This is a genomic window from Pseudomonas sp. B21-015, from assembly GCF_024749285.1.
In the GTDB taxonomy this organism is placed as follows: Bacteria; Pseudomonadota; Gammaproteobacteria; order Pseudomonadales; family Pseudomonadaceae; genus Aquipseudomonas.
Window position 1 is genome coordinate 5,146,731 of the sequence record NZ_CP087196.1, and the last position, 57,274, is coordinate 5,204,004.

General features: G+C 58.9%; 50 protein-coding genes, 2 tRNA genes and 4 pseudogenes. 37 read left to right on the forward strand and 19 right to left on the reverse strand.

All coding sequences use genetic code 11. The features are described 5' to 3' along the window. Positions 1 to 77: 77 nt before the first annotated feature. The 3 genes from LOY38_RS23515 to dinG form a co-directional block, all read right to left on the reverse strand. Positions 78 to 1,223, reverse strand: a complete 1,146-nt coding sequence (locus tag LOY38_RS23515) for a serine hydrolase domain-containing protein (protein ID WP_258697264.1) — start codon at positions 1,221 to 1,223, stop codon at positions 78 to 80. A gap of 248 nt (positions 1,224 to 1,471) precedes the next feature. Next, a complete protein-coding gene (locus LOY38_RS23520; RefSeq protein ID WP_258697265.1) occupies positions 1,472 to 3,892 on the reverse strand; it encodes a beta-galactosidase in 2,421 nt (806 codons plus the stop codon). A 96-nt stretch (positions 3,893 to 3,988) separates the two neighbouring features. Further along, complete coding sequence (gene dinG / locus LOY38_RS23525; protein WP_258697266.1) at positions 3,989 to 6,133, reverse strand: ATP-dependent DNA helicase DinG; 2,145 nt, start codon at positions 6,131 to 6,133, stop codon at positions 3,989 to 3,991. Between the two features lie 99 nt (positions 6,134 to 6,232). On the opposite strand from dinG, the gene LOY38_RS23530 reads away from it, so the two are divergent. Then, entirely contained in the window at positions 6,233 to 6,697 is a 465-nt protein-coding gene (locus LOY38_RS23530; protein WP_258697267.1) for a CopD family protein, read from the forward strand. 164 nt (positions 6,698 to 6,861) lie between these two features. Here LOY38_RS23530 and LOY38_RS23535 read toward each other — a convergent pair whose 3' ends face one another. The 4 genes from LOY38_RS23535 to LOY38_RS23550 all read right to left on the reverse strand — a co-directional run bounded on the left by LOY38_RS23535 (position 6,862) and on the right by LOY38_RS23550 (position 9,559). Then, positions 6,862 to 7,620 carry a collagen-like protein gene (locus LOY38_RS23535; protein ID WP_258697268.1) on the reverse strand — a complete coding sequence of 253 codons (759 nt, stop codon included), beginning with the start codon at positions 7,618 to 7,620 and terminating at the stop codon, positions 6,862 to 6,864. Next, positions 7,613 to 7,891, reverse strand: coding sequence for a DUF1145 domain-containing protein (locus LOY38_RS23540; RefSeq protein ID WP_258697269.1), 279 nt, complete (start codon positions 7,889 to 7,891; stop codon positions 7,613 to 7,615). The genes LOY38_RS23535 and LOY38_RS23540 overlap by 8 nt, the downstream gene beginning before the upstream one ends. A gap of 162 nt (positions 7,892 to 8,053) precedes the next feature. Further along, positions 8,054 to 8,773, reverse strand: coding sequence for an OmpA family protein (locus LOY38_RS23545; RefSeq protein ID WP_258697270.1), 720 nt, complete (start codon positions 8,771 to 8,773; stop codon positions 8,054 to 8,056). A gap of 90 nt (positions 8,774 to 8,863) precedes the next feature. Then, positions 8,864 to 9,559 (reverse strand): OmpA family protein, encoded by a 696-nt coding sequence (locus tag LOY38_RS23550; RefSeq protein WP_258697271.1) that lies wholly within the window; start codon positions 9,557 to 9,559, stop codon positions 8,864 to 8,866. A 178-nt stretch (positions 9,560 to 9,737) separates the two neighbouring features. On the opposite strand from LOY38_RS23550, the gene LOY38_RS23555 reads away from it, so the two are divergent. The 4 genes from LOY38_RS23555 (at position 9,738) to LOY38_RS23570 (ending at position 11,583) form a co-directional block, all read left to right on the forward strand. Next, the gene (locus LOY38_RS23555) at positions 9,738 to 10,235 is read left to right on the forward strand and encodes a DUF6231 family protein (protein WP_258697272.1); all 498 of its coding nucleotides are present in this window, start codon (positions 9,738 to 9,740) and stop codon (positions 10,233 to 10,235) included. A 4-nt stretch (positions 10,236 to 10,239) separates the two neighbouring features. Further along, positions 10,240 to 10,716, forward strand: coding sequence for a YchJ family protein (locus tag LOY38_RS23560; RefSeq protein WP_258697273.1), 477 nt, complete (start codon positions 10,240 to 10,242; stop codon positions 10,714 to 10,716). A gap of 166 nt (positions 10,717 to 10,882) precedes the next feature. Beyond that, positions 10,883 to 11,368, forward strand: a complete 486-nt coding sequence (locus LOY38_RS23565; protein ID WP_258697274.1) for an LEA type 2 family protein — start codon at positions 10,883 to 10,885, stop codon at positions 11,366 to 11,368. A 5-nt stretch (positions 11,369 to 11,373) separates the two neighbouring features. After that, complete coding sequence (locus tag LOY38_RS23570) at positions 11,374 to 11,583, forward strand: SEC-C metal-binding domain-containing protein (protein ID WP_007906737.1); 210 nt, start codon at positions 11,374 to 11,376, stop codon at positions 11,581 to 11,583. A 128-nt stretch (positions 11,584 to 11,711) separates the two neighbouring features. Here LOY38_RS23570 and LOY38_RS23575 read toward each other — a convergent pair whose 3' ends face one another. Continuing rightward, on the reverse strand, positions 11,712 to 12,269 hold the full coding sequence (locus LOY38_RS23575; protein WP_258697275.1) for a cysteine hydrolase family protein: 558 nt from the start codon (positions 12,267 to 12,269) through the stop codon (positions 11,712 to 11,714). Between the two features lie 142 nt (positions 12,270 to 12,411). Here LOY38_RS23575 and LOY38_RS23580 point away from each other — a divergent pair. From LOY38_RS23580 to LOY38_RS23610, 7 genes and pseudogenes are all read left to right on the forward strand, one after another. Beyond that, positions 12,412 to 12,757, forward strand: a pseudogene (locus LOY38_RS23580) (thiol:disulfide oxidoreductase); the annotation flags it as partial. A gap of 196 nt (positions 12,758 to 12,953) precedes the next feature. Beyond that, positions 12,954 to 15,404: a penicillin acylase family protein gene (locus tag LOY38_RS23585; RefSeq protein WP_258697276.1), complete on the forward strand. Its 2,451-nt coding sequence runs from the start codon at positions 12,954 to 12,956 to the stop codon at positions 15,402 to 15,404. Positions 15,405 to 15,767: 363 nt separating this feature from the next. Then, positions 15,768 to 16,550, forward strand: a complete 783-nt coding sequence (locus LOY38_RS23590; RefSeq protein ID WP_258697277.1) for a transporter substrate-binding domain-containing protein — start codon at positions 15,768 to 15,770, stop codon at positions 16,548 to 16,550. A gap of 56 nt (positions 16,551 to 16,606) precedes the next feature. Continuing rightward, complete coding sequence (locus tag LOY38_RS23595; RefSeq protein ID WP_258697278.1) at positions 16,607 to 17,335, forward strand: ABC transporter permease; 729 nt, start codon at positions 16,607 to 16,609, stop codon at positions 17,333 to 17,335. Continuing rightward, complete coding sequence (locus LOY38_RS23600; protein ID WP_258697279.1) at positions 17,332 to 18,042, forward strand: ABC transporter permease; 711 nt, start codon at positions 17,332 to 17,334, stop codon at positions 18,040 to 18,042. Before LOY38_RS23595 ends, LOY38_RS23600 begins: the two co-directional genes overlap by 4 nt. A gap of 12 nt (positions 18,043 to 18,054) precedes the next feature. Beyond that, entirely contained in the window at positions 18,055 to 19,173 is a 1,119-nt protein-coding gene (locus LOY38_RS23605; protein WP_258697280.1) for a succinylglutamate desuccinylase/aspartoacylase family protein, read from the forward strand. Positions 19,174 to 19,186: 13 nt separating this feature from the next. Continuing rightward, positions 19,187 to 19,951 carry an ABC transporter ATP-binding protein gene (locus LOY38_RS23610; protein ID WP_258697281.1) on the forward strand — a complete coding sequence of 255 codons (765 nt, stop codon included), beginning with the start codon at positions 19,187 to 19,189 and terminating at the stop codon, positions 19,949 to 19,951. A gap of 170 nt (positions 19,952 to 20,121) precedes the next feature. On the opposite strand, the gene LOY38_RS23615 is transcribed toward LOY38_RS23610, so the two are convergent. Further along, positions 20,122 to 20,331, reverse strand: a complete 210-nt coding sequence (locus LOY38_RS23615; RefSeq protein WP_019580966.1) for a hypothetical protein — start codon at positions 20,329 to 20,331, stop codon at positions 20,122 to 20,124. 107 nt (positions 20,332 to 20,438) lie between these two features. Then, on the reverse strand, positions 20,439 to 21,005 hold the full coding sequence (gene dcd, locus LOY38_RS23620) for a dCTP deaminase (RefSeq protein ID WP_007904652.1): 567 nt from the start codon (positions 21,003 to 21,005) through the stop codon (positions 20,439 to 20,441). 354 nt (positions 21,006 to 21,359) lie between these two features. Here dcd and LOY38_RS23625 point away from each other — a divergent pair, with 354 nt between their 5' ends. Further along, positions 21,360 to 21,569 (forward strand): cold-shock protein, encoded by a 210-nt coding sequence (locus tag LOY38_RS23625; RefSeq protein WP_002554837.1) that lies wholly within the window; start codon positions 21,360 to 21,362, stop codon positions 21,567 to 21,569. Positions 21,570 to 21,617: 48 nt separating this feature from the next. Then, positions 21,618 to 23,141 carry a toxin-antitoxin system YwqK family antitoxin gene (locus tag LOY38_RS23630; RefSeq protein WP_258697282.1) on the forward strand — a complete coding sequence of 508 codons (1,524 nt, stop codon included), beginning with the start codon at positions 21,618 to 21,620 and terminating at the stop codon, positions 23,139 to 23,141. Positions 23,142 to 23,304: 163 nt separating this feature from the next. Here LOY38_RS23630 and LOY38_RS23635 read toward each other — a convergent pair whose 3' ends face one another. After that, the gene (locus LOY38_RS23635) at positions 23,305 to 24,312 is read right to left on the reverse strand and encodes a DUF481 domain-containing protein (protein ID WP_258697283.1); all 1,008 of its coding nucleotides are present in this window, start codon (positions 24,310 to 24,312) and stop codon (positions 23,305 to 23,307) included. Between the two features lie 165 nt (positions 24,313 to 24,477). Between LOY38_RS23635 and LOY38_RS23640 the strand changes: the two genes are divergently transcribed. From LOY38_RS23640 to LOY38_RS23655, 4 genes are all read left to right on the forward strand, one after another. Continuing rightward, positions 24,478 to 24,831, forward strand: a complete 354-nt coding sequence (locus tag LOY38_RS23640; RefSeq protein WP_258697284.1) for an MGMT family protein — start codon at positions 24,478 to 24,480, stop codon at positions 24,829 to 24,831. A 44-nt stretch (positions 24,832 to 24,875) separates the two neighbouring features. Further along, positions 24,876 to 26,435 (forward strand): AmpG family muropeptide MFS transporter, encoded by a 1,560-nt coding sequence (locus LOY38_RS23645; protein WP_258697285.1) that lies wholly within the window; start codon positions 24,876 to 24,878, stop codon positions 26,433 to 26,435. 140 nt (positions 26,436 to 26,575) lie between these two features. After that, a complete protein-coding gene (locus LOY38_RS23650) occupies positions 26,576 to 28,291 on the forward strand; it encodes a proline--tRNA ligase (RefSeq protein ID WP_258697286.1) in 1,716 nt (571 codons plus the stop codon). Positions 28,292 to 28,308: 17 nt separating this feature from the next. Further along, entirely contained in the window at positions 28,309 to 29,262 is a 954-nt protein-coding gene (locus tag LOY38_RS23655; protein WP_258697287.1) for a hypothetical protein, read from the forward strand. Between the two features lie 116 nt (positions 29,263 to 29,378). On the opposite strand, the gene dinB is transcribed toward LOY38_RS23655, so the two are convergent. Then, positions 29,379 to 30,440 carry a DNA polymerase IV gene (gene dinB / locus LOY38_RS23660; RefSeq protein WP_258697288.1) on the reverse strand — a complete coding sequence of 354 codons (1,062 nt, stop codon included), beginning with the start codon at positions 30,438 to 30,440 and terminating at the stop codon, positions 29,379 to 29,381. Between the two features lie 301 nt (positions 30,441 to 30,741). Here dinB and LOY38_RS23665 point away from each other — a divergent pair. From LOY38_RS23665 to LOY38_RS23715, 11 genes and pseudogenes are all read left to right on the forward strand, one after another. Then, a tRNA-Met gene (locus LOY38_RS23665) sits at positions 30,742 to 30,818 on the forward strand. 220 nt (positions 30,819 to 31,038) lie between these two features. Beyond that, positions 31,039 to 31,115, forward strand: a tRNA-Met gene (locus LOY38_RS23670). 277 nt (positions 31,116 to 31,392) lie between these two features. Then, on the forward strand, positions 31,393 to 34,035 hold the full coding sequence (mprF, locus tag LOY38_RS23675) for a bifunctional lysylphosphatidylglycerol flippase/synthetase MprF (RefSeq protein ID WP_258697289.1): 2,643 nt from the start codon (positions 31,393 to 31,395) through the stop codon (positions 34,033 to 34,035). Next, positions 34,035 to 35,330, forward strand: coding sequence for a virulence factor family protein (locus LOY38_RS23680; protein WP_258697290.1), 1,296 nt, complete (start codon positions 34,035 to 34,037; stop codon positions 35,328 to 35,330). The genes mprF and LOY38_RS23680 overlap by 1 nt, the downstream gene beginning before the upstream one ends. 670 nt (positions 35,331 to 36,000) lie before the next feature. Next, positions 36,001 to 39,477: a type I restriction-modification system endonuclease gene (hsdR, locus tag LOY38_RS23685; RefSeq protein WP_258697291.1), complete on the forward strand. Its 3,477-nt coding sequence runs from the start codon at positions 36,001 to 36,003 to the stop codon at positions 39,475 to 39,477. Positions 39,478 to 39,556: 79 nt separating this feature from the next. Next, positions 39,557 to 40,194, forward strand: a pseudogene (locus LOY38_RS23690) (hypothetical protein). A 2-nt stretch (positions 40,195 to 40,196) separates the two neighbouring features. Next, positions 40,197 to 40,901, forward strand: a complete 705-nt coding sequence (locus tag LOY38_RS23695) for a hypothetical protein (RefSeq protein WP_258697292.1) — start codon at positions 40,197 to 40,199, stop codon at positions 40,899 to 40,901. Next, the gene (locus LOY38_RS23700) at positions 40,902 to 41,585 is read left to right on the forward strand and encodes a protein phosphatase 2C domain-containing protein (RefSeq protein WP_258697293.1); all 684 of its coding nucleotides are present in this window, start codon (positions 40,902 to 40,904) and stop codon (positions 41,583 to 41,585) included. It abuts the gene before it with no gap. A 60-nt stretch (positions 41,586 to 41,645) separates the two neighbouring features. Then, positions 41,646 to 43,205 carry a type I restriction-modification system subunit M gene (locus tag LOY38_RS23705; protein ID WP_258697294.1) on the forward strand — a complete coding sequence of 520 codons (1,560 nt, stop codon included), beginning with the start codon at positions 41,646 to 41,648 and terminating at the stop codon, positions 43,203 to 43,205. Further along, positions 43,198 to 44,523, forward strand: a complete 1,326-nt coding sequence (locus tag LOY38_RS23710) for a restriction endonuclease subunit S (protein ID WP_258697295.1) — start codon at positions 43,198 to 43,200, stop codon at positions 44,521 to 44,523. The genes LOY38_RS23705 and LOY38_RS23710 overlap by 8 nt, the downstream gene beginning before the upstream one ends. Positions 44,524 to 44,877: 354 nt before the next feature. Then, positions 44,878 to 45,204 carry a DUF3077 domain-containing protein gene (locus LOY38_RS23715; RefSeq protein ID WP_258697296.1) on the forward strand — a complete coding sequence of 109 codons (327 nt, stop codon included), beginning with the start codon at positions 44,878 to 44,880 and terminating at the stop codon, positions 45,202 to 45,204. 47 nt (positions 45,205 to 45,251) lie between these two features. On the opposite strand, the pseudogene LOY38_RS23720 reads toward LOY38_RS23715, so the two are convergent. Both LOY38_RS23720 and LOY38_RS23725 read right to left on the reverse strand, forming a co-directional pair. Beyond that, positions 45,252 to 45,458 (reverse strand): annotated as a pseudogene (locus tag LOY38_RS23720) (IS110 family transposase); the annotation flags it as partial. 164 nt (positions 45,459 to 45,622) lie between these two features. Continuing rightward, positions 45,623 to 47,524: a potassium transporter Kup gene (locus tag LOY38_RS23725; RefSeq protein WP_258697297.1), complete on the reverse strand. Its 1,902-nt coding sequence runs from the start codon at positions 47,522 to 47,524 to the stop codon at positions 45,623 to 45,625. A 288-nt stretch (positions 47,525 to 47,812) separates the two neighbouring features. On the opposite strand from LOY38_RS23725, the gene rimO reads away from it, so the two are divergent. The 6 genes and pseudogenes from rimO (at position 47,813) to tsaA (ending at position 52,382) form a co-directional block, all read left to right on the forward strand. Further along, positions 47,813 to 49,150: a 30S ribosomal protein S12 methylthiotransferase RimO gene (gene rimO, locus LOY38_RS23730; RefSeq protein ID WP_258697298.1), complete on the forward strand. Its 1,338-nt coding sequence runs from the start codon at positions 47,813 to 47,815 to the stop codon at positions 49,148 to 49,150. A gap of 124 nt (positions 49,151 to 49,274) precedes the next feature. After that, positions 49,275 to 49,748 carry an acetyltransferase gene (locus LOY38_RS23735; RefSeq protein ID WP_258697299.1) on the forward strand — a complete coding sequence of 158 codons (474 nt, stop codon included), beginning with the start codon at positions 49,275 to 49,277 and terminating at the stop codon, positions 49,746 to 49,748. A gap of 191 nt (positions 49,749 to 49,939) precedes the next feature. Continuing rightward, positions 49,940 to 50,650 carry an rRNA pseudouridine synthase gene (locus tag LOY38_RS23740; RefSeq protein ID WP_258697300.1) on the forward strand — a complete coding sequence of 237 codons (711 nt, stop codon included), beginning with the start codon at positions 49,940 to 49,942 and terminating at the stop codon, positions 50,648 to 50,650. Positions 50,651 to 50,725: 75 nt separating this feature from the next. Next, on the forward strand, positions 50,726 to 51,196 hold the full coding sequence (locus LOY38_RS23745) for a DUF1456 family protein (RefSeq protein ID WP_258697301.1): 471 nt from the start codon (positions 50,726 to 50,728) through the stop codon (positions 51,194 to 51,196). Between the two features lie 36 nt (positions 51,197 to 51,232). Beyond that, a pseudogene (locus LOY38_RS23750) lies at positions 51,233 to 51,493 on the forward strand (SDR family oxidoreductase); the annotation flags it as partial. A 187-nt stretch (positions 51,494 to 51,680) separates the two neighbouring features. Further along, a complete protein-coding gene (gene tsaA, locus LOY38_RS23755) occupies positions 51,681 to 52,382 on the forward strand; it encodes a tRNA (N6-threonylcarbamoyladenosine(37)-N6)-methyltransferase TrmO (protein WP_258697302.1) in 702 nt (233 codons plus the stop codon). Between the two features lie 105 nt (positions 52,383 to 52,487). Here the strand turns inward: tsaA and fpr are convergent, their stop codons facing one another. After that, positions 52,488 to 53,267, reverse strand: a complete 780-nt coding sequence (gene fpr / locus LOY38_RS23760) for a ferredoxin-NADP reductase (RefSeq protein ID WP_003443014.1) — start codon at positions 53,265 to 53,267, stop codon at positions 52,488 to 52,490. Positions 53,268 to 53,418: 151 nt separating this feature from the next. On the opposite strand from fpr, the gene LOY38_RS23765 reads away from it, so the two are divergent. Continuing rightward, a complete protein-coding gene (locus LOY38_RS23765; RefSeq protein WP_258697303.1) occupies positions 53,419 to 54,345 on the forward strand; it encodes a LysR family transcriptional regulator in 927 nt (308 codons plus the stop codon). On the opposite strand, the gene LOY38_RS23770 is transcribed toward LOY38_RS23765, so the two are convergent. The 3 genes from LOY38_RS23770 to LOY38_RS23780 form a co-directional block, all read right to left on the reverse strand. Next, positions 54,342 to 54,704 carry a diacylglycerol kinase gene (locus tag LOY38_RS23770; protein WP_019580981.1) on the reverse strand — a complete coding sequence of 121 codons (363 nt, stop codon included), beginning with the start codon at positions 54,702 to 54,704 and terminating at the stop codon, positions 54,342 to 54,344. The genes LOY38_RS23765 and LOY38_RS23770 overlap by 4 nt on opposite strands. 75 nt (positions 54,705 to 54,779) lie before the next feature. Beyond that, entirely contained in the window at positions 54,780 to 55,430 is a 651-nt protein-coding gene (erdR, locus tag LOY38_RS23775) for a response regulator transcription factor ErdR (RefSeq protein ID WP_258697304.1), read from the reverse strand. 142 nt (positions 55,431 to 55,572) lie between these two features. Next, positions 55,573 to 56,331 (reverse strand): tRNA-uridine aminocarboxypropyltransferase, encoded by a 759-nt coding sequence (locus LOY38_RS23780; protein ID WP_258697305.1) that lies wholly within the window; start codon positions 56,329 to 56,331, stop codon positions 55,573 to 55,575. Between the two features lie 189 nt (positions 56,332 to 56,520). On the opposite strand from LOY38_RS23780, the gene LOY38_RS23785 reads away from it, so the two are divergent. After that, positions 56,521 to 56,946, forward strand: coding sequence for a quorum-sensing-regulated virulence factor family protein (locus tag LOY38_RS23785; protein ID WP_258697306.1), 426 nt, complete (start codon positions 56,521 to 56,523; stop codon positions 56,944 to 56,946). Here LOY38_RS23785 and LOY38_RS23790 read toward each other — a convergent pair whose 3' ends face one another. Continuing rightward, positions 56,947 to 57,141 (reverse strand): hypothetical protein, encoded by a 195-nt coding sequence (locus tag LOY38_RS23790; RefSeq protein ID WP_258697307.1) that lies wholly within the window; start codon positions 57,139 to 57,141, stop codon positions 56,947 to 56,949. Positions 57,142 to 57,274: the final 133 nt, after the last annotated feature.

The following is a 57,274-nucleotide window of genomic DNA, read 5'->3' on the forward strand; positions in this document are numbered from 1 at the left end:
CGGGTTGCCCCGGATAAACAGACGCTTTGAAACCACACAGGCTTTCGGGTTCCGGCCCTGGCCCCCTTGAGCGTGATTTACAGACAAGTGGCCAGTACTCGCACAAGCTTTTGAGCTCGTGGATCCATCAAAACGTACGGCCCCAGGGTATTTGTCACAAAGCCGAAGGCCACATCGTGTTCTGGGTCAGCAAAACCGATGGAGCCGCCGGCACCCGGGTGACCGAACGCCCGTGGGCCGAGGCCGTAGGTGGCGTTGGGGACGTCCGGTTGATCGAGCATGCAACCCAGGCCGAATCGGGTCCGGGTCAGTAACGTCTTGTCCTCGCCAATGCTGTGTTCGCGGGTCAACTCGTCAAGCATTTCGCTTTCCAGCAGACTGCCATCGAGCAGACCGGCGTAGAACCCGGCCAGGCTGCGGGCATTGCCGTGGCCATTGGCGGCCGGCTGCTGCATGCGCCGCCATTCCGGCTTGTTGGTGCTCGTCAGGATTGACGGCGGGTTGGTGAAGGCCCGGGTGGTCATGGCCGTCGGTTCGCGCATGGTCACTTGCAGCAAGCGCTGGGCCGCGGCATCACCGAGGTTGCCTTTGCTACGGGCGATGTGCGCCACACGATGAAACTCTTTGTCGGCAAGGCCGACGTGGAAATCCAGCCCCAAAGGCTTGGCGACCCGCGCCACGATGGATTCGCCCGGCCCACGACCGTCGGCGCGTCGCAGCAATTCACCGACCAGCCAGCCATAGGTAATCGCCGCATAACCGTGACCTTGACCCGGCGTCCACCATGGCGCTTCGGCGGCCAGGGCATCGGCCATGGTCTGCCAGTCGTAAAGTGCTTCGGCGGGCAGCAACTCGCGCAGTGCCGGCAGACCGGCCTGATGGCAGAGTAACTGGCGCAGGGTCACGGACTCTTTGCCGGCGGCGGCAAACTCGGGCCAGTAGCGGGCGATCGGGGTATCCAGTTGCAGCTTGCCTTCGGCCACCAATTGCAGCGCCGTCACGGCGGTGAAGGTTTTGGTGCAGGAAAACAGGTTGGCAATGGTGTCGCTGTGCCAGGCCTCAAGGCCGTCCTTGTCGGCGGTACCGCCCCAGAGGTCGAGAACGGTTTCACCGCCGATCCGGATGCACAACGCCGCGCCGCGTTCCTGAGGATCGTCGAACAGCGCGGCGAACGCTTCGCGCACCGCTTCGAACTTAAGCTCGTAATGACCCTGAATCTGCACCCGCAACTCTCCCGGATAAACGCTCTACAAAGTGGCCCGCATTGTTCCAGCCCTTGAGGGTTTTGGGAACAGTCGTGGGCTGGGTGGTAGGTAGCCCTGTATTCCGCTTTGAGAAGCGGCGATGCTGATGACGCCTTCGCGAACAAGCCCGCTCCCACATTTGACCGAGGTATCCAGACGGACGCGATCCAGTGTGGGAGCGGGCTTGCTCGCGAAGAACGATGACGCAGTGTGTCAGAACTCAGCAATCAATGGCCGTTGCCCGAATGCCCACCTGCATGCCCTGCCCCTTTCCCCGGGCCTTTGCCTGCCTCGCCTTTCCTGCCGCCCTCGGCGTCGTGACTGGCTTTATCCACCTCGGCCCTGGCCTTCTCGGCCTCTTTGCCAAGTTGATCGACAATCTGCACATTGCTTTTGCGCACGCTGTCGACGAACCCCTGGAACGGCAGATCAGTAATGCCCACCAGACCGAAGTGCCCGTTCTCGCCATCCAGCAGACGGCCGGTCACCGGTTGATCGAGGTACTGGAACCAGTGCACCCCGACAATTGACGGCTCGCTCATCGCCTGCTTGAGGAAGTTGGCGTAAGCCGGGCCGCGGTCTTCTTCCTTCGCCAGTTGCGTCACGCCGCTCCAGAACGGGCCGCGATCCTTTGATCCGAAGTTGAATTCGGTGATCAGCACCGGTTTGTCCAGGCTGCGCAGTCTGGCAAAGTCGTAACCGTCCTGGGGTTGCAGGGTGTACATGTTGAAGCTCAACACATCGCAGTATTGCGCGCAGGACTCAACCGCTTCCGGGGTGCTGATTGCAAAGCGGCCGCCCAGCAACAGTTGATTCGGCGCATGCCATTTGAGCGAGTCGGAAATGGTCTTGAAGTAAGTGTCGGCAAAGACCTTCTGGAAGTATTTGAAGTCGGCTTCGATTTCCGGGTATTCGGCGCTCGGTTGCGGCGGCACGAAGCCCGGGTCCTCCATCAATTCCCAGGCCGGCAGATCAATGCCCCAGGCTTTCGACAGACCCGCCTGGTTACGGTACTTGTCTCGCAGCTGTTTGAGGAAGGCGCGTTTGGCCGGCACGTCGGTGGTCATCTTCAAGGTGCCGTAGGCCAAGGCATAACGAGCCTTCGGGTCGTCACCGGGACCGGCCCAGGCCAGTTCGTTGTCGGCGAAGTAACCGATCAGCCATGGATCGTCGCGATGATCGCGGGCGGCGATGGCCACGGCGCGCTCGGTGGCCATGGCGAAACGCGGGTCGAACGGGTCGGGCATGCCGCCCCACCAATCGGTGCCAGTGCTGATGCTGGCGTAATCGCCGACAATCGACAGCGGCAAGGTGTACGGCACACGGTCGGCATTGCCCAGAACAGGCGCGCTCCAGTTGCCGAGGGTGTTGAAGCCCCAGGCTTGCAGGCGATCGAGGGTGTGACTGGCCCAGCGTTTTTCGTCGATAACCACTTTGCAGGGTTCGGCGGCGGTTGGCTCGGCCGCTTTTTCGACCGACGCTTCAACGGCGCCGGCCTTGGCGGCTTCAGCCACACCGGCCTTGGTGTCGCTGCCCGGTGCGCAAGGCTCGCCATAAAGACGCTGCAGGTTGGCGCCATAGAAATCGTACCAGCGACCGGCGTTGTAGGCTCGGCCCTGATCGGCACCGTTGCCGCCACGGTTATCGCCTTCGCCATAATGGCTGGCCAGGGGTTCGTCGGGTTTGGGCAGGGATTCGAACATCCACTCACGACCGGCGACGTAGGTCTGGTTGACGCTCGGGGTCACGGTATTAACGCCGAGGGAATAGAACGGATGACCTTCCGGAGTCACCAGGTACCAGCGGCCGTCACGCTTTTCGGTGCGAAAAAAACCGCTGGCCTTGAACACCGGGCCTTTGTTCAAGCCGCCGAACTTGTCGAGGGACGCCTTCTCGCGCTCGGCCAGCCAGGTTTTCAGTTGTTGCTGTTCTTTGGCGGCTGCGGATTTCAGTTGCTCGTCGCTGCCGATCTTCTCCGGCCATTTGGCCCGGGTCGATTGCCCATAGGCGTCCACCAGACCGCCATAAGCGGCTTTGGTCACGGCCTCGCCGTCCTGCACGCCGAAGCGCTCGAGCAAAATGCTTTGGGCGACTTTCGGCTGGTCCATCGACAAGGTCACCGACACCACCTGGCTGCGATCCAGCTCACCGGCGCTGCTGGCCAGCAACACACGTTGGCCCTCGAAGTTCATCGGCATCGGCGGGCCGGCTTTCATGCCCTGGCTCAGCGGCGAACTGGCGACCAAAGGCACCAGCAGGGTTTGTGCAGGGCCGGCCGGCAGATCGACACGGCTGACCAGGGTTTTGCCGTCATTGCTCTGGATGTTCACGTACAGGGTCACGGCCCAGCTCATCGCGCTCTGGATCCGCAGGCTCATGACGCCCGACTGCGACCAGTCCCACGCACCGGTCTGCGGCGTCAGGCGCACGGTCGGCTGGGCGACCGGGTTGAAGGTCACGCGGCGCAGCACTTCACCTTCAGCTGTTTGCTCCGCGTTGGATTGCGGCAGGCTGGCGTCCTGGGTCGCCACCTGAACCACGTCGGCGGGGCGCACAAAATTGAACAGCGTCTGCTGGTCGGCAGGGGCCGCCAGCAAAGGGGTTGCGAACATCAAGGCAAAAACAGTGGGCAACGAACGGCGAATCATAGGAACGTGGTTCTCCCTAACGACCATCAATGGGCCAGTGGAAAAGCAGTGGCAGTGAGGTAGACAACGCGGCGGGCCTATTTGCCCACCGGCGCATCAGGAAATTTCACGACGAAATGGCGGCAACGCATTGAGAATAGCTTTGCCGTAGCGCTGCGTGACCAAACGACGGTCGAGCAAGGTGATGGTGCCGCGATCTTCTTCGGTCCGCAGCAGGCGACCGCAGGCTTGGACCAGTTTCAGCGACGCGTCCGGCACCGAGATTTCCATGAACGGATTGCCGCCACGGGCTTCGATCCACTCAGCCAGCGCGGCTTCGACCGGATCGTCGGGCACCGAGAACGGAATCTTGGCGATCACCACGTGCTCGCAGTAGGCACCGGGCAAATCCACGCCTTCGGCAAAACTCGCCAGGCCGAACAGCACGCTGGAGTCCCCGCCATCGACCCGCGCCTTGTGCTTGTTCAGGGTTTCCTGTTTCGACAGGTTGCCTTGAATGAACACTTGCTTGCGCCAGTCGCGGTCCAGCCCGTCGAATACGTCTTGCATCTGTTTGCGTGAGGAGAACAGCACCAGGGTGCCACGGGAACCCTCGACCAGTTCCGGCAAGTCACGAATGATCGCTGCGGTGTGAGCCGGCGCATCACGCGGGTCGGCTTTGAGGTCCGGCACCCGCAGCACGCCGGCGTCGGCATGATGGAACGGGCTCGGGACCACTGCGGTCACGGCGGTTTTAGGCAGGCCGGCGCGCATGCGGAAACGGTCGAAGGTGCCGAGGGCGGTCAGGGTCGCCGAGGTCACCAGCGCCCCGTAAGCCACGTTCCACAGGTTGCGCCGGAGCATTTCCGCCGCGAGGATCGGGCTGGCGTTGACCTCGATGTCGAACAACGAACCGCTTTCGGCCAGGGTCAGCCAACGGGCCATGGGCGGGTTGTCTTCCGGGTCTTCGACGGTGAAGGCGGTCCACAACTCCCAGTTGCCCGAAGAACGGGACAGCAGGCTGCCGAACAACGGATACCACTCTTCGGCCTGGTTGCTGGCGATACCGATGTTGACCTCGCCGTCCATGCCTTCCTTGAGCAGTTCGGTGAGCCGGGTGAACAGGTCGGTCAGCCGGGCAAAGCCCTTCTTCAGCTCGATGCCCATTTCGCGCATGTGCTCGGGAATCACCCCGCCGACGAAACGGTGACGCGGCCGCTCACGGCCTTCGACATCTTCGCCGGGTTTGAAGTCAGCGACCTGCTCACAGGCGCTGAACATGAACTGCTGCTGGGTCTTGATCTCCCGCGCCAGCTCCGGCACCTGCTCGATCAACTTGCCCAGATCTCCCGGCAATGGATGCTGGGCGAGCAATTTGGTGAGGTTCTTGGCGGTGGTTTCCAGCCAGTCGGCGGTGGAGCGCAGGCGTGTGTAATGGGCGAAGTGGCCGATGGCCTTGTCCGGCAGGTGATGGCCTTCGTCGAACACGTAGATCGTGTCGCGCGGGTCCGGCAGTACCGCGCCGCCGCCCAGGGCCAGGTCGGCCAGCACCATGTCGTGGTTGGTGACGATCACGTCGACCTTGCCCATGCCTTCGCGCGCCTTGTAAAAGGCGCACTGGCCGAAATTCGGGCAATGACGGTTGGTGCACTGGCTATGATCGGTGGTCAGGCGCGCCCAGTCGGCGTCTTCCAGCGCAGTCGACCAACTGTCACGGTCGCCGTCCCACTTATTGCCGGCGAGCTTTTCGATCATGCTGGTGAACAGCTTCTGACTGGCCTCATCGACCTCGATCTTGAAGCCTTCTTCTTCGAACAGCTGCGCGGTGGCGGTTTGCGCGTGACCTTCCTGGAGCAACATGTCGAGCTTGGACAGGCACAGGTAGCGCCCCCGGCCCTTGGCCAGCGCGAAGCTGAAATTCAGCCCGCTGTTACGCATCAGGTCGGGCAAGTCCTTGTAGACGATCTGCTCTTGCAGGGCCACGGTGGCCGTGGCAATCACCAGACGCTTGCCGGCGGCCTTGGCGGCGGGGATGGCCGCCAGGCTGTAAGCCACGGTTTTGCCGGTACCGGTGCCGGCTTCCACCGCGACAATCGCGGGGTCGCCACTGCGCCGGCCTTCGTCGTCGGTGTCGATGTCACCGAGGACCTTGGCGATTTCGGCGATCATCAGGCGTTGGCCGTAGCGCGGCTTGAGGCTCTTGGCTTCGAGAAAACGCGAGTAGGCGCCCTGGATCGTGGTTTTGAGTTCGGTGCTGATCATGGATTGTCGGGCGCAAAAAACGCTGGATAAATTTTCAGTGGTTCGGATCGGCCGCTATCATACCCCGCTAATTAATCCCGCGCAGAACGGAGTACCCCAATGACACCTTTTGGCATCGTTTATATCCTGCATGTCCTGGCCGCCCTGGTGTGGGTCGGCGGCATGTTTTTCGCCTGGATGGTCCTGCGTCCCGCGGCGATGAAGGCGCTGGAAGGCCCTGCCCGGTTGAAGCTGTGGGTGGAAGTGTTTCAAGGTTTTTTCCGCTGGGTCTGGGTCGCGGTGGTGCTTTTGCCGATCAGCGGTGTGGGCATGATTCATTTGCAGTTCACCGGGTTTGAAGCGGCACCGCGTTATGTGCAGGTGATGATGGGCTTGTACGTGGTGATGGTGGCGCTGTTTATCCGGATTCAGGCGTTGCTGCTGCCGGAACTGCGCACGGCGGTGGAGGCTCAGGATTGGCCGACGGGTGCGGCGACGCTGGGCAGGATTCGCCGGTTGGTGGGGATTAACCTGATGGTCGGGTTGGTGCTGGTGGCGATTGCTGCGGCTCGGCCGATGCTCTGAGCAATGCATAGCCTCTGTGGCGAGGGAGCTTGCTCCCGCTCGGCTGCGCAGCAGTCGTAATCGATCACTGCGCACGTTCTGAAAGAACAGAGTCGCCGGTTTTGGGGGCCGCTTCGCGACCCAGCGGGAGCAAGCTCCCTCGCCACAGAGGGGCTCAGTCGTTCTTACAACCGCTGAATGCTCACCGAACCCGCCGCCCCGGCAGGCCCTGGCTGACCATCAGCGCCAGGACGACCGCTCTTGCCGCCATCGGCTGTGTACACGATGCAGCCCTCGGCCTTGCCGCCCGCTCCCGGTTTGCCACCAGTCCCTGCCACGCCACCGGCACCGCCCGCCACTTCGACCTTGATTTGCTCTGCCGGGAATTCACGCGGCACTTCTAACCGAACCAGCGCACCCGGTGCCCCTGGCTGGCCGTCGCTGCCATCACCGCCGTCGCCGCCATCGCCACCTTGCCCCCCGGTGCAACCCGATGCCGCGCCGTTGCCGCCATCGAGACCGACAAAACCCGGTGCACCCGCGCCACCGCGTGCGTCTACCGACAGTTGCGGTGCTTTCAAGGCCTTGATCTGCAAGTTCAGATTACGCCCGGAGCGCGCGGCCTTCTGATAAGTCCCCGCCGCGCCCCGCGCAGTGATCTGGCTGCCTTCGGACAACTCGGCACGGCTGACCTTCAATACCAAAGCCTGTTCGCTCGGCACAATGGCGATCCGCGCGTCGCGCCCCAGGTGCAACTCACCGACGGTCACTTCAGTCACGTTCGAGGGAATCAGCAAGGTACCGTGATCGGCGACTTCCAGCCGTTCCAGTTGCAAGGCGCTGGCGGTGTTGGGCAAGCGCATCAGCGAGTTGGTTTCGACGCTCACCACCTGGGCGCAGGCCAATGGGCTGATGAGTGCGGCGAGCAGACAGAGTTTACGCATGGGAAGCCTTCGCAGTGGCCGGGGCCGGAATGGTTTGCAGGTGAAAAACGCCGAAAAAGACAATCTTCAGGCGATCACGCCAGGGGTGGGCTCGACCTTTGAGGCTGCGGTTGCAGAACACTAGCTCCAGAAGATGAGTCAGCGCCAACAGGCTGCCGGCCAGATTGATCAACAGGTGCAGCGGATGAACAAACGGTATGAGCAGATTGACCAGCACCACCAACCAGAACAGCAGGGTCAACAACTTCCCCAGCCCCCAAAACACCTTCATACGCTCCTCCGTTGAGAATTATTCTTTGCACGCACAGTAACGGCTTACAGGCGGGATAAGCCAGAGGGCAACAGAAAATTCTTCCGGTAGGCGCCGAATGGCCGCCGGGCCCACCTTGATGGTCCTCCGACGGCTCTATCACAGGCCTCTTGATCACAAAGCTCAGCGATTGATGTGCAACTCCACGCGACGGTTTTGCGCTCGCCCTTCTTCCGTGTCGTTATCGGCCACCGGCTGGCTTTCGCCCCTGCCTTCACTGGTGAGTTTGTTCGGCGCCAGCCCCTGACTCAACAGGTAGGCTGCGACGCTGCTGGCACGACGTTCCGACAGTTTCTGGTTATAGGCGTCCGAACCCTGGCTGTCGGTATGACCGACGACTTTGATGCTCACCACATCGGCGCTCTGCAATTTGGCCATCAACGAATCCAGCTGACTGTGCGCTTCGGGCGTCAGGTTGGATTTGTTGTAAGCGAACAACACGTTACTGCTCAGGGTGATGACTTCGGATTTCGCGGCTTCAGGTTCAGCAGGTTTCACGCTGGCCGGGTACTGCGGCAACGGACAACCGTGATGTTCGACAGGCGTACTGGCGGGCGTATCGGGGCAGCGATCGCGTCGATCGAAGACACCATCATCGTCTTCATCGCCATCCTGGGCATAACAGATCAAACCACCGGTCAAGATCCCGAGCGCCGCTCCACCTGCCGCCCAACCGCCACTTTCGATCGCGCCCAAACCGCCGCCGACCAGTCCGCCAATGACACTGCAGATTGGCCAGGTTCGTTGATTCAAGGGGGCGGTGCCATCGCTGTGAGTCGCGCAACCGGAAAGAAGACTGCCAAGTAACATAACCGGCAAGACGGTCCTTGTGAGAACGCTCATTGTGAATGCTCCTGTGTCACCGGCCCATACCGGTCACACAGGAGTAAAGACCCGCATCCGCGACTGCACAAGCCGCGGAGTACAAGGGACTCAGCGGTTGATTTTGATTTCTGTGCGGCGGTTCTGCGCACGGCCGTCAGCGGTTTTGTTATCGGCCACCGGCTGGCTTTCACCGGCACCGGTCACAGACACGAAGCTGCTGCGTGGCACGCCTTGGGAAATCAGGTATTCCACCACCGAATGGGCGCGCCTGTCCGACAGTTTCTGGTTGTACTTATCGCTGCCGACGCTGTCGGTATGACCGGTGACGGTCAGTCGGGAACCGGAGGATTCCTGTTTCAGGCGCGTGGCAACGGTGTTGAGTACCTCTTTATCGGAAGGGGTGAGCTTGGCCGAATCGAACTGGAAGTGAACATCACGGATAACGATGACTTCTTCCTTGACCACCGCATTCTCTTCGACCACCGGCACAGGCGCCGGTGGAGGGCAGCCGTCGGCATCGACCCGCACGCCTTTAGGTGTGTGCGGGCACTTGTCGCGGCTGTCCGGCACGCCATCGCCGTCCTCGTCGCCATCGCCGTGCACCCAGCACCAGGCCGCTGTCGTGCCGCCGACCAGCAGCGCGCCATAGCCCGCCCATGCCGCGCTCTCTGTCGCGCCGAGCCCTGCACCGACGACACCACCGACCGCCGCACAGGTCGGCCAGTCAGTTTTCTGCAAACCTGCGCAACCAGTCAACACACTGGTTAGCAGAACCAAGGGTAATGCTGTCCGAATTATGCTCATCTAGTTCTTCTCCTGAGGGATCGGCTTAAAGCCGATTCAGGAAGTAAAGACCCGAGCTTTAATCTCCGCCAGCAATAGGCCATTGCTGTTTTGCCCTATGTTCACGGAAGATCGCCGCTTTTTGCTTAAACCGCCCGACAAGACAAGCTAGTCTTGGCGTTCTGATTGAGGATCTTCGATGATTGCAGGTATTTCTTCGCGCACGCCCCAACAGGCGTTGGCCGCATTGCTTGATCGTTACGCCCCGGCGCGTCTGCTGCTGATGGGCGCCAGCGAATTCCCCGCGCTCGCGGCGTTCCAGCTCGCGCACCCGCAGAGCATCGTCGCCTTTGCCGCGCCCGGGCCATTGCCGGCCGAACTGGCGGCGCAACGGTATGATCTGGCGCTGGTGGTCGATTGCCTCGAACACTTGCCCAAGCGCGACGGCCTGAATCTGCTCGGCGGAATACGCAACCTCAATGCCAGCCGCATTGCAGTGCTGGCCGACTTGCCGGCCAGCGGCTGGCAGGAGACGGATTTTTTCTCCCTGGCCCTGCAAGCCAGCGAACGCTTCCAGCGCGACGATCAAGTGTTGACGTTGTTTACCTACGATCTGCTTGACTACAAACAGGTGCCCGACTGGCTCAACTCACGCTTCTGGGCCAATCCGGAAAACTTCGGGAAATATTGGTGGTAACGCAATGAGTACATCCATTTGCCCTTGCGGCAGCGGCACGCTGCTCGATGCCTGCTGCGGTCATTACCACGCCGGCCATCCGGCCCCTAGCGCCGAAGTCTTGATGCGTTCGCGCTACAGCGCCTATGTGCTGGGGCTGGTCGACTATCTGGTGGCGACCACCCTGCCCGCGCAACAGACCGGCCTGGATCGCCAGTCGATCAGCGACTGGAGCGCCCAAAGCACCTGGCTGGGCCTGGAAGTGGAGAGCGCCGAAGTCTTCGGCGGTCAGCCGGAGCACGCCTTCGTCACCTTTACCGCTCGCTGGCACGACAACAGCGGCGAACACAGCCACCGCGAACGTTCGTCATTTGTACAGAACGCCGGCCGCTGGTACTTCATCGACCCTACCGTGCCACTCAAGGCCGGGCGCAACGATGCGTGCCCTTGCGCCAGCGGGCAGAAGTTCAAGAAGTGTTGTGCGAGTTATTTCAGCGCTTGAGGTGATCCCTGTAGCAGCTGTCGAGCCTGTGAGGCTGCGTTCGGCTGCGCAGCAGTCGTGAAACCGGGCGGCGCGGTGTTTAAGATAGACCGAGGCGCCAGGGTTGGCGACTGCTTCGCAGCCGAACGCAGGCTTCGCCAGCTGCTACAAAGGGAGAAACACGACCATGACCACCCGACGACTCGCGCTCTATCTGTTCACCTTGCTGCTGTTTTCAGGACTCGGCGGCTGCGCCTCATGGTTCAGTGACGACCTGCCGGATCCGCAGGTCCATCTGGTCAAGGTCGAGGTGGTCCGGGCCAGGCTGCTGGAGCAGAAATTCCTGCTGCATTTTCGCGTCGACAATCCCAATGACCAAGATCTGACGGTGCGCGCCCTGGAATATCGCATTCACCTGGGGGACATCCTGCTGACCGAAGGCGAGCACGAACACTGGTTCACCGTAGGCCCCAAGCGCAGCGCCTATTTCAAAGTACCGATCCGCACCAACCTGTGGCCCAAAGTCCGGGACCTGGTGAAACTGCTGAAAAAACCCGATCAACCGATTCCCTATCGTCTGGAAGGCACACTTGAAACCGGTATATTCATCGCGCACTACGTGCACCTGGCGCGCAATGGCGTGATAATCGCCGCCGATTTAATTCCGGAGTGACCCCGATGACCCAGCAACCCCATGTCCATGGCCCTGACTGCAACCACGATCATGACCATCACGACCACCATGATCACGACCATGGCCATGTCCACGGCCCGAACTGCGGCCACGCCCACCAGGAGCCGGTGCGCAACGCCCTGAAGGATGTCGGCCGCAACGACCCTTGCCCCTGCGGCAACGGCAAGAAATTCAAGAAGTGCCACGGCGCTTGATGCTTCGGGCGGATAATTTTTTCGCCTGTTGAATCGCCTTCGCGAGCTTGCTCGCGAAGACGGCGGCACACTCACTATCAATTTGGCCGTTAAAACGCTATCGCGAGCAGGCTCGCTCCCACAGGTTTTCAGCCAGCCATTAATATTTCTGCTGTGCCCACGACCGTCGCATATTCGCCATGCAAATTACCCAGCGACATCGCATGTACCTCCTCGGCTGAGTGGTCGTTGCCGAAAAAATCCGCCTTGTCGAAGGTAAAGCACGCATCCTCCGCAACCCACGCTTCAAACCCCAGATTCCCGGCCGTTCGCGCCGTGGACTCCACCGAGTTGTGGGTCGCCACACCAACGATGATCAACTGATCGATCCCCGCCTCGCGCAAACGCGCCTCCAACCCCGTCGAACAAAACGCATCCGGCACTTGCTTCTGTATCAGCCACTCACCGACCGATGGCTGAAATCGCTGCTGAAACTCCACCCCCGATTGCTGCGGCCAGAACACCGAATCCGCTGAACGGGACAGGTGTTGCACATGAATCACCGGCCGCCCGGTTCGACGCCAATGCCCCAGCAATTCCAGAATGCGCTCTTCGGCCTGTGGGTTGTTTCGACGACCCAACCTGGGGTGCAGGATGCCTTTTTGTTGATCGATGATGATCAGCGCCGCGTTCGTCTTGAGCTCCATGCCGACTTTTCTCATGCAAGGTCATTGAGTTTTCCGCACTTCAGCATCACTTCCTGCTACTGGCAAGCCATCAAACGCAAACAGGACGACCTGATGCTCGCGGTCGCTGCCCGTACCTGACTATGTCTCTTGATTTGGAACCATCGTCGATCACGAGCCGGCCGATGACGGAGCTCCGTTGTCGCTGTTCGAGTCGGGGGCGATTCTTTTGTACCTGGCGGAGAAAACCGGCAAGTTCTTGCCCAAGGACCTGCGCGGGCACCAGCAGGCGCTGCAATGGCTGTTCTGGCAGATGGGCGGCCTGGGGCCGATGGCCGGGCAGAATTGCCGACATGGCGATCTACCCGTGGATCGTTTCCCACAAATGGCAGAGCCAGAACCTGGAAGACTTCCCTAACGTGCTGCGCTGGTTCAACCACATCCAGAACCGCCCGGCGACGGTGAAGGCGTATGCGCTGGTGGACAAGGTCAATCCACCTAAATCCTGAGGCAAACACAAACCCTGTGGTTAGGAGGCTGTTGTGGCGAGGGGGCTTGCCCCCTCGCCACGGGTAACGCATCGTCCAGAAGTTTGTGGTTTATCAGACATTTCCTGAAATAACCCTACACCCCGCTTGCGCGGCCTCCTCCTGCTCACTAACGTAGCGCCTTTATTGCGCCTCTACCCCCCGCAGGAGCTTTGCCATGGCCTCGCCAGCCCTTACACATTTTCTTCCCCGGTTCGGCGTTGCCGCAGCAGTGGCCGGTGTTTTGAGCCTGACCGGTTGTCAGACCTGGAACACTCAGGACACCCTCCCGCCCACCTCCGGCGTGCAACCGCTCAAGGGTCTGGCGCAGAACGTTTCGGTTCGTCGCAATGCCATGGGCATGCCGCTGATCGAGAGCAACAGCTTCCACGATGCGCTGTTCACCCTCGGCTACGTGCACGCCAGCGACCGCATCAGCCAGATGGTCACTCTGCGCCTGTTGGCCCAGGGCCGTTTGGCGGAGATGTCCGGTTCGGACCTGCTCGACGCCGACCGCTACATGCGCGCGGTCAATCTGAAGAAAAGCGCGGACGAGCTGTACAAGGCCTCTTCGCCGCGTCTCAAGCGGTTCTTCGAAGTCTATTCCCGCGGGGTCAACGCCTACCTGTTCCGCTACCGCGACAAATTGCCTGCGGACCTCGCGGCCACCGGCTACAAGCCTGAATACTGGAAACCGGAAGATTCGGCGCTGATGTTCTGCCTGCTGAACTTCAGCCAATCGGCGAACCTGCCGGAAGAGATTTCCTCATTGATGCTGGCCCAGACCGTCAGCACCGACAAACTGGCGTGGCTGACGCCGTCTGCGCCCGACGAAAAACTGCCGGTGGCTGAAGCCGAAAAACTTCAGGGCATCAAACTCAACGGGCAAATCCCGGGGCTGAGCGAAATAGGCAAAGCCACCGGCCAACTGTCGGATCTGAATCTGCTGGGCGCCACGTCTTCGAACAACTGGGCGATCGCCCCGCAACGCAGCCGCAGCGGCAAAAGCCTGCTGGCCAGCGACAGCCACGGGCCGCTGGGCGTGCCGTCGTTGCTCAGTTACGTGCAGATTCGCGCGCCGAAATACCAGGCCTCCGGCGTGACCATTGCCGGGTTACCGATGGTGCTCGGTGGTTTCAACGGCAAAGTGGCGTGGAGCATGACCACCGTCATGGGCGACAACCAGGACCTGTTCCTGGAAAAAATCAAACGCCAGGGCAACGGCCTTTCCTACGAAGTGGGCGGCAAATGGCAGCCGGCGATCGTGCGCAACGAAACTTATTTCGTCAAAGGCCAGCGGCCGATTCGCGAAGCGGTGTACGAAACCCGCCACGGGCCGCTGCTCAACAGCGCACAAGGCACCGCGCTGGCGAATGGTTACGGTCTGGCCTTGCAGATGCCGGACTTCACCGACGACAAAAGCCTGGACGCCTTTTTCGACCTGTCCCGAGCACAGAGCGCCGAGAAAGCGTCGGACGCCAGCCGTGAGATCCGTGCCATTGCCCTGAATCTGGTGTTTGCCGATGCCAGCAATATCGGCTGGCAAGTCACCGGTCGCTACCCGAACCGTCGCGAAGGCGAAGGCTTGCTGCCGTCGCCAGGCTGGGAAGGTCGCTACGACTGGGACGGTTACGCCGACCCGATGCTCCACCCGTATGACCAGGACCCGGCTCAGGGCTGGCTCGGCACCGCCAACCAGCGGGTCATTCCCCATGGTTACGGCATGCAGCTGTCCAATTCCTGGTCCGCCCCGGAGCGCGGCGAACGCATGGCCGAACTGGCGGGCGTGGGCAAACACGACACTCGCAGCCTGATCGCCATGCAATACGACCAAACCACCACCTTCGCCGCCAAACTGAAGAAAATGTTTGAAGCGCCGGGCATGGCTCAGCCACTCAAGCAGGCCATCGAAGCGTTGCCGGTTGCGGACCGCGGCAAGGCTCGCGAGACGTACACACGCTTGATGGCCTTCGACGGCAAACTGAGCCCGACCTCCGCCGACGCGGCGATTTACGAGCTGTTCCTGCAGGAAAGCACGAAACAGATTTTCCTCGACGAACTGGGCCCGGAAAGCAGCCCGGCGTGGAAAGCCTTTATCGTCAACGGCAAGTTGTCCTACGCAGCTCAGGCCGATCACCTGCTGGGCCGTGAGGACAGTCCGTTCTGGGATGACGTGCGCACTGCACAGAAAGAAGACAAACCGGCGATTCTCGCCCGTAGCCTGGCCTCGGCGATCAGCGCGGGTGACAGCCAGTTGGGCGGCGACCACAAAGCCTGGCAGTGGGGCAAACTGCACCGCTACGAGTGGAAGAACGCCAGAGGCCAGACCGTGCGCGGTCCGCTGGCGGCCGGCGGCGACCACACCACGCTCAATACTGCCGCGTTCACCTGGGGACAGGACTTCAACACCACGCTGGCGCCCGCCATGCGCTTTATCGTCGACTTCGGCCAGACAGAACCGCTGATGGGCCAGAACGGTACCGGCCAATCCGGCAACCCCGCCAGCCCGCACTATCTCGACAGCGTCGATCCATGGCTAAAGGGGCAATACATGAGCCTGCCGATGCAGCCGCAGAACTTTGACAAGGTGTATGGCAAAACGCGGTTGACGTTGACGCCCGGCAAGTAACCCCACTCCCACATTTGGCGCCTGGCACCGTCAACTGTGGGCTTGCTCGCGAAGAGGGAGTGTCAGTCGACATCAATGTTGCCTGGCACACCGCCTTCGCGAGCAAGCCCGCTCCCACAGGTTCTGCACCTTGACTGGCTGATCAGAGCTAGCCCCCTGGCCCACACAGCGCACCATCCAGACGCAAAGATCTGGCGGCGCCCGTTTTCGTGCACAAATCCCGCATTGCCACTTCTTGTACTACCTTTTAAACGCTTGTTCGGGACTCTGGTTCGGAAATTGCTACTTTTAATAGGTCTTACGCTTTTCAGTAACAGTACTTCTGCGCCACAAGCGCTCATATTGGTTCTTAGGGATTGAATAATGAAAAAAGCATTGCTGACCCTTTCTGCACTGGCGTTGTGCATGGCTGCCGGCTCCGCGCTGGCCAAGGAATACAAAGAATTGCGTTTTGGCGTTGACCCTTCCTACGCGCCGTTCGAGTCCAAAGCAGCCGATGGCAGCCTGGTAGGCTTCGACATCGACCTGGGCAATGCGATCTGCGCCGAGCTGAAGGTCAAGTGCAAGTGGGTCGAAAGCGATTTCGACGGCATGATTCCGGGCCTCAAGGCCAATAAATTCGACGGTGTGATCTCTTCGATGACCGTCACCCCCGCCCGCGAAAAAGTCATCGACTTCTCCAGCGAGCTGTTCTCCGGCCCAACCGCTTACGTGTTCAAGAAAGGTTCCGGCCTGACCGAAGACGTCGCCTCGCTGAAGGGTAAAACCGTAGGCTACGAGCAAGGCACCATCCAGGAAGCGTACGCCAAAGCCGTTCTGGACAAGGCTGGCGTGAAAACCCAGGCCTATCAGAACCAGGATCAGGTGTATTCCGACCTGACTTCCGGTCGCCTCGATGCGGCGATCCAGGACATGCTGCAGGCCGAACTGGGCTTCTTGAAGTCGCCAAAAGGCACCGATTACGAAATCAGCAAGCCGGTGGACAGCGAATTGCTGCCAGCCAAAACAGCGATCGGTATCTCTAAAGGTAACAAAGACCTCAAGGCACTTTTGGATAAAGGTATCAAAGCGTTACACGACGATGGCACCTACGCCACCATTCAGAAGAAACACTTTGGCGATCTGAATCTGTACAGCGGCAAGTAATGCCCGGCGCCCATCTCACGATGGGCGCTTTTTTTATCCGATCAGGTTGCTGATTTATGTTCGAAACCCTATTACAAAATCTGGGGCTCTCCGCCTTCAGCCTCAAGGGCTTCGGTCCTTTGTTGATGGAAGGCACCTGGATGACCATCAAATTATCGGTGTTGTCGCTCTTGGTAGCCGTCTTGCTCGGCTTGCTGGGCGCCAGTGCCAAACTGTCCAAAGTCAAACTGGTGCGCGTGCCGGCGCAGGTCTATACCACGCTGATTCGCGGCGTGCCGGATCTGGTGCTGATGCTGTTGATTTTCTACAGCCTGCAAACCTGGCTGACGTCGCTCACCGACTTCATGGAATGGGAATACATCGAGATCAACCCGTTCAGCGCCGGGGTCATTACCCTGGGCTTTATCTATGGCGCGTACTTCACCGAAACCTTTCGCGGGGCGATCCTTGCGGTGCCACGGGGTCAGGTCGAAGCCGCAACCGCTTATGGCCTCAAGCGTGGCCAGCGCTTCTGGATCGTGGTGTTCCCGCAAATGATGCGTTTTGCCCTGCCGGGTATCGGCAATAACTGGATGGTGATGCTCAAGGCCACTGCGCTGGTGTCGATCATCGGCCTCGCCGACCTGGTCAAAGCTGCTCAGGACGCCGGCAAAAGCACCTATCAACTGTTCTACTTCCTGGTGTTGGCCGCGGTGATTTACCTGCTGATCACCAGCGCCTCCAATTTCGTCCTGCGCAAACTTGAACGCCGCTACGCCGCCGGCTCCCGGGAGGCCGTACGATGATCGAACTCTTGCAGGATTACTGGAAGCCCTTCCTTTATACCGACGGTTACCACATCACCGGCCTGGCCATGACCATGTGGTTGCTCAGCGCGTCGATCTTCATCGGTTTTCTGGTGTCGATCCCGCTGTCCATCGCCAGGGTTTCACCCAAGGTCTACGTCCGCTGGCCAGTGCAGTTCTACACCTACCTGTTTCGCGGGACGCCGCTGTATATCCAGTTGCTGATTTGCTACACCGGGATTTACAGCCTGGCCGCCGTGCGCGCCCAACCGGTACTGGATGCGTTCTTTCGCGATGCGATGAACTGCACCATCCTGGCCTTCGCCCTGAACACCTGCGCCTACACCACGGAGATCTTCGCCGGGGCGATTCGCAGCATGGCGCACGGTGAAGTCGAGGCGGCCAAGGCTTACGGTCTGTCGGGCTGGAAGCTCTATGCCTACGTGATCATGCCGTCAGCCCTGCGTCGTTCGTTGCCTTATTACAGCAACGAAGTGATTCTGATGCTGCACTCGACCACCGTGGCGTTCACCGCGACCATCCCGGATGTCCTGAAAGTCGCTCGTGATGCGAACTCCGCGACCTTTCTGACCTTTCAGTCGTTCGGCATCGCCGCGCTGATCTACCTGACCGTTACCTTTGCGCTGGTCGGCCTGTTCCGCCTCGCCGAACGCCGATGGCTGGCCTTCCTCGGGCCGACTCACTAGGACAATTCGTACATGCGCCACCAGATTCATGACCTGCTGGCCCCTCTGCCGGGGACCGTGCGACAGATTCACAGCTTCCACTTCGGCCCCCAGGCGGCCAAAGGCAAGATCTATATCCAGTCCTCCCTGCACGCCGATGAACTGCCCGGCATGCTGGTGGCCTGGCACCTCAAGCAACGTCTGGCGGAGCTGGAAGCCGCTGGCCGGTTGCGCAGCGAAATCGTGCTGGTGCCCGTGGCCAACCCGGTTGGCCTGGAACAAGTGTTGATGGACGTTCCACTGGGCCGCTACGAGCTGGAAAGCGGGCAGAACTTCAATCGCTGGTTCGTCGACTTGAGTGAAGAAGTCGGCTACGAGATCGAAGGTCTGCTCGGCGACGACCCGCAACGCAACCTTGAACTGATCCGCGACAGCCTGCGCAAGGCTTTGACGCGGCAGACCGCCGCCACTCAACTGCAATCCCAACGCTTGACCCTGCAACGGCTGGCCTGCGATGCGGACATGGTGCTGGACCTGCATTGCGATTTCGAAGCCGTCGCGCACCTCTACACCACACCCGAGGCCTGGCCTCAGGTCGAGCCGCTGGCGCGGTACATCGGTGCCGAAGCCAGCCTGCTGGCCACCGATTCGGGTGGCCAGTCGTTCGATGAATGCTTCACCCTGCTCTGGTGGCAGTTGAAGGAGCGCTTCGGCGAACACTTCGATATTCCGCTGGGCAGTTTTTCGGTCACCGTCGAATTACGCGGTCAGGGCGACGTCAATCACCCGCTGGCCAGCCTCGATTGCCAGGCCCTGATCGATTATCTGATTTACTTCGGTGCGATTGACGGTGAGCCGGCGCCATTACCGGAACTGCCCTACCCGGCCACGCCGCTGGCCGGTGTCGAACCGGTATCGACACCCGTGGGCGGATTGCTGGTGTTCACGGCCCTGCCCGGGGAATACGTGGAGGCCGGGCAACTGATCGCCGAAGTCATCGACCCTATCAATGATCGCATCACCCCCGTTCATTGCACCGCCGCCGGGCTGATGTACGCCCGCTCGCTGCGGCGCATGGCCACTGCCGGCATGGTGATCGCCCACGTCGCGGGCACCGAAGCCTATCGCAGCGGCTACCTACTTTCGCCTTGAGGATGCATGTCCCATGTACAAATTGACCATCGAAGACCTGCATAAAAGCTACGGCGATCATAAGGTGCTCAAAGGCGTTTCGCTCAAGGCCAAGACCGGTGACGTCATCAGCCTGATCGGCGCCAGCGGCTCGGGCAAAAGCACCTTTTTGCGCTGCATCAACTTTCTCGAACAACCCAACGACGGCACCATGAGCCTCGACGGCCAGAACATCCGCATGGTCAAGGATCACCATGGCATCCACGTGGCCGACCCCGATGAGCTGCAACGGCTGCGCACCCGCCTGGCCATGGTGTTCCAGCACTTCAACCTGTGGAGCCACATGACGGTGCTGGAAAACATCACCATGGCCCCGCGACGGGTGCTCGGTTGCAGCAAGGCAGAAGCCGAGGACCGTGCCCGACGTTACCTCGACAAGGTTGGCCTGGCGGCGCGTGTGGCGGATCAGTACCCGGCGTTCCTGTCGGGTGGCCAGCAACAACGGGTAGCCATTGCCCGCGCGCTGGCCATGGAACCGGAAGTCATGCTGTTCGACGAACCGACCTCGGCGCTGGACCCGGAACTGGTGGGCGAAGTGCTCAAGGTGATCCAGGGCCTGGCCGAAGAAGGCCGGACCATGATCATGGTCACCCACGAAATGAGCTTCGCCCGCAAGGTCTCGAGCCAGGTGCTGTTCCTGCACCAGGGGCTGGTGGAAGAAGAAGGTGCGCCGGAAGACGTGCTGGGCAATCCGAAGAGTGAGCGGTTGAAGCAGTTCTTGAGCGGCAACCTGAAATAAAAATATCGCAGGTTTCGCCCACGGCTACAGATCGCTCTGTAGAAACTGGCGAAGCCTGCGATCTTTTGATCTGGCTTTTCGGCTGTGAAATCTCGCAACCCAAAAAAGATCGTCCGAACGCGGCCCGAACCTTCGGCAGCGCCTACAGGGGCGGATTTCAGCGACAGGCCTTAGACCACAGGCGCGGGAGGCGGCTCATCCGGCAGGGTGGGCTCTCCGGGTTCTGTTGGATCTTCGTTGGGGGTGTCGGGATCAGGCTGATGGGGGATGCCCCCTGCCATGCTGACGGGCGGATGTGCCAACAAGGACCAGGCCAGCACGCCAACCTGATTGGGTTCAAGCCTTGCCAGTTCGGCACTTATTCGCGGATCGATCTTCATGAAGCACTCCTGAGCGATGGCCCGATCCGCCTTGCGCGAATCGGAGCAGTACACCCCATAGAGTGTACGCTCGCTCAGGAATTCCAACGGGTTGTCAGACGGTTGACTCAGGTCCGCGGCAGGGTCACGCCGCGCTGGCCCTGGTACTTGCCGCCACGGTCCTTGTAGGAAACTTCGCACTCTTCGTCCGACTCAAGGAACAACATCTGCGCCACGCCTTCGTTCGCGTAGATTTTCGCCGGCAGATTGGTGGTGTTGGAGAACTCCAGGGTCACGTGACCTTCCCACTCAGGCTCGAGCGGCGTGACGTTGACGATGATGCCGCAACGCGCGTAGGTGCTTTTCCCCAGGCAAATGGTCAATACGTTACGCGGGATGCGGAAGTATTCGACGGTGCTGGCCAGAGCGAAGGAGTTCGGCGGAATGATGCACACGTCGCTGTGGATGTCGACGAAGCTGCCAGCATCGAAGTTTTTCGGGTCGACGATCGCCGAATTGATGTTGGTAAACACCTTGAAGTGATTGGTGCAACGCACATCGTAGCCGTAGCTGGACACGCCGTAGGAGATCACACGGCTATCGTCGCTGCCGCGCACCTGGCGCTCGACGAAAGGCTCGATCATGCCGTGTTCCTGCGCCATGCGGCGAATCCACTTGTCCGATTTGATGCTCATGGCGGGTGTCCTGAGTAGCGAGGTGGAAAAATTCTGTCCGGCATCTTACCGGGCAGGCGCTCCGGGTTCAAAGTCCGGGAGACAATTCTCGCCGATCCCTCGTGAATTCCGGGCCGTCACCGTTGTACGACGCACCGTCAGTCATGAAAACAGAGAAACCTTCGCAAGAACCATTGGCACGTTCCGGAAAAAGGGTTAAGGTGGCGCCACTGTGCTGCTTGTGTCACTGAGAATCTCTACACGATATGTTGAATTTCGATCCAACCATCTACAAGAATTTTTCCTGCTCTTTGCACTCAGTCTCGGCCAGGGTTCTTCCTGAGTCGCAGTTATCTTTGTTCAAGGAGTTACACCATGTCTAATCGCCAAACCGGTACCGTTAAGTGGTTCAACGATGAAAAAGGCTTCGGCTTCATCACTCCACAATCCGGTGACGACCTGTTCGTTCACTTCAAAGCTATCCAATCCGACGGCTTCAAAAGCCTGAAAGAAGGCCAACAGGTTTCTTTCATCGCTACCCGCGGTCAGAAAGGCATGCAAGCTGAAGAAGTTCAAGTTATCTAACTTGTAACTGCTTTAGTAAAAAGCCCCGCCCTTAAAAGCGGGGCTTTTTTGTGGGCGTCTATTTCCCCCTTACACCCACCGCTTGTCATCTATAAGATTCGCCGCCTGAAAAAACCACATGGAAGCAGCAGGATGCAATTCACACAATGGACGTCGCTGGGCGCAACGCTGATCGCACTTGCACTCCCCCTCTCGGCTCACGCCGACACTCCCCACCCCGATCATCCGACGATCATTATCGGCATGAACCCTCACGCAACGCATATCGGCAAAGGCCCGGAAATACAGGGCGTTCCCCAGGCCCAGTTGAGAGCTGCGGCATTGCTGACGCTCTCCACAGCGCATGCCTGCGGCAGCAACGAGGTCTATCTCACACCAGAATCGGTGGGCGTTCCCAATGAATCGTTTGGCAGGCTCCTCGACGAAGTTCAGCAACTGATCGACGATGAAACCCCACTGCTGCTGACGCTTTCGGAGTGCGACGGCAAACGGGCCTTTTTCGAAAAGGTGCGCCCCTGCACGCCAGAAGAATGCAGCGCACTGACGGCATCACTGGTGGACGGCAAGCTGTATCTGGATGAGCAATATGCGCCAACAACAAAGGGCCAGGCCTCTTATTTCTTGCCGATGCCGCTGACCTACGACAGCAAGCGCAAGGCCTGGCACGCCAAGGTCTTTTACGTCGAATCAGGCACCGTGCGTCGCGACTACTTCGTCGACGCCAAGGACTTTGTTTCAGGCAAGCCCGTCCTTGATTCGAAAACCTACTACCCAGACAAAAAAATCGGCCAAACCTTCAAGTACGACATGAACGGCAAGCGTCAGGGCGAAATGCTGACCTACTCAGACAGCGGCATTGTCACTAAACGCGCCCATTACTTGAACGATGAACTGGAAGGCTGGGAAACCACCTACCACGATAACGGCAAGAAATCAGAGTCCTACAACTGGCACTCGGGCCAGCGGGTGGACGGTGAGTATTTGGAATATGACGAAAACGGCGCAGTGATCGGTCGCGTCAGCTATCGCAACGATGTACTGGACGGTCCGATTTTCGGCTACTACCCCGACGGCACGATCGAGCATCGCGGCCAGTTCGTCGACGGAAAAAAGGTTGGCCCAAGCCTTTCTTACTACCCGGACGGCACGCTACAAAGCAGCGGGGACTATGTCGACAACATGCCCTTGGGCTGGCATATCCAGTACCACCCCAATGGAAAAGAGAAACAGAAGGACTTCAACGACGAACAAAACGTGCAGCGTAGTTACGCAACATGGACCGATCAGGGCGTGCAAACCGTGCAATGGCAGTGGGATGAACAACACCGCGAGCAAGGTGACTTCAAAGAGTGGTATGGCACTGGCCGACTCAAGGATCACAAGATCTACAAGGACGGAAAGCTTGAGGGCACTGCCCTCACCTGGTACGAAAGTGGTCAGATGAATTCGTCAGCGGAATACAAGGACGGTCTCCAACAGGGCGTCAGCCGTTTCTGGGGGCCGGACGGCCGCTTGAGTGCTGAATGTCACTACGACGCCGGTGTCCGCCAAGGCGAATGCACGAGCCTTTAACTGAGCACGCGACACGCCAATAAAACCTCGCCCTCAAAAGCATTTTTTATGCTGAGTGTTTTGTGTGGCAAAAAAAGATCGCAGCCTAAACAGCTCCTACAGGATGTACCTCAATCCTGCGCAGGAGCTGCCGAAGGCTGCGATCTTTCGAGCTTTCAGCGTGTTACCAGGCCACGCCAAACCCCGCCGTATAGCGAGTCTTGCTCAAGTCAGCATCCTCGGTACCGCTGATGACGTCTTTCTCGGCCTTCAGGTTCAGCGACGCCCAATCGGTGACTTTGTAGCGCAGGCCGACCTCGGTATCGAGGGCGTAATCCGCCACGCCCGACAACGGCTTGCCAACTTCGCCGCTGGTGAAGAACTCGACCTTCTTGCCGATCAGGTAGCGGTTGTAGTTCCACTTCATGGCCAAGGAATAGAATTGATCCTTGCCACCATCCCTGTACTCATAATCCGTATGGTTGAGCAGGGATCCAAGGGAGAAAGCGCCCAATTCATCATCCCAGAACTGATAGCCGGGACCGGTACCGACCACGCGTTGACGGGACAGGTCTTCGACCTTGTCACGCTTGTAATTCAAACGCCCTTGCCAGAACCACTTCTCGGTGAGGAATCGGTCGAGAGAATACTCGGCACGCCAGTTGTCAGTGGTGACGACGTCATCCTGGAACTCGCGGCTGTACTCACCTTCCGCCGTATGACGCCATCGACCATGACGCGCGATAGTCTTGAAGCCGACGTCATAATCATCGGTATCTTTTTCGGCCCGCCGATAATCCAGCGCCATATCAACATTACCTTTCCACACCAAATCCTCGACCACCGGTTTCGGCTTGAGGATCTGCTGGATACTCGCCAGCTCAACCGTCTTGGGCGTCTCGCCGTTGGCCAGGGTGACCTTGCCATCTTCTGCCGCGTGTAGCGCCTTGGCCTTTTCGCCGGTGTAGGCATCCTGTTTGACCAGCAACTGCTGATCGCTTTCCAGGGTTTTCACCTCTTTCCAGTCAATCGGCACCGCCCCGGCATATTGGGTCTGGATCAATAGCTTGCCACCGTCGAACACGGTGATTTTGCCACTCAACTTGTCACCGTTCTTCAACCACACGGTGTCGGCGAGCAAGGGAGTGGAAGCACTGACGACAGCGAGGCACAGCAAGGTTCTGGACAACATAAGCGAATGGAAGGCTCAACTTTGCGAAAAAAAGTCGGCATTATTCTTACGAATAGGGCCCTAGCAAGCACTGACCCGACTATTTCTATTGAGTTCAGTTCTCAACGGCCGATCCAGGATTTACCCTACAGACGGTCAATACGCATTTTTCAGGAAGCCCGGGACGTGACCGACTCAACCGCTGAAACCGAAAGCGCGGCGCAAATCCGACGCACGGCGCTCTACCTGACCCTGGCGCAAGTACCCGAGGGCAAAGTCGTGAGTTATGGCCAGCTTGCCGAGCTGGCGGGACTGGGCCGTGCCGCCCGCTGGGTCGGGCGAACATTGAGCCAACTGCCCGGCGACACTAAATTGCCCTGGCACCGTGTGCTGGCTGCCGGCGGTCGGATCAGCCTGCCTGTGGGCAGCCCTTCGGGGGATGAACAACGGGCCCGGTTGCGCATGGAAGGCATCAGTATCCTGAACAATCGTGTTGATATTCAGCGCCATGGCTGGCGCCCGGTAGAGCACAGCGGTTAGAGTGCGCGCTTTGTTTCCGTAACTCTTGAGGCAGACTCCAGCCCATGCCCCGTAAAACCTGGCGCGCCGCGCTCGCCGCCTATGCCAGCCCTTCGACGCTCGTGTTGTTGCTGCTTGGTTTCGCCGCCGGCCTGCCCTACATGCTGGTGTTTTCGACGCTTTCAGTCTGGCTGCGCGAGGCCGGTGTTGCCCGCGAAACCATCGGCTACGCAAGCCTGATCGGCCTGGCCTACGCCTTTAAATGGGTCTGGTCCCCGCTGCTCGACCAATGGCGCCTGCCACTGCTCGGTAAGCTGGGTCGACGACGTTCCTGGCTGGTTCTGGCCCAGGCACTGGTGATCCTCGGCCTGATCGGCATGGGTTTCTGCGACCCGCAAAAGCACCTGTCCTGGCTGATCGCCATCGCCGTGATCGTCGCCTTCGCCTCCGCGACGCAAGACATCGCCGTCGACGCCTATCGCCTGGAAATCGCCGACGACACCCGCCAGGCTGCATTGGCGGCCAGCTACATGGCCGGTTATCGGGTCGCGGCCCTGCTGGCGACGGCCGGCGCACTGTTCTTCGCCGAAGGCTTCGGCTCCACCGGTTTCAACTACAAGCATGCGGCGTGGACCGGCACCTACGTGCTGTTCGGCATCTTGATGATCCCGGCGCTGCTGACCTCCCTGTTCATGCGCGAACCGCCGGTGCCACTGCGCACTCAGCTTCAGGCCGGCCGCTACAGCTTTGTGCACCAATTGGCGTCAGTGTTCGTGCTGATCGTGCTGTTGGTGTCCGTACCGGCCATGTTCACCCAGCTCTACAACACTGACTTCGCCAGCGTACTGTTCAACGGTGTAAGCCTGCTCGACCTGCTGCTCGAAGACCGCGCGTTCCTGCGAGCGATCCTCTATACCACGCTCACCACCCTGTGCTTGTCGGCCATGGGCCGCCGTGGCCTGGCGCCGGTGCTGACCCCGGTCAACGACTTCATTCTGCGTTACCGCTGGCAGGCGCTGCTGCTGCTCGGGCTGATCGCCACCTATCGGATGTCCGATACGGTCATGGGCGTGATGGCCAACGTGTTCTACATCGACCAGGGGTTCACCAAGGATCAGATTGCCAGTGTCAGCAAGGTTTTCGGCCTGATCATGACACTGGTCGGTGCCGGCATGGGCGGCTTGCTGATCGTGCGCTTCGGCATTCTGCCCATCCTGTTCATCGGCGGCACTGCATCGGCCGCCACCAACCTGTTGTTCCTGATGCTCACGGACATGGGGGCCAATCTGCAGATGCTGATCGTCACCATTTCGCTGGATAACTTCAGCTCGGGCCTGGCGACTTCGGCATTTGTCGCTTACCTGTCGAGCCTGACCAACCTCAAATTCTCCGCCACCCAGTACGCCCTGCTGAGCTCGATCATGCTCTTGCTGCCCCGCCTGATCGGCGGCTACTCAGGGGTTATGGTGGAGAAATTCGGTTATCACCAGTTCTTCCTGATCACCGCCCTGCTGGGCGTTCCGACCCTGCTGTTGATCGCCTTGCACTGGTTCCAGGAAAACCGCCGCGCAGGTCCGACACCGACGCCGGAACCGGTTCAGACTCCCGTCACGGAAGAATCGTAGGCTCTATTACGCAGCAAGCATGAGGGCGAGCGGATTCTCGCCCTCCAGCCACACAGCCGGCCGCACTCCTGTACGCCGGCAGATCTCGCCCGTACAATGCTCCGTCACTTCTCGATATCAGCAACCGACAACGGCCAACCATGCGCACCAGTCAATTTTTGCTCGCCACACAGAAAGAAACGCCTTCCGATGCGGTCGTCATCAGCCATCAGCTGATGCTGCGCGCCGGCATGATCCGCAAACTCGCCTCGGGCCTGTACACCTGGCTGCCGATGGGCTTGCGAGTGATGCGCAAGGTCGAAGCCATCGTGCGTGAAGAAATGAACGCCGCCGGCTCTCTCGAAGTGTTGATGCCGAGTACTCAACCGGCTGAGCTGTGGCAGGAATCCGGTCGCTGGGAAGAATACGGCCCGGAATTGCTGCGCTTCAAGGATCGCCATGGCCGCGACTTCTGCGCCGGCCCGACTCACGAAGAAGTCATCACCGACCTGATGCGTAACGAGTTGAGCAGCTACAAACAGCTGCCGATCAATCTGTATCAGATCCAGACCAAATTCCGTGATGAAATCCGCCCACGCTTCGGTTTGATGCGCGGCCGCGAATTCATCATGAAGGACGCCTACTCCTTCCACGCTGACCAGGCATCGCTGCAGATCACCTACGACCGCATGCACCAGGCGTACTGCAACGTGTTCACCCGCCTGGGCCTGAAATTCCGCCCGGTTGAAGCCGACAACGGCTCGATCGGCGGTGCCGGCTCCCACGAGTTCCACGTGCTGGCCGAATCCGGCGAAGACGACATCGTCTTCAGCAACGGTTCCGACTACGCCGCGAACATCGAAAAGGCCGAAGCCGTACCGCGCGAAACCTCTCGTGCCGCGCCTACCGAAGAGCTGCGCCTGGTCGACACGCCGAACGCCAAGACCATTGCGCAACTGGTCGAAGGCTTCAATCTGCCGATCGAAAAGACCATCAAGACCCTGGTGGTGCACGCTGAAGAGCAAGGCAAACTGATTGCCCTGATCATCCGTGGCGACCACGAGCTGAACGAAATCAAGGCCGCCAACCAACCTGGCGTTGCCAGCCCGCTGGTCATGGCTTCCGAAGCTGAACTGCGCGACGCCATTGGCGCCGGCGCCGGCTCTCTTGGCCCGTTGAACCTGCCACTGCCGATCATCATCGACCGTTCCGTCGAACTGATGAGCGACTTCGGCATCGGTGCCAACATCGACGACAAGCACTACTTCGGCGTGAACTGGGAACGTGATCTGCCGGTTCCGACCGTTGCCGACCTGCGCAATGTCGTGGCCGGTGATCCGAGCCCTGACGGCAAAGGCACCCTGGAAATCAAACGCGGTATCGAAGTCGGGCACATCTTCCAGCTGGGTAACAAGTACAGCAAAGCGATGAAGTGCGAAGTGCTGGGCGAGAACGGCAAGCCAGTCACCCTGGAAATGGGCTGCTATGGCATTGGCGTGTCCCGCGTGGTGGCGGCCGCCATCGAACAGAACAACGACCAGAACGGGATTATCTGGAGCGATGCTCTGGCCCCGTTCCAGATTGCTCTGGTACCGCTGCGCTACGAAACCGAACAGGTTCGCGAAGCCACCGACAAGCTCTACGCAGAACTGACTGCCGCCGGCTTCGAAGTGCTGCTGGACGACCGCGACAAGAAAACCAGCCCGGGCATCAAGTTCGCGGACATGGAGCTGATCGGCATTCCACACCGGATCGTGGTCAGTGACCGCGGCCTCGCCGACGGCAATCTGGAATACAAGAGCCGCACCGAGGCCGAGGCGCAAGCGCTGCCGGTCGCTGACGTGCTGTCTTTCCTCCAGGCCCGTATCCGCCGCTGACACCAGATAGAGACGTCATGTTCAAGCGAAACACCTTAGGCCTCGGTGGCGCCGCCCTGTGCGGCGCGCTGCTGGTCAGCGGCTGTGCCAATCAGATGTCACAACGCAGCGAGCACGAGGAACGGGTCGAGCGCAAATTGCTCGATCACAGCCTGCAGATCGATGTCGGCGAGCCCAAGGTGCTTGAGCTGCCGCAACGTCGGGTGAAAATCCACGAGCAGAAAACCTTCGAAGTCACCGAGTTCGAAGTTACGCGTCACTATGATCGCTACACGCCTTACCAACCCTGGCGGGAGGTCTACGAGATTCCGCTGGGCGCGGTGGCGGTGGTAGCCGGGATCGGTGCGAACGTGGTCAACGTGTTCGCCCTCGGCAATCTGCCGGACAGCGTGACGAAGGACTGGCTCAGCTATGGTTTCGCCGGGCTCAACCCGTTCATGAACGTGCAGTCCCATGGCCGGGCGCAACAGAACCTGGCGGGTATTGACGAAGTCCAGCGCGACAAGCGCACGGAATACTCGAGCCTGCCGTGGAGCGAGCGCCCGGTGCAGGTCAAGGCTGGCAAGAACACGTTCGAGCTGAGCACCGACCGCAACGGCGTGTTGCGCCTGAACCTGCTGGACAGCCCGTTCGCCGAACATGACCTCAACCATCTGGACAAGCTGCAGATCAGTGTCGAGGACAACAAGGACGATGTGCACACCGACTCGTCCCTGGCGATCAGCAACACCTTGCGCGGCAAGCTGCTCGAAGCCCATGGGCTGATTTACGACGACCTCGAAGACGACGAAGTGAGCCAGTGGGTGCACCGGGTCAAACGCCTGTCGGAACTGGGTCTGGAAGAAGAAGCCAGTGAGCTGGAACAGAGCCTGATCGAACTGACCCGCAACGATCCCGAGTTGCAGGCCGAGTTCCTCAAGTCACTGACCAAGGATGCCGGGCGACTGGTGGCGGATCCGGGGCCGAATTAAAGCCTAAAAGCATCGCGAGCAGGCTCGCTCCCACAGTTGACCGAGTTGTTCAGACGAACGCGGTCTAATGTGGGAGCGAGCCTGCTCGCGATGAGGCCCTTAAATTCCCCCCCAAACTACCGCTCAAACAACTCCAGCTGCTCAAACCCGCCCCGCAAATCCTCCAGCCTTACCCCAATCCCCAACAACCGCACCGGTTTCCCGCCACGATTGAAGGCCTGTGTCAGCAGCAACTGATAACTCCCCAGATCCCGCCCTGCCCCGGCTTGCTCTAACGTGGTCTGGGTAAAATCATGAAATTTCACTTTGACGAACGGCTTACCCGGTCGATAGCTGCTGTCGATCCGTGCCATGCGGCCATTCAGGGACTCCAGTAACTCAGGCAATTTATCCAGACAACTCACCAGATCCGGCAGGTCCACGTCGTAGGTATTTTCGACGCTGATCGACTGCCGACGACTGTCGTTGTGCACCAGCCGCTCATCGATCCCACGGGCCAGGCTCCAGAGTCGCTCGCCGAAGCTGCCAAATTCTCGCACCAGCGCCAATTTGCTCCATTCGCGTAATTGCGAGCAATCGGCGATGCCGAGCTTGCCCAGTTTATCGGCGGTCACTTTGCCAACACCGTGCAGCTTGCTCACCGGCAAACCACTGACAAAATCTTCCACCTGATCCGGCGTGATCACGAACAAGCCGTTGGGCTTCTTCCAGTCACTGGCGATCTTGGCGAGAAACTTGTTCGGCGCCACACCGGCCGACACGGTGATGTGCAACTGGTTGGACACCCGACGACGAATGTCCTGGGCGATTCGCGTGGCGCTGCCGCCGAAATGCGCGCTGTCCGACACGTCGAGGTACGCCTCATCCAGGGAAAGCGGTTCGATCAGGTCGGTGTAATCGCGAAAGATCGTGTGAATTTCCTTCGACGCTTCTCTATAGGCTTCCATGCGCGGCTTGACGATGGTCAGATCCGGGCACAGCTTCAAGGCATGCCCGGAAGACATGGCCGAGCGTACGCCATAAGCCCGCGCTTCATAGTTGCAGGTGGCAATCACCCCACGCCGATCCGCCGAGCCGCCCACCGCCAATGGCTTACCGGCAAGGCGCGGGTCGTCCCGCATCTCGATGGCGGCGTAGAAGCAGTCACAATCGACGTGGATGATTTTTCGCTGCGTCATATAAAAGCGGTATTCATGGCGAAGAAATGAAGTATTGGTATGTCTTGCCGGCAGTATCTCACTGACACCTGTATATAGCACCAGTAGTCTGAATGTTCTTTTCAACTCGTAGGAAAAGCACCGGAGGAATTTATTTTCTCAATCGAAAGAGTTCCCTCGATAGAGTCGAAAGCCTTGCCCCGCCTGCGTTTCAGCCCGGTCGTCGGCCCCTGTTTTCACCTAAGCGATTGAACAGGAACAGGTTTTACCGAGATTGAAGGTTGACAGCCCGGCGATCCTCTGTAGAATGCCGACACACAGACGCGGGATGGAGCAGTCTGGTAGCTCGTCGGGCTCATAACCCGAAGGTCGTCGGTTCAAATCCGGCTCCCGCAACCAAACATCGAAAAAGGCTACTCGAAAGAGTGGCCTTTTTTGTGCGCGCCCGTTTTATAAAAAATAGCGGTCGATACCTCACGGCACAGAAAAAAGAAATCGTTCTGATTCCGAAACTTAGGTCTCCCCCGCGACCGTTCGCCGCTGATTCACGCTTATTTGATCTATCCTTGGATTAACGGTTGACACTCCGGCGTTCGCCTGTAGAATGCCGCCACACAGACGCGGGATGGAGCAGTCTGGTAGCTCGTCGGGCTCATAACCCGAAGGTCGTCGGTTCAAATCCGGCTCCCGCAACCAAACATCAAAAAAGGCTACTCGAAAGAGTGGCCTTTTTTGTATCTGTTGAAAAAGCCCTTTCGCAACAATGATCTGTCACTGTGCAGTGAGTCGTTCGGGATCGCCAGACTGTGAGTTCAAACCTGACTAAATCGCAGACAGAACCCTGTACGACTGATGACGCGCCATCGCCGACAGCCGGTGAGAGGCGTTAATATTTGTGATTATTTTTTTCTACAGGGATTGGTAACTTGGCCGGATACCCCCATCCTGTCGCGCACAATCCAAGAGGTGATTGATGCGCGCCAACTCGTCTGATCCACAAGACACCGTCACAGCGACACAACCGATCAAAGCCGAGCGTCTGCGCTTGCTGGATCGAATCAGCAAATACCGTCAACCCATCGGTCTGGCAGTCACGTTGCTGTTGTTCGCCATCGCGCTGATTGCCTGTCGTCACCTGCTCAGCGAGCTCGATTTGTACGCGCTGCACGACTCGATCCTGGAGGTGCCGAAACCGGCCTTGCTGGGTGCGTTCGGTGCGACCGTCATCGGTTTCATCATTCTGCTGGGCTATGAATGGTCAGCCAGCCGTTATGCCGGCGCGACGCTGGCGCCGCGAATACTGGCACTGGGCGGTTTTACCGCCTTCGCTATCGGCAATGCCATCGGTCTTTCGCTGCTATCGGGCGGCTCGGTTCGCTACCGTTTATATGCACGTCATGGCGTGGGCGCTTCGGAAGTCGCGCATATGACGCTGTTTGCCAGCCTCTCGCTCGGTTGCGCCCTGCCGCCCCTGGCCGCCCTCGCCACGCTCAGCAACCTGCCTGCCGCCTCCGTGGCCCTGGGTTTCTCCCAGACCTTGCTGGGTGCGATTGCAGTGGCCGTGCTACTGCTCGCCACGGTATTGGCCATCGGTATCTATCGCCGTCGCCTGCCGGAACAGCCTTACCCGGACAACCTGCTGGTCAAGGTCGGCCGCCGCACCTTGCGCCTGCCAGGTCGTCGCCTGACCTTCCTGCAACTGGTCATCACTGCCCTGGACGTGGCCGCCGCCGCGACGGTGCTCTATCTGTTGCTGCCTGAAGCGCCACCCTTCGGTGCGTTCCTGCTGGTCTATCTATTGGCCCTGGCCGCTGGCGTGCTCAGCCATGTGCCGGGCGGTGTCGGGGTGTTCGAAGCGATTTTGCTGGCCGCCTTCGCCGACAAGCTCGGCGCCGCGCCACTGGCTGCCGCCCTGCTGCTCTACCGCCTGATCTACGTGGTGTTGCCGCTGCTGGTGGCTTGCGTATTGCTGCTGGTCAACGAAGGCCAGCGCCTGTTTCAGACACGCCAGTCCCTGCGTGCCGCCTCTGGCCTGGCCGCGCCGATTCTGGCGGTGCTGGTGTTCCTGTCCGGCGTGGTGCTGCTGTTTTCCGGCGTGACGCCGGAAATCGATACCCGCCTTGAACACATCGGCTTTCTGATCCCCCATCGCCTGGTCGACGCCTCGCACTTCGGCGCCAGCCTGGTGGGCGTTCTCTGCCTGCTGCTGGCTCAGGGGCTGCGTCGCCGCCTGTCGGCCGCATGGATGCTGACCACCATTCTGTTGTTGGTCGGCGCGGTGCTCTCTCTGCTCAAAGGGTTCGACTGGGAAGAGGCCTGCCTGATGACCCTGACGGCGAGCTTGCTGGGGGTTTTCCGGCGCTCGTTCTACCGCCCCAGTCGCCTGACCGAATTGCCGTTTTCGCCGCTGTATCTAGTGTCCAGCCTCTGCGTACTCGGCGCGTCGATCTGGCTGCTGCTGTTCGCCTATCAGGACGTTCCCTACAGCCATCAACTCTGGTGGCAGTTCACCCTTGACGCCGACGCCCCGCGGGGCCTGCGCTCGCTGCTCGGCGCCGCGGTCCTGCTGGTGGTGGTGTCGCTGACCTGGTTGCTGCGCACTGCGCGCCCGGTGATCCATCTGCCAACGCCCGATGAACTGGACCGCGCGGTAAAGGTTCTCATGGCCTCCTCCCAACCGGATGGCGGCCTGGCCCTGACCGGTGACAAGGCGCTATTGTTTCACCCCAACGACGAGGCGTTTCTGATGTACGCTCGCCGTGGCCGCAGCCTGGTGGCGCTGTATGACCCGATCGGCCCGACCCAGCAACGGGCGGAAATGATCTGGCAGTTCCGCGACCTGTGCGATATCCACCACGCCCGCCCTGTGTTTTATCAAGTGCGCGCCGAGAACCTGCCGTACTACATGGACATCGGCCTGAGCGCGATCAAGCTCGGCGAAGAAGCCCGGGTCGACCTCAAGCGTTTCGATCTCGAGGCCAAAGGCAAAGAGATGAAGGACCTGCGCTACACCTGGAACCGCGGCACCCGTGACGGCCTGTCGCTGGAAATCCATGAGCCAGGGCAAGCGCCGATGGACGAGCTCAAGGTGATTTCCGATGCCTGGCTGACCGGTAAGAATGTGCGCGAGAAAGGCTTCTCGCTCGGGCGTTTCAGTGATGACTACCTCAAGCACTTCCGTGTCGCGGTGATTCGTTTCGAAGGGCGCCCGGTGGCGTTCGCCAACCTGCTCGAGACCTACGGCCATGAACTGGCCAGCCTCGACCTGATGCGCGCGCACCCCGACGCCCCCAAGCTGACCATGGAGTTCATGATGGTCGGCCTGATTCAACATTATAAAAATCATGGATACGCGCGCTTCAGCCTGGGCATGGTGCCGTTGTCGGGGTTGCAACCCCGCCGAGGCGCGCCACTGACCCAGCGCCTGGGCTCGATGGTATTCCGCCGTGGTGAGCAGTTGTACAACTTCCAAGGTTTGCGCCGCTTCAAAGACAAGTTCCAGCCCGACTGGGAACCCCGTTATATGGCTGTGCCCGCCGGACTCGATCCGCTGGTGGCCCTGGCCGACACTGCTGCCCTGATTGCGGGCGGCTTGACTGGATTGGTGAAACGCTGATGATTCAACGCTCCCTGCGGTACGTACTGGCCACACTGGTAGTGCTGGCCCTGATTGTCGGTGGCGGTTACTGGTACCTCAAACGCCCGGCGCCAGAACCGACCCTCGAACTGCTGACGCCGGCCGATGGCGCCGCGATGACCCGCGTCATCCCCGGCACCACGCCGCGCGCCCAGGTGCTGGTGGCGGTCAATGAAGAGCAGAAGCTCAGCGACAAACAATTGATGACCCTGAGCCGCAGCGGCTCGGCGCAGATTGTTCAGGTGATTTTGCCCAAAGACTGCCTGCTGCAAAGCCGCGCATTGCAATCGGGTTTAAGAGAACTCAAAGGCCCGGCAACCCTGGTCAGCGGTATCGGCCCTGGCGCTGTACTGGCCTGGCGCTGGTTGTCCGAACAAAAGGACGACAAGACTCAGGCCATTTCGGTTGACCTGGCCCTGGAAAAACCCGGCTGCACTCACCTGTTGCCGAAAAGCGCCGCTCACGGCCACTGGCTGGTGGCCTGGAACGACAACCCGGACGACACCAGCGCCGGCTTCGTGCGCGACCAGCCTAATGCCGAAACCAGCATCAGCGACTACGACATCAACCTGCCGCAAGTGCTGAACAACGAACTGCGCAAAATCCTCGTCGGCGGCGATAAAGCCGCTGGCGGCCTGCAGATCCCGGTGGTCGAAGTCCCGGCCGGTCAAGCCAAGGACACCGTCACCCTGTTCCTTTCCGGTGACGGCGGTTGGCGCGACCTGGACCGTGACGTGGCCGGCGAGATGGCCAAGATCGGCTACCCGGTGGTCGGCATCGACACCCTGCGCTACTACTGGCAGCACAAGAGCCCGGAACAAAGCGCGCTAGACCTGACTGAACTGATGCAGCACTACCGGCAAAAATGGGGCACCAAGCGCTTCATCCTGACCGGTTACTCGTTCGGTGCGGACGTATTGCCGGCCATCTACAACCGCCTGCCGGAAGCGGAGCAGCAGCGAGTCGATGCAATCATCCTGCTGGCCTTCGCCCGCACCGGCAGCTTCGAAATCGAAGTCGAAGGCTGGCTCGGCAACGCCGGCAAAGAAGCCGCCACCGGCCCGGAAATGGCCAAGCTGCCGCCTGCAAAAGTGGTGTGCATCTACGGCGAGGAAGAAGTCGACGAAAGCGGCTGCACCGACAAGACTGCTGTGGGCGAGGCGATGAAACTGCCTGGCGGCCATCACTTCGACGAGAACTACCCGAAACTGGCCAAGCGGTTGGTGGATGCCATCGAGAAGCGTCAAGCGAAGGAGGCGGCGGCGCAGGAGTGATCTGAGCCGCGCTCACAAAAAAGCCCCCGCAGCCTTATGGTTGCGGGGGCTTTTTCATTCCAGCAGACACCACAAATCCCTGTGGGAGCGGGCTTGCTCGCGAAGACGGACTGACATCCACCATTGATGTCGACTGACCCGCCGCTTTCGCGAGCAAGCCCGCTCCCACAGAGAATGTCATCGCCCAGCAGGTCCAGATCCATCTGGACCTCCGGATGATAGATAACGCCCCAAACCATCCACAGCTCCTTTAGTCTTTCCTGGCGTACCGCGCCCGCATATCGTCGTGGCTGACTGCATCTGCTTGTTCAAAATCGAGCAATCGCCCCCGGACCAAGGCTTCAATTATCGGATCCTCAAGCTCATCGATCATTTCCTGGGACACATCAACGTTACTAATGACCACTGTCACTCTATTCACCTCTCACCCGTTATCCTGCGCATACACGTATTTTTGTGCGCAGAACATCGCGTCGAATTGAACATAGATCAAGCTAGCGACCAACAGGAGAAACCCCCAGACACAAAAAAGCTCAATGCAGTGGGCGCTGGGACTAAGCCCTGCCAAGCCATAGGCAAACCTGGTCAATCTTGAGTAAGCTCAACGCAACATTTGCGCAACCAAGTTCAACTAAGCGCAATCAAGGGACGAGCATGCATAGGATTGACCATGGCCGCGAACAGTAACTTCTCCTTCCTCCAGGAACACGACCCCGTTTTCCTTCAGCTTGCGAGCACGGCCGAACAGATCTTTGCCAGCGATCCCAACACCACCCTGATGAAGCTGCGGCAGCTGGGCGAAGCCTTGGCTCAAGACTTGGCCAGCCGGGCCGGTATTGATTTCGATGCAACTACCACGCAGTCGGACCTACTTTACAAACTAGGTCGGGACATCCAGCTGGATCAAAAAATCCGCGACCTGTTTCGAACACTTCGAGTCGAAGGCAATAAAGCCACCCACCAATTTCGAACTCAACACCGTGAGGCGATGGATGGGCTCAAGGTCGCCCGTGCTTTAGCCATTTGGTACCACCAATCGTTCGGTAAAAATGGCGACCAGTTCCAACCTGGCCCCTTTGTAAAACCGGACGACCCCAGCGCCCCGCTGCGCGATCTACAAAGCCAGATTGAGCAGCTGAAAGCACAATTGAGTGAGTCTAGCCAGAAGCTTGAAAGCAACCAGCAGTTGACTGAGTTGAAGAAGCGCGAGGCCGAAGAGTATTCCGTTCTAGCAGAGCAAATGGATGCTGAATCGCGCCTTTATCAGCAGCAAGCCAAACAGCATGAAGCCGAGCTAGTAAAGTTGCGCGTAGAGCACGAGCAACGCATTAGCGCCTTGCAAATTCAGCTAATGACTCAGCCTCAAGCCTCATCACAGGTCATGCATCTCACTATGCAGGCCACCCATAAGTTCGACCTGAGTGAGGACCTCACCCGTATCCTCATCGACCAGCAACTCGTTGACGCGGGATGGGAAGCTGACTCCCTCGATCTGAGGTACAGCAAAGGGGCCCGACCAGAGAAAGGCAAAAACAAAGCCATCGCTGAATGGCCTACCAGCAGTCCAAAAGCCTGTGCTGACTATGTCTTATTTGCAGGTTTGACGCCGGTAGCCATCGTTGAGGCCAAGCGCAAACGCATCAATGTTGCAGACCGCATTCCCCAGGCCGAGCGTTATTCTCGCGAATTCAAGTTCGCCCCAGAGCATGTACAGCCATGGCTACTCGCTGGGCACTCCGCCCCCTGGAATGATGGTGAAGGGTCAAGTTTCCAAGTGCCCTTTGCTTTTGCCTGCAATGGTCGCCCGTACATCAAGCAGCTCGCCGAACATTCCGGGACCTGGTTCCGAGATCTGCGTAGCTCGGCCAACACATCCCGGCCACTGCAAGATTTCCATAAACCCAATGATCTGCTGGACCTGCTAAAACGCAGCCAGGCAGAGGCCGAAGCCAAGCTTAAGGCAGAAGGCTTCGCCTATCTGAAGTTGCGTGATTATCAGGAAAAGGCGATCCATGCAGTAGAACAAGCGTTAGCCAACAATCAACGCGATTGCTTGCTTGCCATGGCCACCGGCACAGGTAAAACCCGCACCATCATCGGCTTGATGTATCGTTTCCTGAAAACTGAGCGCTTCAAGCGCATTCTGTTTCTGGTCGACCGTAGCGCTCTCGGCCAACAGGCTATCGATTCGTTTAATGACACCGCCCTTGAGCAAAACCACACACTCGCTCAGATCTACGACATCAAAGAGCTGGGCGATATGGCAGCCGAGGCGGAAACCCGTATCCAGGTGGCCACCGTGCAGGCTATGGTCAGCCGCATTTTCCGCTCTGACAGACCACCGTCGGTAGGCGCATTCGACTGCATCATCGTTGACGAAGCCCACCGTGGTTACACCCTCGACCAAGAGATGAGCGAGGGTGAGCTGGCTGTCCGTGATCACAATCAGTACCTATCACAGTACCGCCGCGTACTGGATTATTTTGACGCATGCAAAATCGGCCTGACCGCTACCCCAGCAAAACACACCAGCGAGATTTTCGGTAAACCAGTGTTCACCTACAGCTACCGCGAAGCCGTAGCGGATGACTGGTTGATCGACCATGAACCACCGATCCGCTACGAAACCCAACTCAGCAAAAACGGCATCCGATTTGAAAAGGGAGAGAAGGTCAGCATCATCGATACCCAGACCGGTGAAATTGATGTCGCCGAACTGGAAGACGAACTCAACTTCAATATCGAATCGTTCAACCGCCGGGTGATCACGCCTGCTTTTGACAAAGTGATCTGCGATGCCCTTGCCAATGAGCTGGACCCCTTCGGCGAAGAAAAAACCATGATCTTCTGCGTCAACCAGGCCCATGCCGAACGGGTGAAAAACCTTCTGAACGCTGCCTTCAAAGACGCCTACGGTGAGCAATACAACCAAGCGACAGTTCAAATCATCACCGGCCAGAGCGACAAAGTTGAACAACTGATTCGTAAGTACAAGAACGAACCACACCCCAGTATCGCGATCACAGTAGACCTGCTCACCACCGGCATCGACGTGCCGAAAATCTGCAACCTGGTGTTTATGCGCCGGGTGCGCTCACGCATTCTCTATGAACAGATGAAAGGGCGCGCTACCCGCCGTTGCGATGAAATTGGCAAAACGGTTTTCCGCATCTACGACCCCGTCGACCTCTACGCCAGCCTGGAAGCTGTCGACACCATGAAGCCTCTGGTGAAGAACCCGAATGTTTCGCTAGAGCAATTGGTCAGCGAACTCACCAGTGATGCCAGTCACGACGCTCCCGGCAATCAGGACGACAGTAGCCACGCCCATGATGTACTCGACGTACTCAGCCAGCGCATCATGCGGATTCTGCGCAAAGCTGACCACAAAGCGGAGACCAAGCCCTCTCTGAAGAAAAAGCTCGAGGAGCTTGAAGACATTTGGGGCGTAGAACCCGCCAAACTACACAAACACCTGCACGAACTGGGGCCACAGCAGGCGGCCCAGTTTATTCGCCAGCATAGCCAGCTGCTGACCCAACTGGATGCCGTCAGCAACCTAATGGGCTCGGACAACTATCCGATTATCTCCACCCACCGCGACGAACTGATGGTGCGAGAGCAAAGCTACGGTGTTTATCACAAACCCCAAGACTACCTCGAAAGCTTTCACGACTTCGTCCACAGCCAGCTCAACCAATCCGCCGCTCTAGGCGTAGTAGTCAATCGGCCGAGAGACCTGACTCGCGAACAACTGCGCAATGTTCGCTTGCTACTGGATCAGCATGGGTTCAGCGAAGTCAGCCTGAAAAGCGCCTGGCGCAACCAGACCAACCAGGAAATCGCTGCCAGCATCATTGGTTACATCCGCCAAGCCGCTATCGGAGAAGCTCTGCTGCCCTTCGAGCAACGCGTAGCCAACGCTATGCAAAAAATCTATGCACTTGAGCAGTGGACGCCGGTACAACGCAAATGGCTTGATCGCTTGGCAAAACAATTGGTGCACGAGGTGATCATCGACCCACAACAGGTCAACGAAGCCTTCCAGAACGATGGCGGCATCAAAAGCCTGAATCGCCACCTCGGCGGCAAACTGGATAAAGTACTGGAAGCCTTGAATGACAATCTTTGGCCAGAAGTCGGCTGAGCCTGTTGACAGGCGCTAAACAAAAACGGCTACACTGTCCTCAGTCCTAGGACAGAGGACAGTAGCTATCCGAGGCCATATGAAGAGTCAAGACGTAGTTTTACTGATCAAACTGATTTGCCTGGAACAGCGTGAGAGTTCGCAGCGCAAGCTTGACAGCGAAACAGCAGAACTGATCAAGCTCAGCGATACCGACGCAGTAAAACAATGGCAAGGCTGGGAAGACGACTCGGAACAAGATCCGCCAGTCCATCACGAGAGCTACTCTGTTCGCGCCCTGGAAGCCTCACTTGGCATCAGCAAAACCGAGGTCGGCGCGGCATTGAAACGCTGTCTGGAGATCGGATTATTACGCGTCGACCCAAGCTCCCATTTCATTCGAGTCAACAGCAAAGCACTGTTAGGTTTTATCGAACACGGCTTGCGTTATGTCTTTCCGGTAAAACCCGCAGAAATTGTTCGCGGCATCCCAACCAGCTTTTCCGCCCCCGTTTTACAGGACAAACTGATGAGCGGTGGCGACCTGATCTATGTTTGGCCAGACGCCTATGGCTCTCGTAAAGGACAGTCCATCACCCCCTGTTCAAGACAGTACCGGGCGCCGTCAAAAAAGACCCTCGGCTGTATGAATACCTGGCGCTGATCGATGCCGTTCGCCTGGGTAATGCCCGGGAAGCCAATCTTGCTAATCAAATTCTGCGCGAAAGGATTCTCTAGACATGAGCCGAACACAAAACATTGAGATGCTCGAAGTCGTCGCCAAGGCGCTCGGCGAAGACCTCTGCCAAGAGGTCGCCTTCGTCGGCGGTTGCACAACAGCCTTGATGCTGACCGATGAATTCAGCCTGGAAGAGGTGCGCTACACCGACGATGTCGACCTGGTCGTGCACCTGACCGGCTATGCCCAGTGGCAACAGTTGGTGGAACAGCTCAAGCAAAAAGGTTTCAAGCAATCGCAGCAGGATGAAGTCATCTGCCGCATGCGCCTCGGCGAGCTGAAAGTCGACTTCATGCCCGCAGACGCCGAAACCGCAAACCTGCTGGGCTGCAACAACCGTTGGTTTAAAGATGGCTTGGCCAGCGCGCAATGGCACGAACTACCCAGCGGTCGTCGCATTCGCCTGTTCAGCCCGCCCTACTTCCTGGGCAGCAAACTTGAAGCCTACGCTGGCCGTGGAGCCCAGAACCCACTTGGCAGCCAAGACCTAGAGGACATACTCAATCTGGTTAACGGTCGCGAAGAACTACCGAATGAAGTCGCGTCTACCGCCCCTGAGCTGCGTTCCTATCTGTCTCAAACACTGGCAGAACTGCTGGGGAATAACGATTTTGGCTACCTGGTACAGGATGCCGCTCACGGCGATAGCGAACGTGAACAGATCATCTGGCAGCGTTTGCACCAAATCGTCCAGGTCTCCGCCTGAATGGTCGCAACGATTAGATGGCTCACCCAGGCAGGCACCCACACGGAGGATAACCGTGATGCCTTCGCCCATGCCGCGCAGGCACTTGCTGGTGTCTACCTGATTGCTGATGGCAGCAGCAGTCATCCTCGCAGCGGGGAGCAGGCCCAAGCTCTGCTCAATGAGCTAACCATAAGTTTTAGCCAGCTACAAATGGCTGAACTGAACGCCGAGCAACTGGCCGAAGCGCTGCTGCAGATAATCGCCCGCAGCCATCAAATGCTACGTGATGATTTCCCCCTCGCGGCCTGCAGCTATCTGGTGCTATGCCTGCTTCCCGATACTGCATTCACTATCCATGAAGGTGACTGCTGCCTTGGCGCCATTGAACATGACGGTGAAATCAGATGGCTGAGTGCTGTACATTGCGCCCCTAACTGGCTGGGCGACCTTACCCATGCGCAGATTGCGCGGGCGTCATCGCGTCATACGTTGACCCGCTGCTTCAGCGCCAGGCGAACGAGCAGCCCTGAAATCAATTACTGGCCTGCCCGTCCCAACCAACACTGGTTGCTGGCGAGCGATGGCTTCTGGGCCGGCTTGAGTGCCCAGCGACAACAGACATTTTTGCGCGACGGCCACCTGCCCGCCCCGCCCACCGATGACGACATCAGTTGCCTGAGCGTTATCACGCGAACGACTTGATGAGCCGAACCGCTCACCCTTTTCGACTCATATTCAGAGCCATTTTTTAGAGTACTTCCCATGAACAACAGCGACATCGTCCAGAAGCTCTGGAACCTTTGCGACGTCCTCCGCGACGACGGCATCAACTACAGCGACTACGTCACCGAACTGGTGTTGCTGCTGTTTATCAAAATGGAATTTGAACAGGTTCAGAACAACGACAGCTTCAGTCACAAGCTGCCCGAAGGGGCACGCTGGCCGGACCTGAATGGAAAGTCCGGTCTGAATCTGCTCAACCACTACCGGCAGATGCTGCTCGATCTGGGCAAAAATACTGACCCGTTAATCGCCGCCATTTACGCCGATGCCCAGACACGCCTGAAAGAGCCGCGCCACTTGGAGCAATTGATCAAAAGCCTCGACGGCATTGATTGGTTCAGCGCCCGTCGTGATGGCCTCGGCGATCTTTATGAAGGCCTGCTGGAAAAGAACGCCAGCGAAACCAAATCCGGTGCCGGCCAGTACTTCACCCCGCGTCCGCTGATTGACAGCATCATCAACTGCATCAAGCCTCAGGCCGGTGAAACTATCCAAGACCCGGCGGCGGGCACCGCAGGCTTCTTGATTGCCGCAGATGCCTATATCAAAGGCCACACCGACGATCACTACGACCTAGACGAAAAAGCTCGAAGCTTCCAGCGAAACCGTGCCTTTGTCGGTGTAGAGCTGGTGCCTGGCACCCGTCGCCTGGCGCTGATGAACACCCTGCTACATGGTATGGAAGGTGATGAGGAAGGCGTGGTCCATTTGGGCAACGCACTCGGCCAAACCGGGGCCAACCTGCCGAAAGTGGATGTAATCCTTTCCAACCCACCGTTCGGCACAGCAAAGGGCGGCGGCGGTCCTACCCGCGACGATCTCACTTACAAGACCAGCAACAAGCAGTTGGCCTTCTTGCAGCACATCTACCGCGGCCTCAAACCCGGTGGCCGCGCCGCCGTGGTGCTGCCGGATAACGTGCTGTTTGAAACTGCAAACGCCGGCATTGAAGTACGCCGCGACCTGATGGACAAATGCAATCTGCACACCATCCTGCGTCTCCCGACCGGTATCTTCTATGCCCAAGGCGTGAAGACTAATGTGCTGTTCTTCCAAAAGGGCGCCATCGATAACCCCCGTCAGGATCAAGACTGCACACAGCGCGTGTGGATCTATGACTTGCGCAGCAACATGCCCAGTTTTGGCAAGCGCACGCCGTTTGGCGCAGCCCACCTCAAGCCTTTCGAAGATGCCTATGGGGAGGACGCCAATGGCATCAGCCCGCGCGCGGAGAATATTGAGGGCATCGGCGAGCTCAGCCGCTTCCGCGTGTTTACCCGCGAACAGATCAAGGAGCGTGGTGATTCGCTGGACATCAGTTGGCTGAAGGATGCGGACAGTCTGGATGCGAACGACTTGCCGGCGCCAGAAGTATTGGCAGGCGAGGCTATGGCTGAGCTGACCGAAGCCCTGCATGAGCTGGAGGAGCTGATGAAGGCGCTAGGGGCTAACGATGAAGTGGCGGCACAAAAGCAGTTGATGGCGGAGGTGATGGGATTGGCGGTGACTCAGGAGAATAAGGAGAATAAGGATGAATAAGCTACCTCAAGGTTGGGTTACTTGCAGTCTCGCTAGCATTGGCCAAATCGTCACAGGTAAAACCCCCAGTACAAAGGAGCCACAGTTCTATGGCGGAAAAATCCCCTTCATTAAACCCAGCGACCTTAATCACTCAGGCCCCATCTTTCATACAGAAAACTATTTGACAGAAACCGGTGCAGCTGAAGTCGCTAGCCTCCCACCGAAAAGTATTGTTGTGACCTGCATTGGAAACCTTGGAAAGGTTGGCATTACAACAACAACTTCCGCGACCAATCAGCAAATAAATGCAGTGATTCCAGAGAATGGAGTCAATCCGATTTTTTTATTCCACTACTGCAAGACACTGAAGCAGTGGCTTGAAAGCGAGTCCTCTGCGACAACAATCTCTATCGTAAATAAGGGCATATTTTCTACAGCGCCAGTACCCCTGCCGCCGTACGCAGAACAAATTCATATCGCCCAAAAACTCGATGAACTGCTGGCCCAGGTCAACACCCTCAAAGCCCGCATCGACGCCATCCCCACCCTGCTCAAACGCTTCCGCCAATCTGTATTAGTAGCTGCGATTTCTGGACGTTTGACGGAGGAGTGGCGGGAATGCGGCCAAAGTGCCCCCCCCCATGACTGGCGTCAAGTAACAGTAGGCGATCTTTGCAAGCTAAAAAGTGGGATAGCGATTTCCGCTGACTATGAAAAGGACTTTGGCGACTTTAAATACTTCAAAGTTGGAGAGATGAATATTGAAGGGAATGAGTTTTTTCTCCAGCACACGGATCGATACTTATCAAAAGGCGATGCGCCGGAAAAGTCCATGATGCCAAGCGGGAGCATTTTGTTCCCAAAGCGAGGCGGGGCAATCGCGACAAACAAAAAGAGAGTTCTGAAAGACCCATCATTTGTTGACCTGAACATCATGGGAATTATTGTTCCAGCAGATGTCGAGACCATGTATATCTATCATTGGTTCGAAACGATTGACTTAGCCAAGCTGAACACTGGCTCTACAATCCCTCAAATCAACAATACCGATATAGCTCCGCTTGAAATCCCGCTCCCCCCTCAAGCAGAACAAACCGAAATCGTCCGCCGAGTCGAACAACTCCTAGCCTTCGCCGAGCAACTCGAAGCCAAAGTCGCCTCGGCCAAAAGTCGTATCGACCACCTGACCCAAAGCATCCTGGCCAAAGCTTTCCGTGGTGAACTCGTCCCCCAAGATCCAAACGATGAACCCGCCAGCGTGCTGCTGGAGCGTATCAAGGCCCAGCGTGCCGCCGCACCCAAAGCCAAGCGTGCGCAGAAAGGTGTGCGCGTTTAGTTTTGTTTACTCAAGGTATCGCAATATCAGATGACGCCCGCAGACCTTGTAGGCAAACTCCGAATCGTCCTTTTTGGGCACTTTGATGCCTTGTTGGGCTTTTCTTCGACGGGATACTCTCCGGACGTCGCTGACCATTCAGCGATCGGGCTTGGAAACCCGTCGAGCGAATAGTAACAACGTACCCAACATGACCGCAGACCTTTACGGCTGCAATCTTGTGTCATGGCGGTTGTGCGCGGGACGTCTTCGGACGTGCCGGTTTCCTAGGCTCCCGGTTTTCCAACCTGCGCACAGCTGCCACCCATTCGCTTGGAAACGAACGTGGCAGTTCTTCAAGCTTAGGGAATAGACATGACCAAAATAGATTCAACCGCGATTTCAGAACTAAAAACCATCGGCCTCACCCCGCTCATCTACTGCTCGGATCAGGCGTTGTTCAACGTCCGCGCCGGCGTCCCCATTGTTGATGCATTGTCACAAGCCTCCGATCTGCTATTCCTCGCCAAATCATTTACCGAGGATGCAGCCTACATAAAAGACACCGACCGCCACGCCTGGGCCGCGCATTATTTGACGGCTATGTCCAAGGCAGTGATTGATGATGTGGTGAAGGTGCTTACACCTCGACCTGCTCGGACAAAGACTGAATCTGAAGAAGAGATACCTGAAAGCAAGTAAAGGCACTCAAATCACCTGTGGGAGATTCTATGGTTGAGGGGAAGCCCTCAACCGGCTTTTGGTTGGTATTCGCTCTGCCCTTTCAGCAGAGCGAATACGATCCGAGCAAGCTTGCGAGCCAGTATCACCAGCGCCTGAGTGGTGCTGAAGCCTCGAGCTCTTTGCTCTTCGTAAAAGCCTTTCCAGGCAGGCGTACGGCTGGCCGACATGGCTGCATTGTGCAAAAGCCGGCGGGCTTCCGGGTCACCTCGCTTGGGCTTGCCCGCGATGGCGGCAGCAGATCCAACATTGATGTGCCAGACATACCGCTATCGCGGGCAAGCCCGCTCCCACAGGGTTCTTCGTTGGATTGGGATCAAATGCCGGTCAATAAAAAGCCCCCGCTACCTTCATGGCAACGGGGGCTTTTTCATGCGGCTTACATCTCGACTTGCGTACCCAACTCAATCACCCGGTTCAGCGGTAAATTGAAGAACCGCAGATTACCGTTGGCATTCTTCAACATAAAGGCGAACAACGCCTCTCGCCAGCGGGCCATGCCTTCGAGCTTGGAGGCGATGACCGTCTCGCGGCTGAGGAAGTAGGTCGTGCGCATCGGGCTGAAATTCAGGTCATCCAGATGGCACAGTTTCAAGGCCTCAGGCACATCCGGCTCGTCGATGAAGCCGAAATGCAGGATCACCCGGAAGAACCCTTCGCCGTAGGAATCGACCGCGAAACGCCGTTGCGGCGGGACGCGCGGGATGTCTTCGTACACCACCGTCAGCAACACCACTTGCTCATGCAGCACCTGGTTATGCAGCAAGTTGTGCAGCAGCGCGTGAGGCACGGCGTCCGGGCGAGCGGTAAGGAACACAGCGGTGCCCTGGACCCGATGCGGCGGTTGCACGCGGATGCTGCTGATGAAGATCGGCAGCGGTAGCCCGCCCTCGTCCAGCCGATCCACCAGCAGCTCTTTACCGCGCTTCCAGGTGGTCATCAGGATAAACAGCACGATCCCCGCCAGAACCGGAAAGGCACCACCCTGAATGATCTTCGGCACGTTGGCGGCGAAGAACAGCCCGTCCACCAACAAGAAGCCGATCAATATCGGCACCGTCAGCACCGGCGGCCATTTCCAAAGCAGCAGCATCACCGCCGACACCAGAATGCTGGTGATCAGCATGGTCCCGGTCACGGCGACACCGTAGGCCGAGGCCAGCGCACCGGAAGACTCAAACCCCAGCACCAGCAGAATCACCCCGACCATCAGCGCCCAATTCACTGCACCAATGTAAATCTGCCCCTGTTCGGCACTGGAGGTGTGCTGAATGCGCATGCGCGGGATGTAGCCCAACTGAATCGCCTGACGGGTCAACGAGAACGCACCGGAGATCACCGCTTGCGAGGCGATGACGGTGGCCAGCGTCGACAGGATCACCAGAGGAATCAACGCCCAGCCTGGCGCCAACAGGTAAAACGGGTTACGTGCAGCTTCCGGGTCTTCCAGCAACAAGGCGCCCTGACCGAAGTAGTTCAGCACCAACGCCGGCAGCACCAGCGCGAACCAGGCACGAGCGATCGGCTTACGGCCGAAGTGGCCCATGTCTGCATAAAGCGCTTCGGCACCGGTCAAGGCCAGCACGACCGCGCCGAGAATCGCCACCCCCATGCCCGGATGCACAATGAAGAAACGCACACCCCACACCGGATTGAGTGCATTGAGTACTTCAGGATGTTTGATGATCCCGCTGATGCCGAGTACACCCAGCACCACAAACCACGACACCATCACCGGGCCAAACAGCTTGCCGATGCGGTCCGTGCCGTGTTTCTGGATCAGGAACAACCCCACCAACACGATCAGCGACAATGGTACGACCCAACGATCCAGCCCCTCGAACGCCAGTTCCAGCCCTTCCACCGCCGATAGAACGGAAATGGCTGGGGTGATCATGCTATCGCCATAAAACAGCGCAGCACCGATCAATCCCAGAATCACCAATAGCGCGCGCAACTTCGGATAAGGCGTCGAAGCACGACGAGCCAGTGCCGTCAGCGCCATGATCCCGCCTTCACCCTGATTGTCGGCGCGAAGAATGAACAGCACATATTTAATCGAAACGACCCAGATCAGCGACCAGAAAATCAGTGCCAGAATCCCGAATACTCCGTCATGGTTGACCGGAACCCCATAATGCCCGGCAAAAACCTCTTTGAGGGTGTACAACGGGCTCGTGCCGATATCGCCGTAAACCACCCCGACCGCCGCGACCAGCATGCTGATCGGCTTCGCCGCCGAATGCCCGCCGGCTATCGCCTGACTACTTGCCTGCCCCATCCAAAACTCCTACTACTCAGACCCGGACTTCATCGAAGAAGCACTATGCTTTGTCGTGCAGCATGCACTTTTTTACTTGTCGTTACAGACCTTTTATTGACTGCAAAAATCGGTAAAGCGTAACGGCGCGAAGCATAGCGCAGCACTCGTCGTATTTCCCTGCATAAAGCTGGTCAAGTGCGCCGCCCATCGCTAGAATTGCGCACTTTTTGATCAGAGGCGCAGCTTAGCGCCCGTTTGTCGCCTTGCCGTCTTCGGCTGGAGGCGTCACAAATACCGAGGTTAGACATGTCCACCACTCCTGCGCCGGCCAATCCAAAGGTTGGCTTCGTATCCCTGGGTTGCCCGAAAGCACTGGTCGACTCCGAGCGCATCCTTACCCAACTGCGCATGGAAGGCTATGACGTTGTGTCCACTTATCAGGACGCCGACGTCGTGGTAGTCAACACCTGCGGCTTCATCGACTCGGCCAAGGCCGAGTCCCTGGAAGTGATCGGCGAAGCCATCAAGGAAAACGGCAAGGTCATCGTGACCGGCTGCATGGGTGTCGAAGAAGGCAATATCCGCAACGTGCACCCAAGTGTGCTGGCGGTGACCGGTCCGCAGCAGTACGAGCAAGTGGTCAACGCCGTGCACGACGTCGTGCCGCCGCGTCAGGATCACAACCCGCTGATCGACCTGGTGCCGCCCCAAGGGATCAAACTGACCCCGCGCCACTATGCCTACCTGAAGATTTCCGAAGGCTGCAACCATAGCTGCAGCTTCTGCATCATCCCGTCGATGCGCGGCAAACTGGTCAGCCGCCCGGTCGGTGACGTGCTCGACGAGGCCCAGCGCCTGGTCAAGTCCGGCGTCAAAGAGCTGTTGGTGATTTCCCAGGACACCAGCGCCTACGGCGTCGACGTGAAATACCGCACTGGTTTCTGGAACGGCGCGCCGGTGAAAACCCGCATGACCGAACTCTGCGAAGCCCTGAGCACCCTCGGCGTCTGGGTGCGCCTGCACTACGTTTACCCGTACCCGCACGTCGACGAGCTGATCCCGCTGATGGCCGCCGGGAAAATCCTGCCGTACCTGGACATCCCGTTCCAGCACGCCAGCCCGAAAGTCCTCAAAGCCATGAAACGCCCGGCCTTCGAAGACAAGACCCTGGCGCGGATCAAGAACTGGCGCGAGATCTGCCCGGACCTGATCATCCGTTCGACCTTCATCGTCGGCTTCCCTGGCGAAACCGAAGAAGACTTCCAGTACCTGCTGAACTGGCTGACCGAAGCCCAGCTCGACCGCGTCGGCTGCTTCCAGTACTCGCCGGTTGAAGGTGCACCGGCCAACGATCTGGACCTGGAAATCGTTCCGGACGACGTCAAGCAAGACCGCTGGGAGCGCTTCATGGCGCACCAGCAGGCCATCAGCTCGGCGCGCCTGCAAATGCGCATCGGCCGTGAGATCGAAGTGCTGGTCGATGAAGTCGACGAGCAAGGCGCAGTCGGCCGTTGCTTCTTCGATGCCCCGGAAATCGACGGCAACGTGTTCATCGACAACGGCAGCAACCTGAAGCCAGGCGACAAAGTCTGGTGCAAAGTGACTGACGCCGACGAATACGACCTGTGGGCTGAACAGATCTAAACGCAAAAATACAAAAAGCCCCGCCCTCTTGAAGAGATGCGGGGCTTTTTTACGTCTATCGTTTTGTGGGAGAAAAAGCTCGCAGCATTACGGAAACGGCTCTTAACAGAAGGAGCAAGCGGCCATGCGCCAACATTCGGTCATTCACACACCGAAACAGAGCGACTACGAAGAACTCACCCAAGTGTGGGAAGCCTCGGTGCGCGCTACCCATGACTTTCTGCCCGACACCTATATCGAACTGCTGAAGAACCTGGTGCTGACCCGCTACCTCGACGCCGTCATGCTGATCTGCACCAAAGACTCGCGCCAGCGCATTACCGGGTTCGCCGGCATCGCGGCGGGCAAGATCGAAATGCTCTTCATCGATCCAGACCACCGTGGCAAGGGCCTGGGCAAGCAATTGCTGCGCTATGCCCTGGAACACCTGAACGCCGATGAGCTGGACGTCAACGAGCAGAACCCGCAGGCCCTGGGCTTTTACTTCAAGCAAGGCTTCGAAGTGATCGGCCGCTCCGAGCACGACGGCATGGGTCAGCCCTATCCGTTGCTGCACATGCGTTTGCGTCAGGCGCAACAACGTACGCGCAGCGGCTGACACAACATGAAACCCTTGTGGAAGCGAGCCTGCTCGCGAAAGCGGCCTATCAATCGACATTGATGTTGAAGCTCATGACGCTTTCGCGAGCAGGCTCGCTCCCACATTAAAAGCACATGAGGCAAATGGACCCGCGATTAACCGGCGCCAGGCAGGTACAATGCCCACCCCTTTTTTGTTACGGCCCTGTCATGACTGACCCGATTCGTCTCTCCAAACGCCTCATCGAACTCGTCGGCTGCTCCCGTCGGGAGGCTGAGCTGTTCATCGAGGGCGGCTGGGTCACCGTGGACGGTGAAGTCATCGACGAGCCGCAGTTCAAGGTCGACACCCAGAAAGTCGAACTTGATCCCGAAGCCAAGGCCACCGCACCAGAGCCGGTGACCATCCTGATGAATGTCCCTGTGGGCATGGACGCGGAAACGGCCATGGCGACCCTCAGCGCCGCGACCCTGAGCGAAGAACACCGCTATGGCAAACGTCCGCTCAAGGGCCACTTCCTGCGCCTGACCGCCAGCGCCGACCTGCAGGCCAACGCCAGCGGTCTGCTGGTGTTCACCCAGGACTGGAAGATCCTGCGCAAGCTCACCGCCGACGCCAGCAAAATCGAGCAGGAATATGTGGTCGAAGTTGAAGGCGACATGGTGGCTCACGGTCTCAACCGCCTGAACCACGGCCTGACCTACAAGGGCAAGGAACTGCCGCCGGTCAAAGCCAGCTGGCAAAACGAAAACCGTCTGCGCTTTGCCATGAAGAACCCACAACCGGGTGTGATTGCCCTGTTCTGCCAGGCCGTCGGCCTCAAGGTCGTCGCCATCCGCCGCATCCGCATCGGCGGCGTGTCCATCGGCAAAGTGCCCGCCGGGCAATGGCGCTACCTGTCCGGCAAAGAGAAGTTCTAAGACTTTTCCCGCCGCCACACATTTCGGCGCTGCAGCTTTATGCGGCGCCCACAGCGAACTATCAGGACTGCACACATGATTCATAACGACGTACTGCGCAGCGTGCGCTACATGCTCGACATCAGCGACAAGAAAGTCATCGAGATCATCAAGCTCGGCGGCATGGACGTGTCCATGGAAGACCTGCTGACGTACCTCGACAAGAAAGAGGAAGACGAGGAAGGCTTCGTACGCTGCCCGGACGAGGTCATGGCGCATTTCCTCGACGGTCTGGTGATCTTCAAGCGCGGCAAAGACGAAAGCCGTCCACCGCAGCCGATCGAAGTGCCGGTGACCAACAACATCATCCTGAAGAAATTGCGCGTGGCCTTCGAGTTGAAGGAAGACGACATGCACGCCATCCTCAAGGCCGCCGAGTTCCCGGTATCCAAGCCTGAGCTGAGCGCGCTGTTCCGCAAATTCGGCCACACCAACTACCGCCCGTGCGGCGACCAGTTGCTGCGCAACTTCCTCAAGGGCCTGACCCTGCGCGTGCGCCCGCAGTAACGTGCGAGACGGATCTGATCTGTGAACGCTGTGTAGGAGCTGTCGCGGATCCTGGCGCGGGAGCTGGTGAGCCAGCACATCAACGTCAACGTGATTGCGCCGGGACGCTTCCCGAGCAAGATGACTCAGCACATTGGCAACGATGAGCAGGCACTGGCCGAGGACACAGCGTTGATTCCGATGAAGCGTTGGGGGCATGAGGAAGAGATGGCGGCGCTGGCGATCAGCCTGGCGAGTACGGCCGGGGCGTATATGACCGGGAATGTCATTCCTTTGGACGCCGGGTTTAGTCTCTGAGATTGGTGGCGCGTCCATCGCGAGCAGGCTCGCTCCCACAGGGGCGCGCTGTGACCACAACATTTGTGCCCGCCGCAAATCAAATGTGGGAGCGAGCCTGCTCGCGATGGCGGACTGACAAGCGCCACCGATCTCGCGACCGCTCGGGTTATCATGCCGCCCTAATCCCCCGCCTTGACCCCAGACCATGACCTACAGCGTTTCCCCCATCGGCTTCGTGCGCTCCTGTTTCAAGGAGAAGTTCGCCATTCCGCGCCAACCGCAACTGGCCCCGGCCGCTCGGGGCGTGCTGGAACTGGTGGCGCCGTTCGATCAGGGTGATGCGGTGCAGGGGCTGGAGCAGGTCAGCCATGTCTGGCTGTTGTTCCTGTTCCATCAGGCCCTGGAAGAAAAGCCACGCCTGAAAGTCCGCCCTCCGCGCCTGGGCGGCAACAAATCCATGGGCGTGTTCGCCACCCGCGCGACGCACCGCCCCAATGGCATCGGTCAATCGGTGGTCAAACTGGACAAGGTCGAAGCCAATCGGCTGTGGATCTCCGGCATCGACTTGCTGGACGGCACGCCGGTTCTCGACATCAAACCTTACGTGCCCTACGCCGACATCATCGACACAGCGTCCAACAGCATCGCCAGCGCCCCGCCACCGTTGATTCCCGTGCAGTGGACGGATTCAGCGCTGCAACAGGCTCACAGCCACGCTCAGCGCCTTGAAGAGCCCTTGGTCGAGCTGATCGAGCAATGCCTGGCACAAGACCCACGCCCGGCCTACCAGATTCCTGCGCCTGAGCGGGAATACGGCGCGCAGTTCTGGGATGTGGATGTGCGCTGGCATTACCCCACGCCTGACCTGATCCGCGTCCTTGAAGTCATTCCCGTCTCCAACGCGTAGGAGCAGCCTCGTTTCACTCGACAGCTCCTACAAGGTTTGTGTCCGGCATAAAAAAGCCCCCATTGCCTTCACAGGCAATGGGGGCTTTTCAGTGATGCGGTGTTCTTACTTCTCGACGAACGCACGCTCGATCAGGTAATCACCCGGCTCGCGCATCCGCGGCGAAACTTTCAGGCCGAAGCTGTTCAACACTTCGCTGGTTTCGTCGAGCATGCTCGGGCTGCCGCACAGCATGGCGCGGTCGTCCTGCGGGTTGATCGGTGGCAGACCGATGTCGCTGAACAGCTTGCCGCTGCGCATCAGGTCGGTCAGGCGGCCTTCGTTCTCGAACGGCTCGCGGGTCACGGTCGGGTAGTAGATCAACTTGTCACGCAGGGCCTCGCCGAAGAATTCGTTCTGCGGCAGATGCTCGGTGATGAACTCGCGGTAAGCGACTTCATTGACGTAACGCACGCCGTGGCACAGGATCACTTTTTCGAAACGCTCGTAGGTTTCCGGGTCCTGGATGACGCTCATGAACGGCGCCAGACCGGTACCGGTGCTGAGCAGGTACAGATGTTTGCCAGGCTTCAAGTCGTCCAGCACCAGCGTACCGGTAGGCTTCTTGCTGATGATGATCTCGTCGCCTTCCTTCAGATGCTGCAACTGGGAAGTCAGCGGGCCATCAGGCACCTTGATGCTGAAGAACTCGAGATGCTCTTCCCAGTTCGGGCTGGCAATCGAGTAAGCGCGCATAAGCGGCCGGCCGTTGGGTTGTTGCAGGCCGATCATCACGAACTGACCGTTCTCGAAGCGCAGGCCCGGATCGCGGGTGCACTTGAAGCTGAACAGAGTGTCGTTCCAGTGGTGAACACTGAGGACACGCTCGTGGTTCATGTTGCTCATGTACGTGGGACTCCTGGGAGATTTTGTCTGCGCATGCTCTGCGCCTGCTCTGCGAAAGATGAGCTGTTGTGCGCAATTGCATCGCATTCTAATGGCAGCGACAATATCTGTTAAATGGATTATTAAGATAAGGGTTATCGGTTATATCGATATGCGATTTACTCTCCGTCAACTTCAAGTATTCGTCGCCGTCGCTCAGCAGGAAAGCGTATCCCGTGCCGCGGGTCTGCTCAACCTCTCACAATCGGCGGCGAGCACCTCGATCACCGAGCTAGAGCGCCAGTGCAGCTGCCAGCTGTTCGACCGCGCCGGAAAACGGCTGAGCCTCAACGCCCTCGGCAAACAGCTGTTGCCACAAGCGGTGGCCCTGCTCGATCAGGCCAAGGAAATCGAAGACCTGCTCAATGGCAAATCCGGTTTCGGCTCCCTGGCGGTCGGCGCGACCCTGACCATCGGCAATTACCTGGCGACCTTGCTGATCGGCAGCTTCATGCAGCGTCACCCGGAAAGCCAAGTGAAGCTGCATGTGCAGAACACCGCCAACATCGTGCAACAGGTGGCTCACTATGAAATTGATCTGGGTCTGATCGAAGGCGACTGCAGCCATCCGGACATCGAAGTGCAGAGCTGGGTCGAAGATGAGCTGGTGGTGTTCTGCGCGCCCCAGCATCCGCTGGCCAAACGCGGCACAGCCACCATGGAGGCGCTGAGCCACGAAGCCTGGATCTTGCGTGAACAAGGCTCGGGCACACGGCTGACGTTCGACCAGGCCATGCGTCACCACCGTAGCGCGCTGAACATTCGCCTGGAGCTGGAACACACCGAAGCGATCAAGCGCGCAGTGGAGTCAGGTTTGGGGATTGGCTGCATTTCGCGCCTGGCGCTGCGCGATGCGTTCCGCCGTGGCAGCCTGGTGCCGGTGGAAACACCGGATCTGGACCTGGCGCGGCAGTTCTATTTCATCTGGCACAAACAGAAATATCAGACATCGGCGATGCGCGAATTCCTCGACTTGTGCCGCGCGTTCACCGCCGGGGTTCAGCGCAGCGACGAGATCGTCCTGCCCACCATCGCTTAAAGCAGGATCACCGCCCACACCAGGGCGATCATGCTCAACGCCACCAATTGAGCAGCGCTGCCCATGTCCTTGGCGTTCTTGGACAGCGGGTGCAGCTCGAGGGAAATACGGTCGATGGCCGCTTCCACCGCCGAGTTGAGCAATTCGACGATCAGCGCCAACAGGCAGACTGCAATCAACAGCGCCTGCTCGACACGACTGACATTCAGGAAAAACGACAGCGGAATCAGGATGGCATTGAGCAACACCAGTTGGCGAAAAGCCGCTTCACCGGTGAAGGCCGCGCGCAGGCCGTCCAGGGAGTAACCGGAGGCGTTGAGGATGCGTTTTAGGCCGGTCTGGCCTTTGAAAGGTGACATAGAGTAAGCAACTGACTAAAAAGGAGTGGGAAAGCTAGATGAAGCAAAGTCAAAAAAGCGTGAATACGTAGTGCTTTAGTGACTCGGAATTGACTCAAGTTGTTGCAAGAGCAGCGCCGCCTGAGTCCGGGTCCGCACATTCAGCTTACGGAAAATCGCCGTGACGTGGGCCTTGATCGTCGCTTCGGAAACGCTCAATTCGTAAGCAATCTGCTTGTTCAGCAAACCTTCACAGACCATGGTCAACACCCGGAACTGCTGGGGTGTCAGGCTGGCAAGGCCTTCGCTGGCAGCCTTGGCTTCGTCGGAAACGCTGACCGCTTCGAAGGCCTGGGGCGGCCAGAATACGTCGCCATCGAGCACCGCGCGCACCGCTTTCTGAATGACGCTCAGGTCACTGGACTTGGGAATGAAGCCACTGGCGCCGAACTCACGGGATTTCACCATGATCGACGCTTCTTCCTGAGCCGACACCATCACCACCGGAATCTGCGGGTACTGCCCACGCAACAGCACCAATCCGGAAAAACCGTAAGCCCCCGGCATGTTCAGGTCCAGCAACACCAGATCCCAGTCGGCCTTCTCGTCAAGACGGGTTTCCAGTTCGGCAATGCTCGCCACCTCCACCAGGCGGACATCCGGGCCCAGGCCCAGGGTCAACGCTTGATGCAAGGCACTACGAAAAAGAGGGTGGTCATCGGCAATCAGGATTTCGTATGTGGCCATTTTTCAAATGATCCTGTTTTTCATGGGACGCCCGATGCATTCAGGCCTCGCCAAAACGGCGCCAAGCATGCCCAGCGAAGCCGGGGTGGTCAAGTTGCATGGCGCTGCCAACGAACCTCGTTCTTTGCAGTATGGGCGACGTTCAGCAGACCACGGGCGCCGTGTGCTGCACGAAGGGCATCAACTCGGCGTGGGCCGGTGTTTCAACATTCATATCCAGCTGATGTTTAGCGTCCAGGTAATGCTGGCTGAACACATCAAAATAGGCGTCCAGTGCCGAGGCAGCGTCGGTATCGCCGGCAAGATCCAGGCACAGCGCTGCCACTTCGACCGTGCACAGGTGCTCGCTGCGCGTGGACCTGCGCAATCGGTAGCGTGAAAGCTTCTCGGGGAGCAGGCTCAGAATCGGCAACGCATCGAAATAGGGGCTTTTACGGAAAATCTTCCGGGCTTCGGTCCAGGTGGCGTCCAGCAGAATGAACAGCGGGCGCTTGGTGCTATCGACCGCGACGCTGTGGGTGACTCGCTCGGGCTCGACGTATTCCCCCGGAAACACCAGATACGGCTGCCACTGCGGGTCGGCCAACAGCGCCAGCAGTTGTTCATCGACCTCGGTACGCGACCAGATGAACGCATGGTTGTCGCGCACCACATCGGCAATCAGCCAACCGGTGTTGCTCGGTTTGAACACTTCTTTGTTGGTCATGATCAGGCACACGCCGCTGCGGGTGTCGACCTGCGGGCGCCAGGCGCACAGGCAGTGGCTCTCGATCACGCGGCAGGCGCGGCAACGTGGCGCCCGCCAGCCACGGGCCTGAATCGGCTTGATGCCCGCCTCTTCGCGCTCGTCGCGCAAGCGGGCTACGGCGTTCTTCGCAAAGTGCATAGGGGTTTGACTCATCGCAGGCAACGCCGACGGCTAAGGAAAATCGACACAAAAAACACTCGGCAAGGCAAAAAGTGCCGGCAGTTTACCAGAGGGTTCGGCGCAAGCCTGTACCGTCCGGGCCACCTCCCCTATAATTCGCCGCCACTGAACGCACAGTCACGTGACGGGTCGAACCACCAGTCACTGAACCAGGAGAGTTTCATGCTGCGCCTTATCGTTCCCACCGCTGCCGTTTTGCTGGCGTCGTCCTTCAGCGCTCAGGCTGCTTCCTTGAGTGAGCAGAATCTGAACAGAGAGCTGCGAAACGTCGCCGCACAAAGCAGTGTTGGCACTCCACGGGCGATCAACGAAGACATTCTTGATCAGGGCTACACTGCCGAAGGCAACGTGCTGATCAACCACTTGAGCGTGCAAAGCAGCCACGCCGAAAAAATGCGCGCCGATCCGAAAGCGGTGTACTTCCAGCTTGGCGCCTCCGTCTGCAGAAACGAAGGGTTCCGCAAGCTGATGGCCAAGGGCGCGATCATGCGCTACGACTTCACCGAGGTGAAGACCAACCGCCCGGTCGGCTCCGCAAGCTTCCAGGAATCGGACTGCCCGAAAGCGACTCCACCGAAGAAGAAGTAATCACCTGGAATTGGCGCGCCGCTGTTCATCCTCGGCGCGCAGTTCTGCCAACAGCGCCTGCAAGTAGCGCGAACGCCGGTCCCCGCCCTCCAGACGTCGGCAGCACTCTTCTTCGAGACTCAAATGGTGGGCCTCGGCCGATGCTTTCAGTAATCGATACAGTTGCGCATCGATCTCCAGAGTGACTCTGGGCATGGTTTCCCGCCTCCCTGCACGCATTGATCACTGTTGACCACGCGATAAATCCCTGAATTGCTAGAACGTTGCGTCCTGCCATTGACGCAAAGTTGTCGTGTCACGCCTGTCACTTAGTAAATCAGAGCGCAGG

Coding starts and splice junctions, on each gene's coding strand:
- LOY38_RS23520 (WP_258697265.1), bottom strand. CDS start 3,892: ATGATTCGCCGTTCGTTGCCCACTGTTTTTGCCTTGATGTTCGCAACC.
- dinG (WP_258697266.1), bottom strand. CDS start 6,133: ATGATCAGCACCGAACTCAAAACCACGATCCAGGGCGCCTACTCGCGT.
- LOY38_RS23530 (WP_258697267.1), top strand. CDS start 6,233: ATGACACCTTTTGGCATCGTTTATATCCTGCATGTCCTGGCCGCCCTG.
- LOY38_RS23535 (WP_258697268.1), bottom strand. CDS start 7,620: ATGCGTAAACTCTGTCTGCTCGCCGCACTCATCAGCCCATTGGCCTGC.
- LOY38_RS23540 (WP_258697269.1), bottom strand. CDS start 7,891: ATGAAGGTGTTTTGGGGGCTGGGGAAGTTGTTGACCCTGCTGTTCTGG.
- LOY38_RS23545 (WP_258697270.1), bottom strand. CDS start 8,773: ATGAGCGTTCTCACAAGGACCGTCTTGCCGGTTATGTTACTTGGCAGT.
- LOY38_RS23550 (WP_258697271.1), bottom strand. CDS start 9,559: ATGAGCATAATTCGGACAGCATTACCCTTGGTTCTGCTAACCAGTGTG.
- LOY38_RS23555 (WP_258697272.1), top strand. CDS start 9,738: ATGATTGCAGGTATTTCTTCGCGCACGCCCCAACAGGCGTTGGCCGCA.
- LOY38_RS23560 (WP_258697273.1), top strand. CDS start 10,240: ATGAGTACATCCATTTGCCCTTGCGGCAGCGGCACGCTGCTCGATGCC.
- LOY38_RS23565 (WP_258697274.1), top strand. CDS start 10,883: ATGACCACCCGACGACTCGCGCTCTATCTGTTCACCTTGCTGCTGTTT.
- LOY38_RS23570 (WP_007906737.1), top strand. CDS start 11,374: ATGACCCAGCAACCCCATGTCCATGGCCCTGACTGCAACCACGATCAT.
- LOY38_RS23575 (WP_258697275.1), bottom strand. CDS start 12,269: ATGGAGCTCAAGACGAACGCGGCGCTGATCATCATCGATCAACAAAAA.
- LOY38_RS23585 (WP_258697276.1), top strand. CDS start 12,954: ATGGCCTCGCCAGCCCTTACACATTTTCTTCCCCGGTTCGGCGTTGCC.
- LOY38_RS23590 (WP_258697277.1), top strand. CDS start 15,768: ATGAAAAAAGCATTGCTGACCCTTTCTGCACTGGCGTTGTGCATGGCT.
- LOY38_RS23595 (WP_258697278.1), top strand. CDS start 16,607: ATGTTCGAAACCCTATTACAAAATCTGGGGCTCTCCGCCTTCAGCCTC.
- LOY38_RS23600 (WP_258697279.1), top strand. CDS start 17,332: ATGATCGAACTCTTGCAGGATTACTGGAAGCCCTTCCTTTATACCGAC.
- LOY38_RS23605 (WP_258697280.1), top strand. CDS start 18,055: ATGCGCCACCAGATTCATGACCTGCTGGCCCCTCTGCCGGGGACCGTG.
- LOY38_RS23610 (WP_258697281.1), top strand. CDS start 19,187: ATGTACAAATTGACCATCGAAGACCTGCATAAAAGCTACGGCGATCAT.
- LOY38_RS23615 (WP_019580966.1), bottom strand. CDS start 20,331: ATGAAGATCGATCCGCGAATAAGTGCCGAACTGGCAAGGCTTGAACCC.
- dcd (WP_007904652.1), bottom strand. CDS start 21,005: ATGAGCATCAAATCGGACAAGTGGATTCGCCGCATGGCGCAGGAACAC.
- LOY38_RS23625 (WP_002554837.1), top strand. CDS start 21,360: ATGTCTAATCGCCAAACCGGTACCGTTAAGTGGTTCAACGATGAAAAA.
- LOY38_RS23635 (WP_258697283.1), bottom strand. CDS start 24,312: ATGTTGTCCAGAACCTTGCTGTGCCTCGCTGTCGTCAGTGCTTCCACT.
- LOY38_RS23645 (WP_258697285.1), top strand. CDS start 24,876: ATGCCCCGTAAAACCTGGCGCGCCGCGCTCGCCGCCTATGCCAGCCCT.
- LOY38_RS23650 (WP_258697286.1), top strand. CDS start 26,576: ATGCGCACCAGTCAATTTTTGCTCGCCACACAGAAAGAAACGCCTTCC.
- LOY38_RS23655 (WP_258697287.1), top strand. CDS start 28,309: ATGTTCAAGCGAAACACCTTAGGCCTCGGTGGCGCCGCCCTGTGCGGC.
- dinB (WP_258697288.1), bottom strand. CDS start 30,440: ATGACGCAGCGAAAAATCATCCACGTCGATTGTGACTGCTTCTACGCC.
- mprF (WP_258697289.1), top strand. CDS start 31,393: ATGCGCGCCAACTCGTCTGATCCACAAGACACCGTCACAGCGACACAA.
- LOY38_RS23680 (WP_258697290.1), top strand. CDS start 34,035: ATGATTCAACGCTCCCTGCGGTACGTACTGGCCACACTGGTAGTGCTG.
- hsdR (WP_258697291.1), top strand. CDS start 36,001: ATGGCCGCGAACAGTAACTTCTCCTTCCTCCAGGAACACGACCCCGTT.
- LOY38_RS23695 (WP_258697292.1), top strand. CDS start 40,197: ATGAGCCGAACACAAAACATTGAGATGCTCGAAGTCGTCGCCAAGGCG.
- LOY38_RS23700 (WP_258697293.1), top strand. CDS start 40,902: ATGGTCGCAACGATTAGATGGCTCACCCAGGCAGGCACCCACACGGAG.
- LOY38_RS23705 (WP_258697294.1), top strand. CDS start 41,646: ATGAACAACAGCGACATCGTCCAGAAGCTCTGGAACCTTTGCGACGTC.
- LOY38_RS23710 (WP_258697295.1), top strand. CDS start 43,198: ATGAATAAGCTACCTCAAGGTTGGGTTACTTGCAGTCTCGCTAGCATT.
- LOY38_RS23715 (WP_258697296.1), top strand. CDS start 44,878: ATGACCAAAATAGATTCAACCGCGATTTCAGAACTAAAAACCATCGGC.
- LOY38_RS23725 (WP_258697297.1), bottom strand. CDS start 47,524: ATGGGGCAGGCAAGTAGTCAGGCGATAGCCGGCGGGCATTCGGCGGCG.
- rimO (WP_258697298.1), top strand. CDS start 47,813: ATGTCCACCACTCCTGCGCCGGCCAATCCAAAGGTTGGCTTCGTATCC.
- LOY38_RS23735 (WP_258697299.1), top strand. CDS start 49,275: ATGCGCCAACATTCGGTCATTCACACACCGAAACAGAGCGACTACGAA.
- LOY38_RS23740 (WP_258697300.1), top strand. CDS start 49,940: ATGACTGACCCGATTCGTCTCTCCAAACGCCTCATCGAACTCGTCGGC.
- LOY38_RS23745 (WP_258697301.1), top strand. CDS start 50,726: ATGATTCATAACGACGTACTGCGCAGCGTGCGCTACATGCTCGACATC.
- tsaA (WP_258697302.1), top strand. CDS start 51,681: ATGACCTACAGCGTTTCCCCCATCGGCTTCGTGCGCTCCTGTTTCAAG.
- fpr (WP_003443014.1), bottom strand. CDS start 53,267: ATGAGCAACATGAACCACGAGCGTGTCCTCAGTGTTCACCACTGGAAC.
- LOY38_RS23765 (WP_258697303.1), top strand. CDS start 53,419: ATGCGATTTACTCTCCGTCAACTTCAAGTATTCGTCGCCGTCGCTCAG.
- LOY38_RS23770 (WP_019580981.1), bottom strand. CDS start 54,704: ATGTCACCTTTCAAAGGCCAGACCGGCCTAAAACGCATCCTCAACGCC.
- erdR (WP_258697304.1), bottom strand. CDS start 55,430: ATGGCCACATACGAAATCCTGATTGCCGATGACCACCCTCTTTTTCGT.
- LOY38_RS23780 (WP_258697305.1), bottom strand. CDS start 56,331: ATGAGTCAAACCCCTATGCACTTTGCGAAGAACGCCGTAGCCCGCTTG.
- LOY38_RS23785 (WP_258697306.1), top strand. CDS start 56,521: ATGCTGCGCCTTATCGTTCCCACCGCTGCCGTTTTGCTGGCGTCGTCC.
- LOY38_RS23790 (WP_258697307.1), bottom strand. CDS start 57,141: ATGCCCAGAGTCACTCTGGAGATCGATGCGCAACTGTATCGATTACTG.